At 68.6% G+C, this 55,874-nt stretch carries 55 protein-coding genes and 3 pseudogenes (1 of these 58 only partly in view); 34 read left to right on the top strand and 24 right to left on the bottom strand.

Annotation, left to right across the window (positions count from 1 at the left end):
* From ACWEQQ_RS39165 to ACWEQQ_RS39075, 19 genes are all read left to right on the top strand, one after another.
* Positions 1-155, top strand: partial view of a protein kinase domain-containing protein gene (locus ACWEQQ_RS39165; protein ID WP_452351732.1) — the final stretch only. It extends 3,118 nt beyond the left edge of the window; only the last 155 of its 3,273 coding nucleotides appear in the window; its start codon lies off the left edge, out of view; its stop codon occupies positions 153-155.
* Positions 156-230: 75 nt separating this feature from the next.
* Positions 231-914 (top strand): PAS and ANTAR domain-containing protein, encoded by a 684-nt coding sequence (locus ACWEQQ_RS39160; RefSeq protein WP_452351731.1) that lies wholly within the window; start codon positions 231-233, stop codon positions 912-914.
* A gap of 108 nt (positions 915-1,022) precedes the next feature.
* A complete protein-coding gene (locus ACWEQQ_RS39155) occupies positions 1,023-2,147 on the top strand; it encodes a HoxN/HupN/NixA family nickel/cobalt transporter (RefSeq protein WP_452351730.1) in 1,125 nt (374 codons plus the stop codon).
* A gap of 94 nt (positions 2,148-2,241) precedes the next feature.
* Complete coding sequence (gene hypA, locus ACWEQQ_RS39150) at positions 2,242-2,616, top strand: hydrogenase maturation nickel metallochaperone HypA (RefSeq protein ID WP_364618352.1); 375 nt, start codon at positions 2,242-2,244, stop codon at positions 2,614-2,616.
* Positions 2,574-3,413 carry a hydrogenase nickel incorporation protein HypB gene (hypB, locus tag ACWEQQ_RS39145; RefSeq protein ID WP_452351729.1) on the top strand — a complete coding sequence of 280 codons (840 nt, stop codon included), beginning with the start codon at positions 2,574-2,576 and terminating at the stop codon, positions 3,411-3,413. Before hypA ends, hypB begins: the two co-directional genes overlap by 43 nt.
* Positions 3,414-3,542: 129 nt before the next feature.
* The gene (locus ACWEQQ_RS39140) at positions 3,543-4,598 is read left to right on the top strand and encodes an NADH-quinone oxidoreductase subunit B family protein (RefSeq protein WP_452342258.1); all 1,056 of its coding nucleotides are present in this window, start codon (positions 3,543-3,545) and stop codon (positions 4,596-4,598) included.
* A gap of 13 nt (positions 4,599-4,611) precedes the next feature.
* On the top strand, positions 4,612-6,408 hold the full coding sequence (locus ACWEQQ_RS39135) for a nickel-dependent hydrogenase large subunit (protein WP_452342259.1): 1,797 nt from the start codon (positions 4,612-4,614) through the stop codon (positions 6,406-6,408).
* 30 nt (positions 6,409-6,438) lie between these two features.
* Positions 6,439-7,356, top strand: coding sequence for a NifU family protein (locus ACWEQQ_RS39130; protein ID WP_452351728.1), 918 nt, complete (start codon positions 6,439-6,441; stop codon positions 7,354-7,356).
* A complete protein-coding gene (locus tag ACWEQQ_RS39125) occupies positions 7,353-7,988 on the top strand; it encodes a DUF5947 family protein (RefSeq protein WP_452342261.1) in 636 nt (211 codons plus the stop codon). Before ACWEQQ_RS39130 ends, ACWEQQ_RS39125 begins: the two co-directional genes overlap by 4 nt.
* Entirely contained in the window at positions 7,985-8,629 is a 645-nt protein-coding gene (locus tag ACWEQQ_RS39120) for a DUF6084 family protein (protein ID WP_452342262.1), read from the top strand. The genes ACWEQQ_RS39125 and ACWEQQ_RS39120 overlap by 4 nt, the downstream gene beginning before the upstream one ends.
* Positions 8,629-9,954 (top strand): hypothetical protein, encoded by a 1,326-nt coding sequence (locus ACWEQQ_RS39115; protein WP_452351727.1) that lies wholly within the window; start codon positions 8,629-8,631, stop codon positions 9,952-9,954. The genes ACWEQQ_RS39120 and ACWEQQ_RS39115 overlap by 1 nt, the downstream gene beginning before the upstream one ends.
* Before the next feature lie 15 nt (positions 9,955-9,969).
* The gene (locus tag ACWEQQ_RS39110; protein ID WP_379388039.1) at positions 9,970-10,089 is read left to right on the top strand and encodes a DUF6893 family small protein; all 120 of its coding nucleotides are present in this window, start codon (positions 9,970-9,972) and stop codon (positions 10,087-10,089) included.
* A gap of 24 nt (positions 10,090-10,113) precedes the next feature.
* Complete coding sequence (locus ACWEQQ_RS39105; RefSeq protein WP_452342345.1) at positions 10,114-10,569, top strand: hydrogenase maturation protease; 456 nt, start codon at positions 10,114-10,116, stop codon at positions 10,567-10,569.
* A gap of 3 nt (positions 10,570-10,572) precedes the next feature.
* Positions 10,573-10,815, top strand: coding sequence for a HypC/HybG/HupF family hydrogenase formation chaperone (locus ACWEQQ_RS39100; protein WP_354844185.1), 243 nt, complete (start codon positions 10,573-10,575; stop codon positions 10,813-10,815).
* Entirely contained in the window at positions 10,812-13,136 is a 2,325-nt protein-coding gene (hypF, locus tag ACWEQQ_RS39095) for a carbamoyltransferase HypF (protein WP_452351726.1), read from the top strand. The genes ACWEQQ_RS39100 and hypF overlap by 4 nt, the downstream gene beginning before the upstream one ends.
* Before the next feature lie 16 nt (positions 13,137-13,152).
* The gene (locus ACWEQQ_RS39090) at positions 13,153-13,494 is read left to right on the top strand and encodes a HypC/HybG/HupF family hydrogenase formation chaperone (RefSeq protein WP_452342265.1); all 342 of its coding nucleotides are present in this window, start codon (positions 13,153-13,155) and stop codon (positions 13,492-13,494) included.
* Positions 13,491-14,603 carry a hydrogenase formation protein HypD gene (hypD, locus tag ACWEQQ_RS39085; RefSeq protein WP_452351725.1) on the top strand — a complete coding sequence of 371 codons (1,113 nt, stop codon included), beginning with the start codon at positions 13,491-13,493 and terminating at the stop codon, positions 14,601-14,603. Before ACWEQQ_RS39090 ends, hypD begins: the two co-directional genes overlap by 4 nt.
* The gene (gene hypE, locus ACWEQQ_RS39080; RefSeq protein ID WP_452351724.1) at positions 14,596-15,666 is read left to right on the top strand and encodes a hydrogenase expression/formation protein HypE; all 1,071 of its coding nucleotides are present in this window, start codon (positions 14,596-14,598) and stop codon (positions 15,664-15,666) included. Before hypD ends, hypE begins: the two co-directional genes overlap by 8 nt.
* Positions 15,667-15,685: 19 nt before the next feature.
* Positions 15,686-16,462, top strand: coding sequence for a DUF6390 family protein (locus ACWEQQ_RS39075; RefSeq protein ID WP_452351723.1), 777 nt, complete (start codon positions 15,686-15,688; stop codon positions 16,460-16,462).
* A 71-nt stretch (positions 16,463-16,533) separates the two neighbouring features.
* On the opposite strand, the gene ACWEQQ_RS39070 is transcribed toward ACWEQQ_RS39075, so the two are convergent.
* Positions 16,534-16,959 carry an SRPBCC family protein gene (locus tag ACWEQQ_RS39070; protein ID WP_452351722.1) on the bottom strand — a complete coding sequence of 142 codons (426 nt, stop codon included), beginning with the start codon at positions 16,957-16,959 and terminating at the stop codon, positions 16,534-16,536.
* A gap of 156 nt (positions 16,960-17,115) precedes the next feature.
* Between ACWEQQ_RS39070 and ACWEQQ_RS39065 the strand changes: the two genes are divergently transcribed.
* Genes ACWEQQ_RS39065 through ACWEQQ_RS39055 form a run of 3 tightly spaced genes read left to right on the top strand, consistent with a single transcriptional unit; the run spans position 17,116 to position 18,504 of the window.
* Entirely contained in the window at positions 17,116-17,556 is a 441-nt protein-coding gene (locus tag ACWEQQ_RS39065) for an ester cyclase (protein ID WP_452351721.1), read from the top strand.
* 36 nt (positions 17,557-17,592) lie between these two features.
* Positions 17,593-18,030, top strand: coding sequence for a tautomerase family protein (locus tag ACWEQQ_RS39060; RefSeq protein ID WP_452351720.1), 438 nt, complete (start codon positions 17,593-17,595; stop codon positions 18,028-18,030).
* A 21-nt stretch (positions 18,031-18,051) separates the two neighbouring features.
* The gene (locus ACWEQQ_RS39055; protein ID WP_452351719.1) at positions 18,052-18,504 is read left to right on the top strand and encodes a MaoC family dehydratase; all 453 of its coding nucleotides are present in this window, start codon (positions 18,052-18,054) and stop codon (positions 18,502-18,504) included.
* 13 nt (positions 18,505-18,517) lie between these two features.
* Here the strand turns inward: ACWEQQ_RS39055 and ACWEQQ_RS39050 are convergent, their stop codons facing one another.
* The 4 genes from ACWEQQ_RS39050 to ACWEQQ_RS39035 form a co-directional block, all read right to left on the bottom strand.
* On the bottom strand, positions 18,518-18,889 hold the full coding sequence (locus tag ACWEQQ_RS39050) for a nuclear transport factor 2 family protein (RefSeq protein WP_452351718.1): 372 nt from the start codon (positions 18,887-18,889) through the stop codon (positions 18,518-18,520).
* Positions 18,890-19,072: 183 nt separating this feature from the next.
* Positions 19,073-20,755, bottom strand: coding sequence for an FAD-dependent oxidoreductase (locus ACWEQQ_RS39045; RefSeq protein WP_452351717.1), 1,683 nt, complete (start codon positions 20,753-20,755; stop codon positions 19,073-19,075).
* Positions 20,752-21,621, bottom strand: a complete 870-nt coding sequence (locus ACWEQQ_RS39040; RefSeq protein ID WP_452351716.1) for an alpha/beta fold hydrolase — start codon at positions 21,619-21,621, stop codon at positions 20,752-20,754. Before ACWEQQ_RS39040 ends, ACWEQQ_RS39045 begins: the two co-directional genes overlap by 4 nt.
* An 88-nt stretch (positions 21,622-21,709) precedes the next feature.
* Positions 21,710-24,688, bottom strand: a complete 2,979-nt coding sequence (locus tag ACWEQQ_RS39035) for an AAA family ATPase (protein WP_452351715.1) — start codon at positions 24,686-24,688, stop codon at positions 21,710-21,712.
* On the opposite strand from ACWEQQ_RS39035, the gene ACWEQQ_RS39030 reads away from it, so the two are divergent.
* Entirely contained in the window at positions 24,674-25,570 is an 897-nt protein-coding gene (locus ACWEQQ_RS39030; RefSeq protein ID WP_452351714.1) for an alpha/beta fold hydrolase, read from the top strand. The genes ACWEQQ_RS39035 and ACWEQQ_RS39030 overlap by 15 nt on opposite strands.
* 83 nt (positions 25,571-25,653) lie before the next feature.
* On the opposite strand, the gene ACWEQQ_RS39025 is transcribed toward ACWEQQ_RS39030, so the two are convergent.
* Entirely contained in the window at positions 25,654-26,502 is an 849-nt protein-coding gene (locus ACWEQQ_RS39025) for an MBL fold metallo-hydrolase (protein ID WP_452351713.1), read from the bottom strand.
* 204 nt (positions 26,503-26,706) lie between these two features.
* Between ACWEQQ_RS39025 and ACWEQQ_RS39020 the strand changes: the two genes are divergently transcribed.
* Positions 26,707-27,480: an SDR family NAD(P)-dependent oxidoreductase gene (locus tag ACWEQQ_RS39020; RefSeq protein ID WP_452342279.1), complete on the top strand. Its 774-nt coding sequence runs from the start codon at positions 26,707-26,709 to the stop codon at positions 27,478-27,480.
* Between the two features lie 80 nt (positions 27,481-27,560).
* Here ACWEQQ_RS39020 and ACWEQQ_RS39015 read toward each other — a convergent pair whose 3' ends face one another.
* From ACWEQQ_RS39015 to ACWEQQ_RS38980, 8 genes and pseudogenes are all read right to left on the bottom strand, one after another.
* A complete protein-coding gene (locus tag ACWEQQ_RS39015) occupies positions 27,561-28,052 on the bottom strand; it encodes a hydrogenase maturation protease (RefSeq protein ID WP_452351712.1) in 492 nt (163 codons plus the stop codon).
* Positions 28,049-29,341 (bottom strand): Ni/Fe hydrogenase subunit alpha, encoded by a 1,293-nt coding sequence (locus ACWEQQ_RS39010; RefSeq protein ID WP_452351711.1) that lies wholly within the window; start codon positions 29,339-29,341, stop codon positions 28,049-28,051. The genes ACWEQQ_RS39015 and ACWEQQ_RS39010 overlap by 4 nt, the downstream gene beginning before the upstream one ends.
* Positions 29,325-30,098 (bottom strand): NADH-quinone oxidoreductase subunit B family protein, encoded by a 774-nt coding sequence (locus ACWEQQ_RS39005; RefSeq protein ID WP_452351710.1) that lies wholly within the window; start codon positions 30,096-30,098, stop codon positions 29,325-29,327. The genes ACWEQQ_RS39010 and ACWEQQ_RS39005 overlap by 17 nt, the downstream gene beginning before the upstream one ends.
* Positions 30,098-30,946: an FAD/NAD(P)-binding protein gene (locus ACWEQQ_RS39000; protein WP_452351709.1), complete on the bottom strand. Its 849-nt coding sequence runs from the start codon at positions 30,944-30,946 to the stop codon at positions 30,098-30,100. The genes ACWEQQ_RS39005 and ACWEQQ_RS39000 overlap by 1 nt, the downstream gene beginning before the upstream one ends.
* On the bottom strand, positions 30,943-31,452 hold the full coding sequence (locus ACWEQQ_RS38995) for a cyclic nucleotide-binding domain-containing protein (RefSeq protein ID WP_452351708.1): 510 nt from the start codon (positions 31,450-31,452) through the stop codon (positions 30,943-30,945). The genes ACWEQQ_RS39000 and ACWEQQ_RS38995 overlap by 4 nt, the downstream gene beginning before the upstream one ends.
* Positions 31,439-32,617 carry a 4Fe-4S dicluster domain-containing protein gene (locus ACWEQQ_RS38990; RefSeq protein WP_452351707.1) on the bottom strand — a complete coding sequence of 393 codons (1,179 nt, stop codon included), beginning with the start codon at positions 32,615-32,617 and terminating at the stop codon, positions 31,439-31,441. The genes ACWEQQ_RS38995 and ACWEQQ_RS38990 overlap by 14 nt, the downstream gene beginning before the upstream one ends.
* 124 nt (positions 32,618-32,741) lie before the next feature.
* Positions 32,742-33,020, bottom strand: a complete 279-nt coding sequence (locus ACWEQQ_RS38985; protein ID WP_452342286.1) for a DUF1918 domain-containing protein — start codon at positions 33,018-33,020, stop codon at positions 32,742-32,744.
* Positions 33,021-33,214: 194 nt separating this feature from the next.
* A pseudogene (locus ACWEQQ_RS38980) lies at positions 33,215-33,889 on the bottom strand (dienelactone hydrolase family protein); the annotation flags it as partial.
* A gap of 489 nt (positions 33,890-34,378) precedes the next feature.
* Between ACWEQQ_RS38980 and ACWEQQ_RS38975 the strand changes: the two are divergent.
* Together ACWEQQ_RS38975 and ACWEQQ_RS38970 are read left to right on the top strand one after the other, a co-directional pair.
* Complete coding sequence (locus ACWEQQ_RS38975; RefSeq protein WP_452351706.1) at positions 34,379-35,380, top strand: Acg family FMN-binding oxidoreductase; 1,002 nt, start codon at positions 34,379-34,381, stop codon at positions 35,378-35,380.
* 442 nt (positions 35,381-35,822) lie between these two features.
* Positions 35,823-36,704 carry a class I SAM-dependent methyltransferase gene (locus tag ACWEQQ_RS38970; protein ID WP_452342288.1) on the top strand — a complete coding sequence of 294 codons (882 nt, stop codon included), beginning with the start codon at positions 35,823-35,825 and terminating at the stop codon, positions 36,702-36,704.
* A gap of 163 nt (positions 36,705-36,867) precedes the next feature.
* Here ACWEQQ_RS38970 and ACWEQQ_RS38965 read toward each other — a convergent pair whose 3' ends face one another.
* Positions 36,868-37,422 (bottom strand): flavodoxin domain-containing protein, encoded by a 555-nt coding sequence (locus ACWEQQ_RS38965; RefSeq protein WP_452342289.1) that lies wholly within the window; start codon positions 37,420-37,422, stop codon positions 36,868-36,870.
* Between the two features lie 251 nt (positions 37,423-37,673).
* On the opposite strand from ACWEQQ_RS38965, the gene ACWEQQ_RS38960 reads away from it, so the two are divergent.
* Both ACWEQQ_RS38960 and ACWEQQ_RS38955 read left to right on the top strand, forming a co-directional pair.
* The gene (locus tag ACWEQQ_RS38960) at positions 37,674-38,615 is read left to right on the top strand and encodes an ABC transporter ATP-binding protein (protein WP_452351705.1); all 942 of its coding nucleotides are present in this window, start codon (positions 37,674-37,676) and stop codon (positions 38,613-38,615) included.
* Positions 38,612-40,216, top strand: coding sequence for a hypothetical protein (locus ACWEQQ_RS38955; protein WP_452351704.1), 1,605 nt, complete (start codon positions 38,612-38,614; stop codon positions 40,214-40,216). Before ACWEQQ_RS38960 ends, ACWEQQ_RS38955 begins: the two co-directional genes overlap by 4 nt.
* Before the next feature lie 70 nt (positions 40,217-40,286).
* Here ACWEQQ_RS38955 and ACWEQQ_RS38950 read toward each other — a convergent pair.
* Positions 40,287-40,461 (bottom strand): annotated as a pseudogene (locus ACWEQQ_RS38950) (hypothetical protein); the annotation flags it as partial.
* Between the two features lie 6 nt (positions 40,462-40,467).
* On the bottom strand, positions 40,468-41,421 hold the full coding sequence (locus tag ACWEQQ_RS38945) for a universal stress protein (RefSeq protein WP_452342292.1): 954 nt from the start codon (positions 41,419-41,421) through the stop codon (positions 40,468-40,470).
* Between the two features lie 182 nt (positions 41,422-41,603).
* Between ACWEQQ_RS38945 and ACWEQQ_RS38940 the strand changes: the two genes are divergently transcribed.
* The 6 genes from ACWEQQ_RS38940 to ACWEQQ_RS38915 all read left to right on the top strand — a co-directional run bounded on the left by ACWEQQ_RS38940 (position 41,604) and on the right by ACWEQQ_RS38915 (position 46,974).
* Positions 41,604-42,029, top strand: a complete 426-nt coding sequence (locus ACWEQQ_RS38940; RefSeq protein WP_452342293.1) for an Hsp20/alpha crystallin family protein — start codon at positions 41,604-41,606, stop codon at positions 42,027-42,029.
* A gap of 49 nt (positions 42,030-42,078) precedes the next feature.
* Entirely contained in the window at positions 42,079-43,071 is a 993-nt protein-coding gene (locus tag ACWEQQ_RS38935; protein WP_452351703.1) for a 1-phosphofructokinase family hexose kinase, read from the top strand.
* Entirely contained in the window at positions 43,071-43,994 is a 924-nt protein-coding gene (locus tag ACWEQQ_RS38930) for a universal stress protein (RefSeq protein ID WP_452351702.1), read from the top strand. Before ACWEQQ_RS38935 ends, ACWEQQ_RS38930 begins: the two co-directional genes overlap by 1 nt.
* Positions 43,995-44,023: 29 nt before the next feature.
* A complete protein-coding gene (locus ACWEQQ_RS38925; RefSeq protein WP_452351701.1) occupies positions 44,024-44,971 on the top strand; it encodes a universal stress protein in 948 nt (315 codons plus the stop codon).
* A gap of 76 nt (positions 44,972-45,047) precedes the next feature.
* Entirely contained in the window at positions 45,048-46,046 is a 999-nt protein-coding gene (locus tag ACWEQQ_RS38920) for an Acg family FMN-binding oxidoreductase (RefSeq protein ID WP_452351700.1), read from the top strand.
* A gap of 28 nt (positions 46,047-46,074) precedes the next feature.
* Positions 46,075-46,974 carry a universal stress protein gene (locus tag ACWEQQ_RS38915; protein WP_452351699.1) on the top strand — a complete coding sequence of 300 codons (900 nt, stop codon included), beginning with the start codon at positions 46,075-46,077 and terminating at the stop codon, positions 46,972-46,974.
* A 24-nt stretch (positions 46,975-46,998) separates the two neighbouring features.
* On the opposite strand, the gene ACWEQQ_RS38910 is transcribed toward ACWEQQ_RS38915, so the two are convergent.
* The 7 genes and pseudogenes from ACWEQQ_RS38910 to ACWEQQ_RS38880 form a co-directional block, all read right to left on the bottom strand.
* The gene (locus ACWEQQ_RS38910; RefSeq protein WP_452351698.1) at positions 46,999-48,711 is read right to left on the bottom strand and encodes a GAF domain-containing protein; all 1,713 of its coding nucleotides are present in this window, start codon (positions 48,709-48,711) and stop codon (positions 46,999-47,001) included.
* 109 nt (positions 48,712-48,820) lie between these two features.
* Positions 48,821-51,131: pseudogene (ppsA, locus tag ACWEQQ_RS38905) on the bottom strand (phosphoenolpyruvate synthase).
* On the bottom strand, positions 51,124-51,255 hold the full coding sequence (locus ACWEQQ_RS38900) for a hypothetical protein (RefSeq protein ID WP_452351697.1): 132 nt from the start codon (positions 51,253-51,255) through the stop codon (positions 51,124-51,126). The pseudogene ppsA and the gene ACWEQQ_RS38900 overlap by 8 nt, the downstream one beginning before the upstream one ends.
* 40 nt (positions 51,256-51,295) lie before the next feature.
* Positions 51,296-51,775, bottom strand: a complete 480-nt coding sequence (locus tag ACWEQQ_RS38895; protein ID WP_452342302.1) for a DUF2267 domain-containing protein — start codon at positions 51,773-51,775, stop codon at positions 51,296-51,298.
* Positions 51,776-51,819: 44 nt separating this feature from the next.
* Positions 51,820-52,374, bottom strand: coding sequence for a flavodoxin domain-containing protein (locus ACWEQQ_RS38890; protein WP_452342303.1), 555 nt, complete (start codon positions 52,372-52,374; stop codon positions 51,820-51,822).
* Between the two features lie 80 nt (positions 52,375-52,454).
* On the bottom strand, positions 52,455-53,333 hold the full coding sequence (locus ACWEQQ_RS38885; protein ID WP_452342304.1) for a DUF302 domain-containing protein: 879 nt from the start codon (positions 53,331-53,333) through the stop codon (positions 52,455-52,457).
* A gap of 133 nt (positions 53,334-53,466) precedes the next feature.
* Entirely contained in the window at positions 53,467-55,797 is a 2,331-nt protein-coding gene (locus ACWEQQ_RS38880) for a heavy metal translocating P-type ATPase (RefSeq protein ID WP_452342305.1), read from the bottom strand.
* Positions 55,798-55,874: the final 77 nt, after the last annotated feature.

Genomic DNA, 55,874 nt, shown 5'->3' with positions numbered 1-55,874 from the left:
AAGGTCTGACGAACAGAGCGATCGCGTCACGTCTGGTGATCTCGCAACGCACCGCACAAGGGCACGTCGAACACATCCTGGCCAAATTGGGTTTCACCTCGCGCGCGCAGATAGCGGCGTGGGCTGCGGAAAATGCCGGCGGCAGTCCAGGATGACCGGCCGGCGTCTCGCTGTGGTGTCGGCCGCGTCGAATTGCTCCCCGTGCCGGTGCGGCAACGCATAATTCGGCTGTGACCCAAGGCGGTGAGGCTCATCCGGACGATGCGCAGATCCTCGAACGGGTGATGGGCGCCGGTCGCCCACAGAGCGTCGGTAGCTTTCGCTTCTGGTTCGGTGACCAGCGGTGGGAGTGGTCCGATGAGGTGGCGGTGATGCACGGCTACCGACCGGGCGCGGTGTCGCCGACCACTGATCTGCTGCTCTCGCACAAGCATCCCGAGGATCGTGCCCAGGTCGCGAGCATGATCGCGCGTTCGGTGAACGATGCGCTGCCGTTCTCGAGCCGCCACCGCATCGTCGATACCACCGGGAACGTGCACGACGTGATCGTGGTGGGTGATCAGATGGTCGACGGTCAGGATCGGGTTGTCGGATCGGCCGGTTTCTACATCGACGTGACCGATGCGCTCGCAGAGCACCGTCAGGAGGCTCTCGACGACAGCCTGCCCGAGCTGTATGCCGCGCGCGCGGTGATCGAGCAGGCCAAGGGCGCGATCATGCTGGTCTACGGTGTCAGCGCCGAGGCGGCGTTCCGGGTGCTGGCCTGGCGATCGCAGGAGACCAACACCAAGCTGCGTGCCCTGGCCGCGCAATTGATGGAGGACCTGCAAGCTCTGGCGGACGCGGCGAAGCCGATTCGCACCCACTTCGACCACCTGCTGCTGACCGCCCACGAGCGAGTGCCCGAGCAATGACCCCTGGCGGTTTCCGGGCCGCACCCCGCGGTACGCGAACAATCGGTTGCAGCACCGGCGAGCACGGGTCTACCGTCAGAGGGTTCGGTGTGCGTCGATTGGCAGATCGTGGCATCAACAACGCAGCAGCGCAGGCCCTTTCGCGCGTTGCCGAAACCCCTGGTGCTGACCCGGCCGGAATCGCTGCAAATGGTGGCGATGGCCGGGCTGATCGTCGGCCTGCATGTGCTGGGCTGGTTCACGCTGGTCGCGCTCGTCGCCCCGCAGCATCTCAGCGTCGGTGACCGCACCCTCGGCATCGGAGTCGGCCTGACCGCGTACACCCTGGGTATGCGGCATGCGTTCGACGCCGACCACATCGCCGCCATCGACAACACCACCCGCAAGCTCATGCACGACGGGCAACGTCCGCTGTCGGTGGGATTCTTCTTCTCTCTCGGACATTCCACGGTCGTCTTCGTGCTGGCCCTGCTGCTCTCGCTGGGCGTGCGGGTCGTCGCCGGGCCGATCGAGAACGACTCCTCTGCCCTGCATCACTACACCGGACTGATCGGCACGACGGTATCCGGGACGTTCCTCTACCTCATCGCGATCCTGAATCTCGTTGTGCTGGTGGGTATTCTGCGGGTCTTCGGGCGCATGCGCGGCGGCGCCTACGACGAGGCCGAGCTGGAGCAGCAGCTGGCACAGCGCGGCCTGGTGAATCGGCTGCTCGGGCCGGTGACGAGGTCGGTGACCAAGCCCTGGCAGATGTATCCGATCGGGCTGCTGTTCGGTCTCGGCTTCGACACCGCCACCGAGGTCGCGCTGCTGGTATTGGCCGGCACCAGCGCGGCGGTGGGCCTGCCCTGGTACGCGATTCTGTGTCTGCCGATTCTGTTCGCCGCCGGCATGAGCCTGCTCGACACCATCGACGGCGGCTTCATGAACGTCGCCTACGGGTGGGCCTTCGCCAAACCCGTGCGCAGGGTCTACTACAACATCACCGTCACGGCGCTGTCCGTCGCGGTCGCCCTGATCATCGGCACCATCGAGCTGCTCGGCCTGCTCGCCGGCCAATTGGGCTGGACCGGCGGCGTCTGGGATTGGGCCGGCGGACTCGACCTCAACGCGGTCGGTTTCCTCGTGGTCGGCCTGTTCGTCCTCACCTGGGCCATTGCCCTGTTGACCTGGCACTACGGTGGCCTCGAGGAAAAGTGGACCACCGCGCGGCAACCTGAAGCCGGGGAATGAACCGCAGGGGTGAGGTGGTGTGCGGGGCACGGCTCGGGAGTAGCTTGATAGGGGTCCTTCTCGGTAGGGGTTCTTCTCGACGAGACGAGTCGTTGTGCACGAGATGGCGATTACCCAGAGTGTCATCGATGCCGTCGGCGAACATGCGGCCGGCCGCACCGTCCACAGCGTGACGCTCGAGATCGGCGCACTCTGTGCCGTCGTCCCCGACGCCCTGCGATTCTGCTTCGATCTGGCCGCCGAGGGAACCGTCGCGGCGGGCGCACGTCTGGACATCCATCTCATTCCCGGCATGGCCCGGTGCCGGGCCTGCGGCCGGGACTTCGTCCTGCCCGATCCTGTGCTGCTGTGCCGTTGCGGCAGTGCGGATGTCGAGGTGACCGCCGGGCGGGAGCTGCGAATCCGATCCATGGAGGTGAGCGACCCATGTGTGCTACCTGCGGATGCGGTGGCGAGACGGGCGGACTGATCACCGTCCCCCACCCGCACGACCCGGGCGAAGACCATGACCATCACGGCCACGTCCATGACGACCACGCCCATCACGACCATGGGCACCCGGGGCACGACCATGCCGGCCACGAGCACGGCGGTGATCACGTGCACCTGCCGATCACCGAGACCGTGACGCTGGAGCAGCAGGTCCTGGCCAAGAACGACCGGCTGGCACAGGAGAACCGGGCCTGGCTCGCCGAACGCGACATCCTCGCGCTCAACATGACGAGCTCGCCGGGCGCGGGAAAGACCACGCTGCTGGTGCGCACCATCCGTGAACTCGGTGGGGCACCGATCGCCGTCATCGAGGGGGATCAGGAGACCCTCCTCGACGCCGAGCGCATCATGGCCACGGGATGCAAGGTGGCACAGATCAATACCGGTGCCGGCTGTCACCTGGACGCGGCCATGACCCGGCGCGCCCTCGACCTGCTCGCACCGGAGTCCGGCAGCCTGCTGTTCATCGAGAACGTCGGAAACCTGGTGTGCCCGGCGCTGTTCGATCTGGGCGAGAGCGGCAAGGTCGTGGTGATCTCGGTGACCGAGGGCACCGACAAGCCGCTGAAGTATCCGCACATGTTCTCGGTGGCGACCCTGGTGCTGATCAACAAGATCGACCTGTTGCCCTACGTCGACTTCGACCCGGACCGCTTCGGTGAGTTCGCGCGATCGGTGAATCCCAGCGTCCGAATCCTGGAGATATCGGCGTCCACCGGGGCGGGTCTGGGGCAGTGGTACGAGTGGCTGTCCGCACAGCGCGTACCTGCTTAGCGGACTCTTGAGGCGGTCTCGGGCCGCGCCTAAACTTACGTGATCAGGCTCACATCCCGGCCGGTCGTTTTCGAGAAAACGGCGACGCCCGACCGCCTGGCATTTCGCTTCGAAGGGTGGCACCTTTCCATGCCGACTAAAGAAGCAGTCAATGCGGAGCAGACGCTGATCCATGTTCTCTGGATCAACGCGGGACTCAGTTGTGATGGCGACTCGGTGGCCCTGACTGCCGCCACCCAGCCCAGTGTCGAGGAGATAGCTCTCGGATCCCTGCCTGGCCTGCCCAAGATCGCCGTACATTGGCCACTCATCGATTACGAATGTGGCCCGACCGGGGGAGCCGACGACTTCCTCGAATGGTTCTTCAAGGCCGATCGTGGCGAGCTCGAACCCTTCGTCCTGGTCGTCGAGGGGTCGATCCCGAACGAGCGTTTGCACGTCGAGGGCTACTGGTGCGGGTTCGGCAACAATCCCGAGACCAACCAGCCCATGACCACCAGCGAATGGGTCGATCGGCTGGCCCCGAAGGCGACCGCGATCGTCGCGGCCGGCACCTGCGCGACCTACGGCGGCATCCACGCCATGGCCGGCAACCCGACCGGCGCCATGGGCGTCCCCGACTACCTGGGCTGGGAATGGAAGAGCAAGGCCGGCATACCCATCGTGTGCGTGCCGGGTTGCCCGATCCAGCCGGACAATCTCTCCGAGACCCTGACCTACCTGCTCTACATGGCCACCGGCCAGGCTCCGATGATCCCGCTCGACGAGGCATTGCGCCCCAAATGGCTTTTCGGTGCGACGGTGCACGAGGGGTGCGATCGCGCGGGCTATTACGAGCAAGGGGATTTCGCCACCGAATACGGCTCGCCGAAATGCATCGTGAAATTGGGGTGCTGGGGCCCGGTCGTGAAATGCAATGTGCCCAAACGCGGTTGGATAAACGGCGTCGGCGGTTGCCCGAATGTGGGTGGTATCTGTATCGGATGCACCATGCCCGGATTCCCGGACAAGTTCATGCCCTTCATGGACCCGCCGCCGGGCGGCAAGTTCTCCTCCACCGCGTCGGGTTTGTACGGCTCGGTGATTCGCAGTCTGCGGCACATCACCGGCCGCACCGTGGACAAGGAGCCGAGCTGGCGGCACAAGGGAGACAAACTGGATTCCGGCGCGGTCCGGACCTGGTAGGGAAGGCAATCCGATGACCGAGATCATTCCCGAGCCCTCGCACCGCACGATCCAACCGGATGCCCTCGTCGAGATGGCCTGGGATCCGATCACCCGCATCGTCGGGAGTCTGGGCATCTACACGAAGATCGATTTCGAGAATCGGGAGGTGGTCGAGTGCCACAGCACCTCCTCGATCTTCCGCGGTTACTCGATCTTCATGCGCGGCAAGGATCCTCGTGACGCGCACTTCATCACCAGCCGCATCTGCGGCATCTGCGGCGACAACCACGCCACCTGTTCGTGCTACTGCCAGAACATGGCCTACGGGGTGAAGCCGCCGAATCTGGGCGAGTGGATCGTCAATATGGGTGAGGCCGCCGAGTACATGTTCGACCACAACATCTTCCAGGAGAACCTGGTCGGCGTGGACTTCTGCGAGAAGATGGTGTCCGAGACCAACCCGGGCGTGCTGGCCCTGGCCGAGAAGACCGAGGCGCCGCACGCGCAGGCGCACGGCTATCGCACGGTCGCCGACATCATGCGCGCGCTCAACCCCTTCACCGGCGAATTCTATCGCGAGGCGCTGCAGGTCAGCCGCTACACGCGAGAGATGTTCTGCCTCATGGAGGGTCGGCACGTGCACCCGTCGACGCTGTACCCCGGCGGGGTCGGCACGGTCGCCACCATCCAGTTGATGACCGACTACATGACCCGGCTCATGCGCTACGTCGAGTTCATGAAGAAGGTCGTCCCCATGCACGACGACCTGTTCGACTTCTTCTACGCGGCGTTGCCCGGATACAACCGGGTCGGCCTGCGTCGCACGCTGCTGGGCTGCTGGGGTTCGTTCCAGGATCCGGCGGTGTGCAACTTCGCCTACAAGGACATGGAGAACTGGGGCAACGCGATGTTCGTGACCCCCGGCATCGTGGTGGACGGGAAACTGATCACCCACTCACTGCTGGACATCAATCTCGGTCTCCGAATCCTCTTGGGCAGTTCGTATTACGAGGACTGGACCGACCAGGAGATGTTCGTCAAGAACGATCCGCTGGGCAATCCGATCGACCGCCGCCACCCGTGGAACCAGCACACCAATCCCAGCCCGCAGAAGCGTGACCTGGAGGACAAGTACAGCTGGGTGATGTCGCCACGCTGGTTCGACGGCAAGGAGCATCTCGCGCTCGACACCGGTGGCGGACCGCTCGCGCGACTGTGGTCCACCGCCCTGGCGGGGCTGGTCGACATCGGCTATGTGAAGTCCACCGGCCACAGCGTGCAGATCAATCTGCCCAAGACGGCGCTCAAGGGTCCGGTCGAATTGGAGTGGACGATACCGGCTTTCGGCAGCAACACCATCGAGCGCAACCGCGCCCGCACCTACTTCCAGGCCTACGCCGCGGCGTGCGCGCTGCACTTCGCGGAGCAGGCGCTCGAAGAGATCCGGGCCGGGCGGACCAAGACCTGGGAGCATTTCGAGGTGCCGGACGAGAGCATCGGCTGCGGTTTCACCGAGGCCGTGCGCGGTGTGCTGTCGCACCACATGGTGATCCGGGACGGCAAGATCGCCAACTACCATCCCTATCCGCCCACACCCTGGAACGCCAGCCCGCGCGACAGTTTCGGAACTCCGGGACCGTACGAGGACGCGGTGCAGGGACAGCCGATCTTCGAGGAGAACGATCGGGAGCACTTCAAGGGCATCGACATCATGCGCACCGTCCGCAGTTTCGATCCCTGCCTGCCCTGCGGTGTGCACATGTACCTGGGTGGTGGCAAGTCCTTGGACCTGCTCCACTCACCCACCCAGGCGCTGACCGCTGAGTAGCGGTCGAGCCGGTACCGGGAGGCGAGCGCGGTGAACGACCGATTCGAGGACCACCGCGCTCAGGCCGCGGACACCGATCGCTGGCGCGAGGCCGGCGAGCGGATCGACACCCTGCTGGGTGCGATTTCCGCCGCCGGGCCCGTGGCGCGGGAGCGCGCCGAGGAACTGGTCGGGGAGATCGTCGGCCTGTACGGTGCGGGACTCGAGCGGACCGTCCGGCTGCTCGATCCCGAGACCGTCGAACGGCTGACGGCCGACGACCTGATCGCCAGCCTGCTGCTGGTACACGGACTGCACCCGCACGACACGCTCACCCGCGTGCGTGCGGCGCTGGACGGGGTGCGCCCATACCTGGGCTCGCACGGTGGCGACGTGACGGTGGTGGCGGTGACCGACGGCGTGCTGCGGCTGGCCTTCACCGGCAGCTGCCGCAGTTGCCCGTCCTCCGGGGTGACCCTGGAGCTGGCGGTGGAGGACGCCGTGCGTGCCGCCGCGCCGGAGATCGAGACCATCGAAGTGGTTGCGTCCGAACCGGATTCGAATACCGGCGTGATTCCGGCGGAGTCGCTGCTGGCCCGCGTCCATGCCAACGGCGAGCACGGCGGAACCTGGATCGGGGCGCCCGAGCTGGCACAGCTCGGCGCGGGTGAGGTGGGTGGTTTCGCGCTGGCCGGCGCGGCCGTCGTGGCCTGCCGGGTCGGCGACGAGCTGTTCGTCTACCGCGATCACTGTCCGTCGTGCGGGAATTCGATGGCGGGAGCGGCGCTGCATCGCCGGGCCGGGTTCGGGGCCGGCGCGGCCGTGCTGCGCTGCCCGGTCTGCCGGGCCCACTTCGACGTCGTGCACGCCGGCGCGCGCCTGGACGGCGACGGTCATCTGGAACCGCTCCCGGTCCTGATCCGTTCGGGCACACCGCAGGTGGCGGTGCCGATGGAGGCGGCCGGATGAATCCCGCCTTCGGCGTGCTGCGCAGGCTCGCGACGTCCCGGCCGGCCCCTGCGCCGGCGGGGGAGCGGTGTGAGATGTGCGGTGAACCCATCGCCGAGTCCCACAGCCATGTCGTGAATATCGAAGGCAGACAACTCATGTGCGTCTGCCGAGCCTGCTATCTGCTGTTCACCGACCGCACCGCGAACCTGCGGTATCGGGCGGTCCCGGATCGCTGTCTCGCCTTCCCCGGGGTCAGCATCGGCCCGGGGGAGTGGGATGCCCTGCAGATTCCGGTCGGCCTGGCCTTCTTCTTCCGCAACTCCACGCTCGGCCGCACGGTGGCGTTCTATCCCGGTCCGGCCGGTGCCACCGAATCCGAACTGCCGATGGACCAGTGGAGCGCGATCCTGGATCGGCATCCCGAGCTCGCACAGGCCGACGACGATGTCGAGGCGGTGCTGATCCACCTGCCCGAGCGCGGCGGCACCCCGACCTGCCTGCTGCTGCCGATCGACGCCTGCTACGAATTCGTCGGGCGCATGCGGTTGCTGTGGCGCGGATTCGACGGCGGGCAGGAAGCGCGCCGCTACATCGAGGAATTCCTCGCCGCCATGACCGCGCGGGCCCGCGTGGTGGGAGGCACGCCGTGAGCCCGGCCTACTCGATCACCTTCGCGGTCCTGGGCATCCGGCCCGAACCGTATGCCGTGACGCCGACCCTGTCGGCGCGGATCGGCATCGCCGCGCTGTCCGAGGAGCCCGTGCACGCCATCGCCCTGCGCGCACAGGTGCGTATCGACCCGAACCGGCGCTCCTACACCGACGAGGAGGGCGCGGGCCTGACCGATCTGTTCGGTCCCCGGGAGCGCTGGGCCGACACCCAACGCTCCTTCCTGTGGATGCATTGCGCGACAATGGTTCCCGGCTTCGCCAGCGGTGGCACCGAGGTGGATCTGCCGATGCTGTGCACCTACGACCTCGAGGTCGCGGGTTCGAAGTACCTGCACGCGCTGCGCGACGGCACGGTACCGCTGTCGTTCCTGTTCAGTGGCACCGTGTTCATCAGGGGCGAAACCGGTTTCGCGGTGCAGCAGGTGCCGTGGGACCGCGACGACCGGTTCGACATGCCGGTGTCGGTGTGGCGGGATCTGATGGCCGCGCACTTCCCGGACGCGGGCTGGGTGCGGTTGTCGCGCGAGACACTGGATGAGCTGTCCGCCTTCAAATCCGGTCGTGGCCTGCTCGGCTACGACCAGGCGGTGCGCGAGTTGCTCGCCGCGGGGGGTGCGTGATGAGCGCCGATGTCGCGGCCCGGGCGGCGGCGCGCGCGGTGGCCGACGCGGTGCTCTACGAGGGGTACCTGCTGTACCCGTACCGGGCGAGCGCCCGGAAGAACGTGTGCCGCTGGCAGTTCGGTGTGCTCGGACCCGAGCGGGCGGCCGCCGCCGGGCTGGGCGAGGAGTCCGAGCTCGCGACGCAGTTCCCGGTCACGGCCGGCGAGCCGGCGCGGATCAGTGTCGCGGTGCGGTTCCTGCACCGGCAGCGGCGCACGGTCCGGAGCCCGGACGGCACCGCCGTCGCGGAACTCCAGGCCGCCGGCCGGTCCTGGCTGAGCTGGGACGAGGCCGTCGAATACGAACACGACATCGGCCCGATACCGCTGGTGCACAGCGTTTTTCCGTTCACGGTCCCCGGCGCGGAGGAGAGTGCGGCGATCAGCGACGACACCGGCGGCGTGGTCGGCACGTTGCTGCGCACCCGGGAGCCGCTCCGCGGCGAGCTCGAACTGTCGGTGGACGACGTCGGCGGCTACCGTCGAGTGAGTATCGTCCTGCGCAACACCGGCGCGGCGGCCACCGACCCCGATGACGCGCTGGCCCGCTCGCTGCTGGGCGCGCACCTGATCGTCGAGCTCGACGGCGGGCGGTTCCATTCGCTCACCGATCCGCCCCCCGACGCCGAGGATGTTGTCGAAAGCTGTTGCCACCACCGCTGTTTCCCGGTGCTGGCGGGTCCGCCCGGCCAGGACGAGCTGCTGCTGGTCTCCCCGATCATCCTCTACGACCATCCCGAGATCGCCCCGCAGAGCCAGGGCCCGCTGTTCGACTCCACCGAGATCGACGAGATCCTGTCGCTGCGTGTGCTGACCATGACCGACGACGAGAAACGCGAGGCGCGTGCCACCGATCCGCTCGCCGCCGAGATCATCGATCGCTGCGAGAGCCTCGACGCCGAGCGACAGGGATCCCTGCACGGAGTGCTGCGGGAGGACCCGTCGCCACGGGTGCTGCCCACGCTGGCCGACGGCGTCGACTGGTGGGATCCGGTGACCGACGGCGCCGTCGCGCCCGACACCGACGCGGTGGCGGTGGCCGGGGTGCTGGTGCGCAAGGGCAGCCGGGTGCGGTTGCATCCCGGGCGCCGCGCCGACGCGCAGGACCTGTTCTATGCCGGCCGCACCGCCAGGGTGGTCACGGTGCACGAGGACGTGGACGGCGGGGTGCACGTCGGCGTGGTCGCCGAGGACGACCCCGCGGCCGAATTGCACGAATGGTACGGGCGCTACCTGTACTTCGCCCCCGATGAGATCGAGCCGCTGGACGGCTCGCCCGAGTGAAAGGAAGGGCCGGACATGGCAACGGTAGGAGTGGTCGCGATAGTGATCGTCGCCCTGGCCGCGTTGTTCGCGGTCGCTGTGGGCCTTGTGTCCATCCCCGATATCCGCAGGTACTTCCGGATACGGCACATGTGAGCGGGTGATCGCACGACACGGGTACTGGTCGCCGGGATCGGCAATATGTTCCTCGGCGACGACGGATTCGGATCCGAGGTGGTCCGGCGGTTGCCGCCGGACCACGACGCCGGCGTGCGCGTCACCGACTACGGCATCCGGGGCCTGCACCTGGCCTACGACCTGCTCGACGGATGGGACGCGCTGGTGCTGGTGGACGCCATCCCCGATCGCGGCGAACCGGGACGCGTGGAGGTCTTCCGTGCCGAATCCGGCAGCGGCGCTGCCGGATTCGACGGGCACGCCATGCACCCGGAGGCCGTCTTCGAGACCGTGCGCGCACTCGGCGGCGCGGTGCCGCCGACGGTCGTGGTGGGCTGCCAGGTGTGCTCGGTCGACGAGCGTATGGGACTGACCGACGTGGTCGCCGCCGCCGTGCCCGTCGCGGTCGCCGCGATCGGCGACGTGCTGGCCGAACTACTCGCCCGGCAGGAGGTGTGAGCCGTGTGCCTCGGAATTCCCGGCCTGGTCGTGGAGATCCTCGACGGCTATCACGACCAGATCGCGCTCGTCGACGTTTCCGGTGAGCAGCGGAAGGTGAATGTCGGCCTGCTGGACCAGGATCCGGTCCGGCCCGGTGACTGGGTGATCATTCACATGGGCCTGGCGGTGGAGAAGACCGACGCGGCCGGTGCGGCCGCGGCCCTGGACGGGCTGCGGCTGCTGCGCCAGGGAGACGCGCCATGAGCGCCGGGCGCGGCCGCCGCCGCGTGGTGGTGCGCGGCGTGGTTCAGGGTGTCGGCTTCCGGCCGTTCGTGTACACCACCGCCGCCGAACTGTCGCTGGCCGGCTCGGTGTCCAACGACAGCTGCGGCGTGATCATCGAAATCGAGGGCGCGACAGCGGATCTGGCGGAGTTCGTGCGGCGGGTGCGGTCGGATGCGCCGCCGCTGGCGGTCGTCGAATCCGTCGAGTGCCTCGAGATTCCGGTCCGTGGCGGCACCGGCTTCCACATCGCCGCGACCAGCCGGGACGGGACCGGGCGCACACTGGCCTCACCCGATGTGGCGATCTGCGCCGAGTGTGTCGCCGATCTGTGCGATCCGGGCAACCGGCGCTACCGGCACCCCTTCGTGAACTGCACCAACTGTGGTCCCCGGTTCACCATCATCGCGAGCCTGCCCTACGACCGCGATCGCACCAGCATGGCCGGCTTCCCGATGTGCGCGCGGTGCGCCGGCGAGTACGCCGATCCCGTCGACCGGCGCTTCCACGCGCAGCCCATCGCCTGCCCCGACTGTGGTCCCCGGCTGTCCTACACCGGCCCGGGCGCCGGTGATCCGGTCGCCGCCGCGCGAGAGTTGTTGCGCGGCGGCGGAATTCTCGCCGTCAAGGGCATCGGCGGGTACCACCTGGCCTGCGACGCCGGGAACGAGACGGCTGTCGCCGAGCTGCGCCGGCGGAAACGCCGCGGGGACAAGCCGTTCGCCGTCATGACGGCGGATCTCGATACGGCACGGCGTATCGCCGAGATCGACGAGACGGCCGCCCGACTGCTGACCGGGCCCGCCCGGCCCATCGTGCTGCTGCCACGGGCGCGCCGGGCCCTCGGTACCGAAACCGGCGGGCGTGCACCGGAATTCACCATCGCGCCGTCGGTAGCCCCGCGCAACCCCGATCTCGGTGTGATGCTCGCCTACACGCCGCTGCATCTGCTGCTCTTCGGCCTGCCCGGCGACCCGCCCGGCCCCCGGGTGCTCGTGATGACCTCGGCGAACCTCGGTGGCGAACCCATCTGCTACGACGACGCCGACGCCCGGACCCGGCTGACGGGTCTGGCGGACGCCTGGCTCGCGCACGACCGTCCCATCCTGGTGCCCTGCGACGATTCGGTACTGCGGGTGGTCGACGGCATGGAACTGCCGTTGCGTCGTTCCCGCGGATTCGCCCCGCTGCCCCTGGCCCTGCCGCTGCCGGTCCAGCCCACGCTCGCGGTGGGTGCGGATCTCAAGAACACCTGTGCCGTCGGCGACGGGCGCTATGCCTGGCTCAGCCAGCACATCGGCGATATGGACGATCTGGCGACGCTGCGCGCCTTCACCGACGCCGAACGCCATCTCGAGGAGCTGACCGGCGTGCGACCGGTCGTCCTGGCCGCTGACGCCCACCCGCGCTACCGCTCGACCGCGTGGGCCCGGGAACAGGCGGGCGAGCGGCCGGTGCGCACCGTGCAGCACCATCACGCGCACATCGCGGCGGTCATGGGCGAACACGGCCTCGATCCGGCCGCCGCCGTCCTCGGAATCGCCTTCGACGGCACCGGATTCGGGCCGGACGGCGCGATCTGGGGCGGCGAGGTGCTGGCGGCCGGATACAAGGGCTACCGGCGGCTGGCGCATCTGCGCTACGTACCGCTGGCCGGCGGCGACGTGAGCGTGCGCCGCCCCTACCGCATGGCGCTGGCGCACCTGCGCGCCGCCGGAATCGAATGGGCCGAGGATATTCCCGCGGTGGCTGCGTGCCCGCCCGCCGAACGGGCCGTGCTCGCCCACCAGTTGGACACCGGACTGGGCAGCGCGCCGACATCGAGTATGGGTCGGCTGTTCGACGCCGTCGCGGCATTGGCCGGGGTCCGGTTCGAGGTCGACTACGAGGCGCAGGCCGCGATCGAACTGGAATGGCATGCGCGCGGGGTGGACCCGGAGTCCGGGCATTACCGGTTCGCGAGGCCGGATCGGGCCGGAGACGGGGACGGTCCGTCGGTGTTCGACGCCGCCCCGGTGATCGGCGCCGTGATCGGCGATGTGCGGGCGGGCGTCCCGGTGGGGATCATCGCGGCGCGCTTCCACGACGCGGTCGCGCGGCTGGTCCTCGGCCTCGCGGCCGACTACGCCACCCCGGCCACCCCGGTCGTCCTGACCGGCGGCGTGTTCCAGAACGCGCTGCTGCTGTCGGCCGCGCGTGGACTGCTGGTGGACAACGGTTTTCGAGTCTTGACCGCTCATCGGTTGCCGCCCAACGACGGCGGCCTGGCATTCGGGCAACTACTCGCCGCCGAGGCGGGTTGAGCGAAGGGAGCAGCAAATGTGCCTGGCAGTCCCGGGAAGGGTTCTCAGCCTGCAAGAACGCAATGGCACCCTGATGTCGATCGTGGACTTCGGCGGCGTGCAGAAGGACGTATGCCTGCAATACATCCCCGACGCCGCGGTCGGCGACTACGTCGTGGTCCACGTCGGTTTCGCCATTCAGCGGCTCGACGAGGAATCCGCCCTGCGGACACTCGCCGAGTTCGAGCATCTGGGTGTTCTGAAGGAGGAGTTCGGGAACGGATTCGAGATCGCGGCCGCGCAGGCGGGCCTGGCGAATCCCGAAACAGTGCAGGAGTCGACAGGGCAGGAGTCGGATGAACCGGAGGTGGGGTCGTGAAGTACCTCGATGAATTCAGCAACCCGCAGCTCGCAGGGGTTCTCCTCGAGCGGATCCGGGAAAGCGCAACACGCCGCTGGGCGATCATGGAAGTGTGTGGCGGGCAGACGCATTCGATCATCCGTCACGGCATCGACCAACTGCTGCCCGAGACGATCGAAATGATCCACGGGCCCGGCTGCCCGGTGTGTGTGACCCCGCTCGGCATGATCGACAAAGCCCTCGACATCGCCGCGCAGCCCGGCGTGATCTTCTGCTCGTTCGGCGACATGCTGCGGGTACCGGGCAGCTCCAAGGACCTGTTCCGGGTCAAGAGCGAAGGCGGAGACGTCCGGGTGGTGTACTCGCCGCTCGACGCGCTCGAGCTGGCCCGGGCCAACCCCGATCGGCAGGTGGTGTTCTTCGGCATCGGCTTCGAGACCACCGCGCCCGCCAATGCGATGACCGTCTATCAGGCGAAACGGCTTGGCATACGGAACTTCTCGCTGCTCGTCTCGCACGTGCTGGTGCCACCCGCCATCGCCGCGATCATGGAATCACCGTCGTGCCGGGTGCAGGGGTTCCTGGCCGCCGGACATGTCTGCACGGTGATGGGTACCCGCGAATACCCGCCGCTCGCCGAGAAGTATCGGGTTCCGGTCGTGGTCACCGGGTTCGAGCCGCTCGACATCCTCGAAGGCATCCGGCGCACCGTCATTCAGCTCGAATCCGGGCGGCACGAGGTGGAGAACGCCTACCCGCGCGCCGTTGCCGAAGCGGGCAACCCGGTCGCGAAGGCGATGCTCGAAGACGTCTTCGAGGTCACCGACCGCGCCTGGCGCGGGATCGGCGTGATACCGCGCAGTGGGTGGCGGCTCTCGGACCGCTATCGCGAGTTCGACGCCGAGCAGCGGTTCGCCGTCGGCGATCTGCACACCGCCGAGTCCTCGATCTGCCGTTCCGGTGAAGTGCTGCAAGGGCTGATCAAACCGCACGAGTGCGCCGCCTTCGGCAAGCAGTGCACGCCACGCAACCCCCTCGGAGCCACGATGGTCTCCTCCGAGGGCGCGTGCGCCGCCTACTACCTGTACCGGCGCCTGGACCTGCCCGCGGAGGTGGCCCATGCGTGAGGAGATCTCGGCCCCCGTCGACCTGGCGAACTGGGTGTGCCCCATGCCATTACGGGATTCACCCACCATCGTCATGGGGCACGGTGGCGGCGGCGCGATGTCGGGGGAACTGGTCGAGCATCTGTTCCTGCCCGCTTTCGGCGCGGCCGCCGAGGCCGGGATGGGGGACTCGGCGGTGCTCACCGTCGGGCAGTCCAGGCTCGCCTTCAGCACCGACTCGTTCGTGGTCAAACCGATGGTGTTCCCGGGCGGATCGATCGGCGAGCTCGCGGTCAACGGCACGGTCAACGACCTGGCCATGGCCGGTGCGCGACCGCTGGCGCTGTCGACGGCGTTCATCCTCGAAGAGGGCACCCCGCTGGCCGAGATCGCGCAGATCGCCGGGGCGATGGGTACCGCCGCGCTCGGCGCGGGCGTCACCCTGGTCACCGGTGACACCAAGGTGGTCGACGCCGGGCACGGCGACCGGGTGTACATCAACACCACGGGTATCGGCGTGATCGACGAGGGCGTGGACATCCGTCCCCAGCGCGCGAGTGCCGGGGACGTGGTGATAGTCAGCGGCGATATCGGCTTGCACGGCGTCGCGGTGCTGAGCTGTCGCGAGGGACTGGAGTTCGGGACCACGGTGTGCAGTGACACCGCACCGCTGCACGGCCTGGTGGCTGCCATGCTCGCCACCGGCGCGGACGTGCACGTGCTGCGCGACCCCACGCGCGGCGGTCTGGCCGCATCGCTCAACGAGATCGCCCATACCGCGAAAGTCGGTGTGGCACTGGAGGAGAACGACATCCCGATCCCGCCCGAGATCCGCGACGCCTGTGGACTGCTCGGCCTCGACCCGATGTACGTCGCGAATGAGGGCAAGCTGGTCGCGTTCGTCGCGGCCGAGGACGCGGATCGGGTGCTGGCCGCCATGCACGCCCATCCGCTCGGGACGCGGGCCGCTGCGATCGGCGTCTGTGTGTCCGAGCATCCGGGCATGGTGGTGGCCAGGACCGCCCTCGGCGGTACCCGGGTGGTGGATCTGCCGGCCGGTGAACAGTTACCCAGAATCTGCTGAGGCGGAAGGGAATTCGCCCATGGACCCGGTCCACGTCGACGGGACCGAGATGTTCGCGCGCTACGCCTACGCGCCGAACGCGCTCGGCTACTGCGGGCCGCCCGACTCCGCCGGGCTGCGCGGCGGGTCGAGCGCGGCGGTGCGGGCGACGGCACCGCTGTTCTCCGGGGCGTGGCCGTATCTGTGCGTGATGTCCGCGCTCACCGGGATCGAGGATCCCCTCGACGCCCGGCTCGTCGAATCCTATTGGCTCGGTGGCGGAGTCGGCGCCGCGCTGGATCCGGCCGAGGTCGGCGCGGCCCTGCTCGCGCGCATCGGGCCGGTCGCCGGACAGTATTGGGCGCACCTGAGCGCCCGCCTGGCCACGGAGGCCGCACCCAACCACAGTTTCCACGTGCTCGGCGTCTACCCCTGGTCCCGGCTGCTCGATGCGGCGGGTGAAGGTCCGGCCCTGCGGATTCTCGACGACTGCCGGATCACCTGGGCGCGAGTGATCGATCGGAGCGATTCGCAGGTTGTGGTCCGTGCCCGCCGGTTGAGCTGGAACGGCCTGAGTCTGGGCCTGTCCAGGCCCGAGGACCGGAGCCTGGACGTCTGGCACGACGGGTACGCCGCTGTGCCGGACGTCGAGGCCGGCGACATCCTCGCTGTGCACTGGAATCACCTGTGCGGGCGGCTATCACCCGTGCAAGCTGCGGCGCTCGCTACCACGACCGTGCGCCAGATCAGGGTGACCAACGAGCGGCTGGCGTTCGACCGTTCCGCCGTGACGGTGGGCTCGAGGCCGGACAGGTGAATTCCCACCCGGACCTCGACCACGTCGGCATCCGTCGAATTTCGATGAGTACCAACGCAACTGGGACCCGATCAGGATCGGCCGAGGCGCTCGGCCAGGATCGTGGCGCGGGCCAGCTGGACCTTGCGGGCCTGGCCGGAGGCGAAGGCCATCAGTCCGAGCGGGGTGCGCAGCCGGAGTTCGTCCTCGATGCGCGTGCCTTCCGGGCCGTCGGCGAGCTCGAAGCGGTAGGCCATGTGAACGCCGCCGGGGCTCTTGACCTCACCCCAGACCGCCTTACCGGGTGTCCCCTCGAGCGACACCCGGATGCGGTTGTCGTATTTCAGCCCGAGGAGCCGGAACCGCTCGACGGCAACATACGAGCCATCCTGGACATCCTCGACCGCCACGACGAGTGGCGACAGGCCGATGTAGTTCTCGGGCCGGATCAGATGCTCGTAGGCCGCTTCCATCGGAGCGGGGACGGTGAACGTGTTACAGAGAATCTTTTCCGGCATTCCCGAACTCTAGCGGTCACGCCGGTATCGGCTCGGCACGACGAGTGACCTATCACCTGAATGTGTGATGCCCTGGGCGGCGCGAATCGGGCACGCTGTCGTTTCGGCCGCCGGTATGGCCCGGATCAGATGATGCCTGCGACGAGGAGCGTCTCCATGACCAAGAGCGACGAATCGATGATGACCGTGGAGCAGGCGCGGAAGATCTCCGCGCCGCTGTATGCCGCGTTGAACAGGCCGGCCGAGAAGGACGTCGCAGCACTGCTGGCCGAGGCATGCAACGACGACTACCGGTCGTTCCACACCAACCAGGATTTCCTGACGCGTGACCAGCTGGGCGAGGTGTTCACCCAGATGGGGGAGACCGTCCCGGATCTGGCGTGGGAGGTCGTCGACATCCATGTTGTCGACGACATGATGATCGTGCGCGGCGAGGCGACGGGCACGCCCGTGGCCGAGTTCTGGGGCGCTGCGCCCACCGGTAAGTCCTTCCGCACCATGGCCATCGACGTGTTCACCGTCCGCGACGGAAAGCTCGCCACGGGCTATCACGTCGAGAACTGGGCGACCGCGCTGGAGCAACTGCAAGCCTCGTAGTACGTCCTTGAACCCTGGATCGAGGGAGGAGCCACCATGCCCATGATCGACGTGTACGCGGTGCCGGGGACGTTCGGTGATCCGCGGCAGCTCGCGCGGGAGCTCGCCGCCACCCTGATGGCGATCGAGCAGGTCCCGGATATTCCGATGTTCCGGAAGAACACCGCGGCCTTCATCCACGATCTGCCCGCCGAGCAGATCTCGAATGTCGACGGGGACAACGGCTATGTGCGCGTTCAGGTGCTGACCAATGCCGGCGCGCTCGACCGCGACAAGCAGCTGGCGGTCGTGCGGCAGTCCACCGATCTCGTGGCGAAGGCCGCCGGTGATCCGTCGCTGGCCGAACGTACCTGGGTGTTGCTGACCGAGGCGGTGCCCGGTGGGTGGGGGCTGGCGGGGCACGCGAACACGAATGAGGAACTGGTCGCCGCCGCCCGCGCCCAGCTGGCCGAGATCGCCACCGGCACGGCGTGATCCGGTCGGTCGGGAGCAGTCGTGACCGCACAGGCCCTGTGGCTGGACGATATTCGGGTGGGGGATCGCTTCCGGAGCGCGTCCTACACCGTGACCGCGGCGGAGATCGTCTCCTTCGCCGAGTCGTACGATCCGCAGCCGTTCCATGTCGGTGAATCCCAGGCGGCGGGAACGTTTTTCGCCGGGCTGGCGGCCAGTGGATGGCATACGGCCGCGATCACCATGCGGTTGCTCGTCGACGGTGGGCTGCCGATCGCGCACGGCATCATCGGCGTGGAGCAGCAGCTGGCGTGGCCGACGCCGACGCGACCCGGCGACGTACTGCACGTCGAGTCGCTCGTCACCGAGGTGAAGGTCGGCCGGTCCGATGCCGCGCGCGGGATCGTCACCACCGCGTACCTGACGATCAACCAGGAGGGCGAGATCAGGCAGCGGGCAACGGGCAAGATCCTGGTGTTCCGGAAACCGGAATAGCGCTCCGGCCCGGTCAGTCCGGCGCGTGGATCTCGGTGACGATGGTGTAGAGCTCGATGATGGTGCCGTCCTGGGTGCGGGCGATGTCCATGCCGACCACAACCGGGGGCTGGTCCGCGGGACCGTAATGGAAGCCGAGTTGGCCGATATCGTCGAGTTCGGCGGCCGGGCCCGCGGGGCGGAAGACCCAGTCCGGGTTCTCGGCGCGCAGCTCCTCGGCGCGGTGTCCGAGTTCCTTGCGTCCGTGCATGATTTGTTCCGCCTCGTGCCAGATCACGTCCGCGGCATAGGTTTCGGCGATGGCCGCGGCGCGGCGTGCCGGGTCGGGCTCGTTGAAGACGTCGAGCAGATTGCGGCGCATGAGGTCGGCGGGGGAAAGTGTCACGGCTGTCCTCTCAGAAGTGATGGATGCTGCGCTTCGAGATCGCGTGTACCTGCGGGGAACAATCCCGGATGCACGTCGAAGGCCTGGTAGATCATTTTCCCGGCCCCGTTCGTTGCCGGTCGTCACGACAGCCTACGTACCGGGCCGATCAGATCGGTCGCGACGCCACGCCGTGGGTTCGGATCACATGCCGGCGAGGCCGATGAATTCGTGTACCGATCGGACGCTGCCGGCGCCGTCGCCGACGGCGGCGGCGATGCGCTTCATCGATCCGGCGCGCATGTCGCCGACCGCGAAGATGCCCGGCACGCTGGTCTCGAACGGGAGGGGGCCGCGGCCCAGGGTGTCCCACATGTCTTCCGCGGTGCCGGGGCCGAGCGCGACGTCGGTGAGAACGAATCCGTCGGGGTCGAGGCGGATGTCGGCGAGCCAGGAGGTCTCCGGGTCGGCGCCGATGAAACAGAACAGGCCGGAACACGGGAGCCGCTGGGGTTCGGGTGTGTTCTTGCCGGACACGGTGATTCCGGCCAGACGATCGTCGCCGTGCAGTGCGGCGACCTCGGTGCCGAGCCGGATGTCGATCGCGGGGTTGGCCTCGATGCGGTGGGCGAGGTAGCTCGACATCCCGGCGGACAGATCTCCCGATCGGACCACGAGGGTGACCATGCACCCGCGGCCGGCCAGGAACAACGCGGCCTGTCCGGCCGAGTTCGCGCCGCCGATCACCGCCACCGGGGTGCAGGAGCAGGTGCGGGCCTCGATTTCGGTGGCCGCGTAATAGATTCCGCGCCCTTCGAAATCCGTCCAGCGCGGCAGGTCCAGCGCCCGGTACTTCACCCCTCCGGCGAGAATGACCGCCCGCGAGTAGGCGACCGCGCCGTCGGACAGCGTCACCTCGAACAGCGCACCGGTGCGTCGCACCGAGACGACCCGGCACGGACTGTTCAGCGAGGCCCCGAACTTCTGCGCCTGCACCATGGCCCGGCCGGTGAGATCCGCGCCGCTGATGCCGTGCTCGAATCCGAGATAGTTCTCGATGCGGGAGCTGGAACTGGCCTGCCCGCCGACCCCGACCGCGTCGAACACGACCGTGCGCAGGCCTTCGGAGGCGCCGTAGACGGCTGCGGCCAACCCTGCGGGCCCCGCCCCCACGATGATCAGATCCGTTGCGGCCGAATCAGGTTCGGATTCGGCCGAATACGCGAGGCCGAGGGCCGCGGCGACCTGCGCCGGAGTCGCGTCGGTGATCACCCCGGTCGGCGTCACCGCCGCGGGCAGCCGTTCGTCGGTGACGCCGATCGTCCGCGCGAGCGCCGCGCCCGCGACGCTGTCGATGTCGAACCAGGTATAGGCGATGCGCGCGTGCGCGGCCCAGGAGCGCAGCGCCAGCGACTCGCGAGACAGTTCGCTGCCGAGCATGCGCACACTGAGCGCGGCGGCGCCGGACTGGAGTTCGCTGCGGCGGGCGAGGAATGCGGTCAGGATAAGGTCCGACAGTTCGGTGTCCTCGTCCATCAGCCGGCGGAACGCGGCCGGGTCGATCCGGATGATGGAGCCTGCCGCGGTGACCCGCGCGGTCAGATACGTCGACTGCCCGGTGAGCAGGTTCAGCTCGCCCAGGAACTGACCCGGCGTGCACGAAACCACCAGCGCCTCGGGCAGATCCGTGGTCGCCACCCGCACGATCTCCGCGGCGGCGGTGGTCAACACGATGAAGTCGTAGGTCCGCTGCCCGGTCCCGTACAGCACCGCGCCCGGCTGCACGACCTCGACGCTGCCGTATCCGCGCACCCGCTCGAGTTGTGCATCGGACAGGACGGGGAAGCGGTCGGCTTCGGGATCGTGCGCGGGCGCGGCAGGGCTCATGGGGTCGACCCGTCGGTGTCGCCGAGGAAGTCGCTGACATCGGCGGCGAATTCCCGGGCGTGCTGGAAGAGGAATCCGTGCGCCGAATCGGGATAGATCTTGATGCGCGCCTGCGGAATCAGCCCGGCGAGCAGGTACGAGAAATGCGGCAGGATCATCGGGTCGCTGTCGCCGTTGGCGATGAATACCGGATGCGTGATCGCACTGACCCGCTGCAACGCCGCGTGATCGGGAATGCCCCACTCGCACACGGCGTCGTACTGCGCCTGCCGGGTCTCCCAGGAGGTGGGCTGGTCGGCGTCGGTGGTGCGGCCGTAGATGCGGCCGAGGGTTTCCTCACCGGCTTTCCGGCTGGCGGGGGAGGAGGTGAAGAAGACATCGAGATATCCCTTCGGTGCGGTCTGGAGTGTGCCCACCGCACCGATCACCTCGGGAGCCCACCCGTGCATTCCCGCGCCGCCGCGTGGCGCCGAGGACGCCAGGACTAGCTTGCGCACCAGGTCGGGCCGGATCAGGGCGATCTCCTGGGCGACGAAGCTGCCGATCGAGAAGCCCAGGATATCCACCTGCGGGACATCGAGGGCCGCGAGGAAAGCGATGGCGTCGCGCGCCATCTCGGTGATCGTCGTGGGAGTCGCGCCGCTGGTGGCGCCCACGCCCGTGTTGTCGAACGCGACGACGCGCCGCCCAGCGGCGAGGGCGTCGACGAGTACCGGATCCCAGTTCTCCAGATTGCCGCGGAAGTGCTGCAGCAACACCAGTGGCACTGTGCCGCTCCCGATTTCGCGGTAGGCGTAGTCGATGCCGTTGCCCGCGCGCACCACCCTGTTGGGGGCGGCCGCGTAGCTGAGCGCGGTTGAGGTCATGTCGCTTCCCTTCGCTGGACTGTCGGTCAGCGGGCCGTTGCCGATCGGTCGGACCAGGTTGTCATTCCCCAGCACGACGATCACTCACCTATTCGTGTGACGGCAAGCTGTGCAGGGTGTTCGCGAGCTGGACCCGGGACTGGATACCGAGCTTGGTGAACGCCGAACGCAGATGGGTGCCGATGGTGTTGACCGAGATGCCGAGCTCGGCGGCCGCGGACTTATTGGTGTGCCCCGCGCCGATGAGGGCCGCGACCCGGCGTTCCGAGGGCGTCAGCGAGGCCCAGCCGTCCGTCGAGTGATGCAGTGTGACAAGCCATTTGGAACGGCGAGCACCGGCCGCACGCATCACGTTCTGGATCTCGGCGGTCTTGGCCAGGGCATGCATGGTGTGGAATTCCTCCCACGCGCGGTCCAGTTCGGCCAGGCCGTGGATGCGGTCACCGGCGGCGAGGAGGGCCCGCCCGTAGGATTCGGCTCCGCAGGCCCGCAGCAGCGGGCGCGGGCTGCGGGCGAGAACCTGGGCGGAACGGCCGATGAGGTCCAGGTCGCCGCTGTTGCGGCCGCGCAGGTTCAACGCCATGCCCTCGAAACTGGCGACCCCCGGATTCCGGCTCGCCGCCACTTCCGCGACCGCTGTTGCCAGAGAAGTGAATTCGTGATCCATGGCGGTGTCGCCGATCTTGAAGAACAGGCCCGTCCAGCACGGCCACAGTGGCCAGTAGCCGTTGCACACCCCGGCCCCGTCCAGGACGGGCCGCCAGGTGGCCATGGCGTTCTCGAAGTCACCGCGGGCGGCGGCGAGCCAGCCGCGCATGACCCCGACCACGGGCTTGCGGGTGTGGTCGCCGCCTCGAACGATCTCGTCGGTGGTCCGGATGTGCTGGTCCGCGCGCTCGATGTCGCCCTGCAACAACGCCACCGCGACGCTCACCATGGCGGCGTCGCAGGCCTGCTCGGTGTTGCCGAGCGTGCGGCCGAGCTCGATGAGCGCGCGGGCTGCGGCATCTGCTCGGTGGAGGCGTCCGAGATTGAAGTGCAGCCACATTTCGCTGCCACTCAGGGCCGGCAGGATGGCTTCGGTCGTGGAGTGGTCGGTGCGGGCCTGATCGAGCAGCGCCTGTGCATGGTCGTAACGGTCGAGGAACTGCAGCTCGATGATCTCCTCGGCCAGGTAGGAGACCCCGCCGAGAGCGCGGAGTTCGCGAAAGTGGCCCAGTGCCGTGAGGTGGCGGGCATCGTTCTTCGCGGCCTCACCGGCCGCCTGCAGGGCCAGGCCGAGCGCTTCGCGGTCGTCGACTGTTCGGGCGAGGTCGAGCGCGGCCTCGCTGACGCGGATGGCGGCGGGTCCGCGGGCGATGCGGGTGTTGGCCAGGGCAGCGGCAGCGCGCAGGCGGGCGGTGACGGTGGGCTCGAGGGTTCGGGTGCCGAGGACCCGCTCGGTGCGGGTGACGAGATCGCTGATGCGACCGCTCAGCCACAGTGCCTGGGCCACTTGGGTTTCCACTTCAGCGGCCAGGGTGTTGTCGTCCAGGCGAGCGAGAATCAGGTCGGCGACGGTGATGGCCTCGGTGGAACGCTGGGTGCGGCAGAGCACCGACAGGCACCGTTTGCTGAGGTCGAGCCATGCGGGCTGGTCGGGGCGAACGGTCCGGAAGGCGAGCGCCCCCAGTTCCCCGGCCTCCTCGGGGTGGGTAGCCACCAGGGATTCGGCGACCTGAACCATGGCCGTGGCGCCGGGCAGATCGCCGGGACCGATCGCTTCCCGCGCGTGCGCGGCGGCGATGAGTTCTTCGGAGGCGGCGAGGTAGTAGACGGCGCAGTTGCGATGCAGCCGTCGAGCGTGCGCGGCCGGAATACCGGCGCACACCGCCGCACGCACCAGGTCATGCCGGCAGTCCACGCGCTCGCCCTCGGCGCGCAGCAGTCCCGACTTCAAGGCGCCGGAAAGGGCTTGTGGGAGCCACTGTTCGGAGCTCGCGGTACCGAGCCTGCGAAGGTCGGGCACCGGAACCGCACGGCCTGCGATGGCGACGGTCTGCACGAGATCCCGCGCGGCGGCGCTGAGCTGTGCCAGCCTGGCGGCAATGGCCGCCGTGAATTCCACCGATACGGTATCGGAGTCGTCGCGGGCGGTGGCCCGAGCAACATTGTCGATGATCTGGACGGCCAGTGTGGGATTGCCGTCGATGGCATCGAGGTATCCGCGCAGCCGCTGGTCGGGCAGGTGACCCAGCCGATCCTGCGCGATCATCGCCAGGTCCGGTAGCGCCAGCGGGCACAGCCGAATCTGTTCGACAGCGGCGAGTCCGTGTCCGGGGAGATCGGCTTCCGCATTGTCATCCCGGGTTGTCAGCACCCAGACGACGGGCAGCCCGGCCAGGCGTGGAATCGCGGTGCACAGGAGGAACTGGCTGACCCGATCGGCGCGGTCCACATCGTCGACGGCGAGCAACAGCGGGGCGGTAGCGGCGCGGTCCTCGAGCGCCGAGGCGACGGCTTCGACCAGGAGGAGCGGTTCTGCCGAGTGCGCGACGATGCCCGCGTAGTCGGCGGTGGCCAGCAAGGGATCTCGTCCGGAACGTAACAGCCCCAGCACCGGCGCACCCGGCTGGACCTGCGCCACGATGTCACAGCGACCGGTCGCGACAAGCATGCCGGTGCGCTCGGCCTGTCGGCATATCTCCGACAGCAGCGCCGTCTTGCCGAGCCCGGCGGCACCGGTGATCCAGATGATCCCGCCGCTGCCGTGCCTGCTCGCGCCTCGCAGCACCGCCAGCGCACGCCGCATCGGTTCGCTCCGGCCTCGCAACGGCTCGGAATGCAACGGACACCGCCTTTCCCCGCAGCCACCCTGGAATACCCATTCTGCGCGGCCGCTCGAGCTCCGGCATCGCGAATTCGCCCAATCGGTGCCCGACGGGGCGGCTCGCCTCACCTGTTTGCGGTAGAGACGCCCCGACGCGCTCGCTCGATACTGGGGCGACGATCCGTGTGCGGGACCATGCAGGCCGTCGTATGGCTTCACGCGCGGCAGGACCGAGGAGGAGGCATGCACGACGCGCATGGCGCGCTCGCGTCGCAGCCTCCCGGGGCGGGACCGCAGCTGGGCTGGCAGCGCAGTGGCCGCGGCGCGCATTCGACAGTGTTCCTCCACGGCTGGCCGCAGACGTCCCACGCGTGGCGCCGGGTGCTTCCACTGCTGGACGAACTCTGTTCCGCGGTGGCCCTGGACCTGCCCGGAGTGGGCCGATCCGCGCCCCAGCCGCACGCGTTCGACAAGGTCACGATGGCGGCGAATGTGCATGCCGCACTGGAGGATCTGGGCCTGGGCCGGGTGTTCCTGGTCGGGCACGACATGGGTGCGCTCGTGGGCTATGCCTTCGCTCGCCGGTATCCCGCCGCCGTCCGGGGACTGGTCAGCGTCGATACGGCGCTGCCCGGCATCGCCGGATGGGAGGACGTCACCCGCTCGCCGGCCTACTGGCATCTCGGCTTCCACAGCGACACCTCCTGCGGCCGTTTCACCGCCCAGCACCTGGTCCAGGGCAACGAGCGTGAGTACTTCCGCCGATTCATCGACCGCTTCGCCGCGCACCCGGAGGCGATCGGCGACACCGACATCGCCACCTACGCGTCGGGCTATCAGGGTGCGGATCGTCTTACCGCGGGATTCAAGATGTTTCGTGCGCTACCACTCGACATCGCCGACAATCAGCACGCCACCGAGTCGCTCGAGGTGCCGATCCTGCTCGCGTTCAGCGAGTTCTCCCACGCCACCGTCACCGACACCGTCGCGCAAGGGCTCCATGACGTCGGAGTCGCGGACGTCCGCACCGCCATGATCCCCGATGCCGGTCATTGGCCGGCCGAGGAACAACCGGTGTCCCTGGCCCGAGCCATTACCGAGTTCGTCGAATCGATCGACTCCATCGATGAAAAACGGTGAGCATCAACGAAAGAGAGTGCCGCGCTACCCGGACGGCAGCGCGGCATCCGATCCGACAGCTGAACCTCCGGTGGCGGGGTCGCTCAGTTCTGGAATTGGGAATAGGCGGCGGCGAACAACGTGTAGGGGTTCCCGTAACCCGGGAAGAGACCGGTCATCTCGTCGATGACCTCCGGCGCGGACGACAATTTGGCGACAGCCCGGTCGAATGCCTCGATGTAGGAACGGGATTGCGTGATTTGCCGTTCGGCGTCGTCGTCGGGCGCGCCGGGATCCTTGTGCCCGGCGATGATCGTGGCGGGGTGCAGGTCGGCGATCTTGTCGATGGTCGCCAGCCACGTCCGGCGGCTGTCGGGCGTCGAATTCCACAGCCACATATGGATGTTGTTGTACACGGCGTCGCCGGAGCAGACGGTGTCCAACTCGGGGATATGGACCACGGTGTTGAGGACGCCGTCGGCGCCCCCGACTTCGACCAAGCGCACCGGATGGTCGTCCACGGTCAGGGTTTCCGATTCCACCGGCTGCGGGAGTGCCGGGGTGCGGTCGAACCGGTCACCGAACCACGCGATCCAGTTCTGCTGCACCTCGGGTCCGAGGTTGTAGCGCGCTTCCTCGATGACGGTGGTGTTCAGGGCCAGCAGCCGGGCCTGCGGGAAAGCCTCGAGGACCGGGCCCGCGCCGAAGAAGTGATCGCCGTGACCGTGGGTGATGACGATGCTGGTCAGGTTCTTGCCGGTGTCGCCGATCCAGGCGGCGAGGCGGCGGCCTTCGTCGACCGTCATGAGCGCGTCGACCAGGATGGCGTCGCGCGCACCGGAGATCAGGGTGGCGGTGGACGCGGGCCAGGTGGCGGCGGTGTCCGGATCCCATCCCGGTCCACCGTTGATCGGCAGGTATCCGGTATTGAAGACGTCGATCGTGAGAGACATGGCAATTGCTTTCGCTCGCAAGGGGCAATCGGTGGTCTGGACGACCCGGAAGCCGGATCACGGCTCGAGTATCCGGAGTCGAATCCGAACGCTCCATCACCCGAATATGTGACCCCGCCGTGAGGCGCTGATGCTGGTTCGAGAGGCGGCAGATCGAACGCAGGCTACGATTGGCCAAGCAATTGCTTGGTCGAGGGAGAAGTAGTGAGCGATGACTTCCGGGGACGTGACGGCGCTGCACTGGTCGCGGGCGGCACCGGCGGCATAGGTGCCGCGGTGGTCCGCCTGCTGGCGCACCGGGGCAGCGATATCGGACTCACCTATCGCGCGAATCGAGACGCGGCAGAGCTGCTGACGAAGGACGTCGAGCGGGTCGGACGCTCATGCCGGGCCTGGGCACTGGATCTCACCGATCCGAGTGCCGTCGCGGATGTCGTCGCGCAGTTCGAACAGCGATTCGGCGGTCTGCACACTGTGGTCTACGCCGCCGGACCCCATGTCCCGATGGTTCATCTGAGCAGCGTGTCGCCCGAGCAGTACCGGGAGCAGCTGAATGCCGACGCCGCAGCGTTCTTCAACCTGATGCACGCCACCCTGCCGCTGCTGCGCCGGTCGCAGGGCTCCGTCGTCGCGGTGACCACGGCCGCAACCCGACGCTATCCGGTCCGGGATGGCCTTTCCGCCGGCACCAAGGGTGCCGTGGAAGCCGTCGCCCGCGGCCTGGCGGCCGAAGAGGGTCGCTACGGCATCCGCGTCAACTGTGTCGGTCCGGGCATGCTGACCGACGGCATGGCCGAGCGCCTGATCAATTCCGGAGACCTCGATCGAACCGCGCTCGAGGTCGCCCGGCGCAATATCCCGCTGCGCCGCTTCGGGAATGCGGACGACATCGCGGAAGCCGTCGCATTCCTCGCATCGGACCGAGCGGACTTCATCTCCGGCCAAACACTGGATGTCGACGGCGGCTACACGGTCTGAGGGACTTCACCGACCGACCGCTGGTTCGCTGACTGTGACGACTGTCGGCCCGATTGCAGTCGACCCGGCTGAGCGTTCATTCACCCGTTGGGATGCCGACCATCCGTTGGGATGCCGAGGCGGGCGAGTTCGGTCCGGACGGTGGCGATGACGTCGGGGAGTGCGGCGGCGACCGGGGTGGACAGGCCGACGCCGAGGTCGAGGCGGTGAGCTTCGACGGCGATGACTACGAGTTCGGCGGGGACGCGGCCGAGAGCGCGGCCCAGGGGGAGGGCGTCGGGGATGCCCATGGCGTGGGAGCTGGTGGCGTGGGTGAGGCCGCGCAGGGCATCGACGGTGGTGCGCCAGACCCGGCCGGGGGTGGAAGGTTCACAGAGGACGGCATCGACCACGATCGCCAGCTCCGCGTCGGCCCAGAGATCCAGCAGACCCGTCGGCTCGCCGTCGCTCAGTGCCACGAGAACGCCGGGCAGGTCCAGCCTTTCGAGTTCCGTGGCCACGGCGGGGCCGACGCCGTCGTCGTGCCGGTACTCGTTTCCGACTCCGATGACGACGGCTCGCGGACCGCTCATCGGCGCACCACATCGAGCTCGAGGAAGTGGGCCGAGCAGGAGATGCACGGATCGTAGTTGCGGATGGTGCGTTCGCACAGGGTGGTCAGCGCCGCATCGTCCAGGTCGAGGTGCTCGGACACCACGTGGCGAAGATCGTCCTCGATGGCAGCCTGGTTCTGGGAGGTCGGCGGAATGATGGTGGCCGCCCGGATGGAACCCGCGTCGTCGATTTCGTAACGGTGATAGAGCAATCCGCGCGGGGCCTCGCTGATGCCGTGGCCGACGCCCGGCCGTGTCGCGCAGGGCGCCGCGGGGTGCGCGGGCGGCTCGTAGTCGGCGATGAGACGTAGCGCTTCATCGATGGCGTACACCACCTCGACGGCGCGAACCACGATGCTGCGGAACGGATTACGGCACTCCGGGCCGAGCCCGGCCGCAGCGGCGACCTCGCGGGCAACTGGGGAGAGACGCCGGGAGTTGAGGCTGTATCGAGCCAGGGGACCGGTCAGATAGCTTCGCCCGTCCAATCGCGCGTGGAGCGCGGTGGAATGCGGAACCTGTTCCTCGACCACGTGCTCGCCGAATTCACTTGCGGGGAAGTCGAGTCCGGTGCTGGTCGACACGGTGCCGTCCTCGATGGCGTAACGGTCCGACGCGGTGGCCGCGAGTAGATCGTGGTCGAGCTCCAGATCCGGGAAGTCGAATTGCGCCACCCGGCCGGCGGTTTCGATCGCGTAGTCCTGGGCCCGGCGCAGCTGGTCGGCGACCGGTGCCAGATCGGCGCGGCCGGGCACCGAGTAGAAACCGCCGACCCGGACATTGATCGGGTGGATGGCACGGCCACCGAGCAGTTCGAGCAGCGTATTGCCCGCCTTCTTGACGGCCAGCCCGTGCTCGACGAGTTCGCGATGGTCGGCGGCCAGGGCGATGGCGTCCGGGTAGCCGAGGAAGTCCGGCAGGTGCAGCAGGTGAATGTGCAGGGTATGACTCGAGATCCACTCGCCGCAGTAGAGCAGCCGGCGCAGCGCGGTCAGCGGCGGATCCAGTGTGACGCCGCATACCTGTTCGAGCGCGTTGCAGGCGCTGGTCTGATACGCCACCGGGCAGATGCCGCAGATCCGGGCGGTGATATCGGGTGGCTCGGTGTACGCCCGGCCGCGCAGGAAGGCCTCGAAGAAGCGGGGCGGTTCGTAGATATTGAGTTCTGCCCGCTCCACCCGGCCGTCCTCGACGACAACCCGCAGCGCGCCCTCGCCCTCCACTCGCGCCAGCGAGCTGACCCGCAATTGCCTACTGCGATGGCTCATCCCGGTTCCTCTCGGCGAAGGCCGGTGCGGCGACCGCGACCGTGCTGAACACTCGGTCGATATCGGCGGTGTCCATGCCGTTGATCCGCAGGATCGGCAGCAGCGCACCGATATTGGGCCGTTCCATCGGGCCGAAGCAGCCGTAGCAGCCGCGATGATAGGACGGGCACAGGGCGCCGCATCCCGCCTGGGTGACCGGGCCGAGACAGGGAATGCCGTCGGCGACCATCACACAGGTATTGCCGCGGCGCTTGCATTCGGAGCAGACGCTGGTGTTCGGCAGGTCGGGTTTGCGTCCGGCCAGCAGCGCGCACAGGGTATCCAGCAGTTGGCGGCGGTCGATCGGGCAGCCGCGCAGCTCGTAGTCCACCGGCACATGCGCTGCGATCGGCGTCGCGGTGTCCAGCGTCGAAATGTATTGCGGGCTGGCGTATACCACCGACGCGAATTCGGTGATGTCGGCGAAGTTGCGCAGCGCCTGGATGCCGCCGTGACTGGCGCAGGCGCCGATCGTCACGAGAATCCGTGACTGCGCGCGGATCTCGAGGATGCGGCGCTGCTCGTCGGGCGTGCTGACCGAACCCTCGACCAGCGACACGTCATAGGGCCCGGGCTCGACCGCGCTGCTCGCCTCGATGAAATGAGCGATGCGGACCCGGCCTGCCAGCGCGAGCAGTTCGTCCTCGCAATCCAGCAGGGTGAGCTGGCAGCCGTCGCAGGAGGTGAACTTCCAGACCGCGAGAGTGGGTGTCGTCATCAGAGCTCCCGTACCGAAAGCAGGGGTTCGGCCACCGCGTAGTCCACGACCGGGCCGTCGCGGCACAGCAGCAGCGGACCGAGCTGGCAATGGCCACAGCGGGCGACACCGCATTGCATATTGCGTTCCAGGGTGACCCGGATATCGGTGGGCGGGACGCCCTTGCGCAGCAGGGCGTTCGCGCAGAACCGCATCATTGGTTCGGGACCGCAGAGGAATGCCGTGGTGTTGCCCGGATCGACGACCAGTTTCGCGAGCGGTTCGGTGACGAAGCCGATCGGTCCCGTCCAGCCGGGACCCGGATGGTCGACGGTCTGATGCAGTTCGAGCAGGCCGTCGCGGGCCCAGACCTGCTGGTCGTCCCGGAAGAGGATGTCATCGGGTGTGCGAGCACCGGTGATCAGGACGATCCTCCGATATTCGGTGCGCCGCGCGAGCGCCTCCAGCACGACCGGGCGCAGCGGCGCCAGTCCGACTCCGCCGCCGACGATCACCAGATCGCGCCCGGCGGCGGAGTCGAGATCCCAACCGGTGCCGAACGGTCCGCGCACTCCGATCGTCGCGCCGACCGGAGCGTCGTGCAGGGCCGCGCTCACCGCCCCCACCGCGCGGATGGTGTGCTCCAGGAAATCGACTGCGACACAGGGATTTCCACTGACCGAGATGGCGACCTCGCCCACGCCGAAGCGGTAGAGCATCATGAACTGCCCGGCCCGGAACCGTTGCGCGGCAGCGTCGATCGGGGCGAGCACCAGGGTCGCGGTATCGCTGGTCTGCAGGATGCGGCGTGCCACCCGATACGGGAGCATGGTGTCCGCGGACGCGCCGGCGCGGGCCTCGGCGATCATCGGCCGTCACCTGACGTGCCCAGCCGTATCGGTGTGGCGGTACAGGTTTCGGTGGGATTGCGGTAGAGATCCAGCAACCGGGCGCGGGTGGCCTGCAATCGTTCCAGGAGCGCCTCGAACAGCAGCAGCGTCAGTGCGTGGCCGAAACTCGGGTCGGCGTCGGCGAATTCGGTCAGCCGAGTCGAATCGAATTCGATCGCTCGCACGGGTTCGGCGGTGATCGCACCGAAATGCCATCGGTACGGCGGAACCAGCCACGACCAGCCGAGCAGATCGCCCGGACCGAGGGTCTGCACCACGACATCGCCACGCCCCGGCACCCCTGCGTCCAGCACCACCCGTCCCTCGCGAATGAGCCAGCAGCGGTCGGCCCGTTGGCCTTCCACGATCAGGCGCTGCCCGGCCGGATAGTGCACCGCATGCCCGGCCTGGGCCAGCGTTTCCAGCTTCGCGCGGTCGAGTGCTGCCAGCGAGGCGAATGCGGACAGTTCCTCAGCGGTGACCATCGTCGGCCTCCTCGCGCAGTTCGACGAGCCGGCCCATCTCAGCGGTCAGATCGATACCGGCCGGGCACCATGCGATGCAGCGTCCGCAGCCCACACAGCCCGAGCTGCCGAACTGGTCGTACCACGTGCCGAGTTTATGGCTGAGCCACTGCCGATACCGGCTCTCGCCCGACTGCCGCACGCTGCCGCCGTGCACATGGGAGAAATCCAATTCGAAGCACGACGCCCAACGCTCCCAGCGTTCGGCATGGTCGCCGGTGAGATCGGTGACGTCCTCGGTAGTGGTGCAGAAGCAGGTGGGGCACACCATGGTGCAGTTGCCACAGGTCAGGCAGCGGCTCGCCACGTCCTCCCACTGCGGTGATTCGCGGGATTCGCGAATCACCGCGCGCAGGTCCGCATCCGGCATGCTGCGGCCCATGCGACCCGCTGCGGCCGCCACCTCGGCGCGGGCGTCCGTGATCTCGGCCTGGCTCGCCGGGTGCGAGCGGAGCTCGGCGAGTATGCGCTCGCCCGCCGCACTGCCCACTTCGACCAGGAACCGATGCCCGCTGTCGTCGATGCGTTCGGTGAGCGCGAGATCGTATCCGGCCGAGACGCCCGGCCCGGTGCCCATCGACGCGCAGAAACACACCCCGCCCGGCTCGGTGCAATTCACGCCGACGATGAACAGACCGGCGCAGCGGGCCGCGAAAGCCGAGTCCGGGTACGCATCTCCACCGAGCACCCGCTCCAGAATGCGGATGGCGGCCATATCGCAGCCGCGCACACCGAGGAATGCGGCGGGGCGATCCGGTTGCGGTGGCTGCGACGACGGCTCGGTCGCCGGTGTCGGCGTCGGACCGTCTCCGGCCGCTACGAGATTCAGGTCGGCGTCGAGTCGTGCGATCAGGCGGTGCGGTGGATGCAGGAACTGCTTCCACGATCCCGGCCCGGCCGAATGCGCGAAGACCGCTTGGTCGGCGCGGCGATACACGCGATACCGGCCCGGCTCGGTGTGCACGCCCCACCCGGCGGGCAGTGCGGCCGGTGTGTCGAGTTCGTCGAGGATGATCGCGTTGTCGCGCATCGTCGGGCCGATGACCCGATATCCGTTCTCCTGTAACACCACGACGAGCCGGTCCAGCCCGTCGCGGTCGATCGTCACGGTGTCGCCGATGGTCACGGAAGCCTCCGTTCTCGCACGTCGCTCGATTCCAGTCTGGCTGGCGCGGCGCGGCGCGAACAGCGTCGAAGGTCCTCGGCACGGGGTCGGAGTGCCCAGGTCGGAACGGCGGTGGCGAGATCGGTCAGCCCCGGCTGTCCGCATCGGAGGGGGAGGCGGGTACGTGCTGCATCGACGAGTACCGTGCCGCGGCGATCTCCTCCTGGGCGCGCAGTTCCGCGCTGGTCCGCACGTACGCGTCGGGGCCTGGAAAGGTCAAGGCCCGATGCCCGGTGTCGGTCCAGTGCACGAGATACGGCGGTGCGCCGTCCGTGCCGTGCACCTCTTCGATGAGACCGCGACGGACCACGCCCCCGACCGCGCGTCCTTCGACGATCAGCCAGTCGCCTGGTTGTGCTCGCATCGAACGACCTCCTTACCCGTCGGCCGGAAACTGGTGTTGTCTCGAATCTCTATCGTGGTAAGGCCATGCGATCCCCGGGTAGGGCCGGAAGTCCCCGCGCAGGACCTGGCCGCCCGCACGATGAACCACGCGACCAGGAATCGGCCGGTAGCGCACCCGTGCTCATCCGAACCTATACCCGGCCTCCGGGCCGCTCACGCCGCCCCCTCCGGCTCGGCTGTCGTAGTGGGCAACCGGGTGACGAACCAGTCCCGCGCGAGCTCGGCTGCCTTACGCAGGGTGCCGGGTTCCTCGAACAGATGGGTCGCGCCGGGCACCTCGGCCAGCACGGTCTCACATGACATTGCCATGGCCGCCTGGCGATTCAGATCCATGACCAGGTAGTCGCGACCACCCACGATCAGCAGAGTCGGCGCCCGTACAGCCGACAGTGCGCGGCCGGTCAGATCGGGTCGCCCGCCGCGACACACCACTGCCCGCACGTGCACGCGGGGGTCGGCTGCGGCGCGCAGGGCGGCGGCGGCACCGGTACTCGCCCCGAAATACCCGATCGGCAGCCCCTCCGCGTGTTCCCGTCCGCTCAGCCACTCGGTGACTGCCACCAGTCGCGGGGCCAGCAGGTCGATGTCGAACACGTTGGCGCGGTTGATTTCCTCGGCCGTGGTGAGCAGGTCGAACAGCAGCGTGCCGAGTCGGGCCTGCTGCAGTACCTCGGCGACGTAGCGGTTGCGCGGGCTGTGGCGGCTGCTGCCGCTGCCGTGCGCGAACACCACGACACCGATCGGATGCTCGGGAATGGTGAGATGTCCGGACAGCATGGCTTTCCCCGCCCGCACACACACCTCGCGGTCGCGCAGCGGCGGATCCGCGACCGGTCCCGGTTGCGGCCGCGGATCGGGGGCAGCGCCGCGAGCCGGCAGACGGCCCGCCTCGCGATCCTCGAAGACCATCGAAACCTCCTTCAAGCAGGCACTTCCAGCGTCACAGCCTCCGGCGGTCACCGGCAGATCCGGTTGTCGCCGGTCGGGAGAGTCGTTGGTCCCACAACGACCTCCGAGACATTGGATTGCTGATAGCGGGGGTGCGGTACCGGAGCAGCCGACGAGCCGACTACGCCGACCAGTTCACCGGCCTGATCCTGCGATGAAACGCCGCCGGGTCACTGTGGGTCGCGGCTGACGTCAGCAGCGCGAACCGATGGACCTACACCCGGGCAGGAGGCGGGGCAGCGCCGCCGCAACGATGACCGAAGGCATGGCGTCAGCCCTCGGTATCGGTGACTTTCGGCCGTCACCAACGGCCACCCATCGCGACATGCTGAACAGTACGAAGCTGCGAATCCCGAGGAAGGAATGGCGATGTCGAGCACGCATCCCGATACCGACACCATCCGCGCGGCACTGGCCCTGGCCGTGCGCGCCCCGTCGGTGCACAACACGCAACCCTGGCAGTGGCGTATCGGGGAGAGCACCCTGCATCTGTATGCCGATGACACTCGCTGGCTGAAGCACACCGACCCCGACCGCCGCGAACTGGTGCTCAGCTGCGGCGCGGTACTGCATCACCTGCGAGTGGCGATCGGCGCGGTCGGATGGGAGACGATGGTGCATCGATTCCCGAATACCGCGGATCCGGGACATCTGGCCGCGATCGAATTTCGCTCCGGGGCCACTGATCCCACGACGGTGCAACTGGCGCAGGCCATCGCTCGACGCCGCAGCGACCGGCGGCATTTCACCTCCTGGGAGGTGCCCGCCGTGAACGCGGACAAGGTCATCGCCGCCGCCCGTGTCGTGGGGGTGGAAATTCGCGACGTCGACGCCCTGGAGGCGCGTGGGACACTGGCGCAGGCCTTCGAACAAGCGTCGGCGAGCCACGCCCAAGACCCGGACTACATCGCGGAATTGCATGCCTGGAGCGGCCACCATGCCGCACCATCAGGCGTCCCCGCCCGCAACGCCGTTGTCCCCACGGACCCGGCCGTCCGTCCGTTCTCCGACCCTCGGCTCCCCGAAGCCGTAGTCCGCGACACCGACGAATTCTCGCGAATGCTGTTGCTCAGCACCGGGTCCGACGATCCCCTGGCGTGGCTGCGCGCCGGTGAATCCACCAGCGCCGCCCTGCTGACCGCGACCGTCCGCGGCCTGGCCACCTGCGCTCTCACCGAACCTCTGGAACTGCCGGCCATCCGAGAACAAATCCGCACGAACATCCTCGGCGGCTTCGGCCACCCGCAAGTGATCATCCGGATGGGCTGGGCGGCAACCAGCGCCGACCCGGTCCCGCCCAGCCCCCGCCTCGCGCTGGACGATGTGGTGCACCCGCTGCAACCGGCCGACTCGGCCGACCGATCGCACTGACCACGCCGGGATGGCTGCCATCAGCTGCATTACCGCGAAGGTGTGCCGCAGGTCGTGCAACCCGCACGCCGCGGCGACGTGGCAGCACGCCGACTTCGACTGTGGCCGTTTCTCATTCACCGAGCAATGCCGGGCACGATGCCAGCCGTCGTCGACTTGCTCTCCTGCAACCCGCCCACAGATTCGGCCGCCAGCGCCCGGTGCACCGTGACCGACGCGTAGTCCGGACGATGCTCGGCACAGGCGACTGCCGGCCGGGCCCGCATAGCGCCGCGGCGCATGTTACCTGCGGGTGAACTCCTGCTCACAAGACTTCAGTCCGGTGTGTGAGGTCGCCTAGGCTCGGCAGGGCGCTCGACCTCCCAGATGGAGGTGACGAGGGGAGCGTGCTACCTCGGCTGCCGTTCACGGCAGTGCTCGATTGCACGAAGGATCCGCCATCATGACTGTTGATGTACCCGTGCTTGGTGAGGTCCGATCCCGTGACGAACTCCCGGATGAATTCTTCGCCCTGTTCCTCGACCCGACCCGCACCTACAGTTGCGCGCTGTGGACTCGCCCGGACGACACCCTGGAACGAGCCCAGTCGGCGAAGATCGACCTCGCGTTGGCCAAGTGCGATCTGCAGGCGGGGATGACCTTGTTGGATGTCGGCTGCGGCTGGGGCTCGACCATGTTGCGCGCCATGGACACCTACGGGGTGAACGCGATCGGGTTGACCGGCAACCGCCACCAGTACCGGTATGTGCGGGACCGGCTCGTCGACCGGCTGATCCGCGGCCGCCCCTACGGCGGGGTCCGGCGCCAGGATTGGGAGGAATTCGACCGCCGCGTGGACCGCATCGTGTGTATCGGGACGCTGGAACACCTCCACCCGCAGCGCTACGCCGATTTCTTCGATTTCGCCTACCGGATCCTGCCCGAAAACGGGGTGCTGTTGGTGCAGACCGTCGTCGCACCGGGCCGCGACCCCTCCGATGCCCACCAGACGCGTTTCGCGAGTACCGATTCCGTGTTCGCGCCCGGGACCATCCTGCCCTTCGACCGAGTTCCGCCACCGACCGGCCGCAACCCCAGGGGGGTCACCGAGTACGCGGAAGATGCCGGATTCACCATCACCGGAATCGGGAAACTGGGACCGCACTACACCACCACACTGCAGAACTGGGTCACCGCGCTACACGAGCACCGCGACCGGGCGATCGAACTCGCCGGGCGTGACACCTACAACGCCTACATCAGCCATATGACCGGGTTCGCCGACTACTTCCGTCACGGCCACCTCGACGTCATGCAGTTCACCTGCATCAAGAACGGGTTGTGAGGGCGAGTAGCGGCCCGCCGTGCCGCCGAGGACAGGTTCCTCGAAACCGAACCCGGGCAACATGTTCGCCTCTGCAGCCCCGACAATCAAACCCGCACAGTGACCGATTGAATCGAAGGACCCGATCGATACCGGCCTCCGGAATCCTGTGTCCGTGTGGCCGTCAGGGATGAATCGGAATGATGTGCGGTGCGTGCAGATTCAGACCCTGCGCGATGGAATCCGAAAAGGTGCTGATGGCGGTCCAATCCCGCAGGTCGCCGTAGCGGCCGCCGCCGAGTAGGCGGTAGAGGACGCGTGCGCCGAGGGACACGCCGACGCGCTCGTAGTGCCCCGCGAAGGCCTGGTATCCGCGCGGATTGATCGAGTCGCGCACGGCGGCAATGCGTTTCGGCACCATGCGGCCGATCCGATGTCCGATCGGTCCGCGCAGCGCCGGTCCGATGCCGACACTGAAGAGCCAGACCGGCCGAGCGCTGAGTTCGTTGCGATGGGATGCCACGTACTCCGCGACGGTGGGCAGCAGGGCCATGTCGTGCACCGCGCTGCCGATGACCACGGCGTCGAAACGCGACAGGTCCGGTGCGTGCTCGGCGTCGGCGACCTCGACGGTCGCACCCCGGGCGGCGAGATCGTTGCCGATGTACTCGGCGATCTCCCGGGTCGACCCCTGAGCCGAAGCGTAAACGATGCTGACTGCAGGTTTGCGATTCTCCATGTGCCGAGCGTGCGCCTCCCGTGACGGTCCAGAAGAGAGGACTCGTGCCCGGCCGGAGGGGACGATGGTCACCGGCCCGGCGGCCGGACACGGAAGTCCCGCTTCTGCTGGACCTTGCAAGCCCTCATCGGGCGGTCGAAGCAGACTTTTATTCCTGCCGGTGCGGGACAGGGCACAAGGTCCCATGGCCGATGCCGGGGTCGCAGCCGAGAATGGGGGAGCCATTCCATCGCTGGTCGGAGGTAGGGACCATGGGTGTCATCGAGGCGCATACAGTCACCAAACGCTACCAATCCACGCTCGCACTCGATCGTCTCGAACTCGATATCGAGGCGGGGGAGATCTACGGCTTCCTCGGCCCCAACGGCGCGGGCAAGACGACGACGATCCGGCTGCTGCTGGGCCTGCATCGTCCGACCTCGGGTACGGTGCGCATTGCGGGCCGGGACGCGTGGGCCGATCCGGTCGCCGCGCACCGGCATTGTGCGTACGTCGCCTCGGAGGCGTTGCTGTGGCCGTCGCTGACCGGCGCGGAAACCTTCGAATACCTGGAGAATCTGCGCGGCGGCTGCGATCGCGCATACCGCGACCGGCTGATCGAGCGCTTCGATTTCGATCCTGACAAGAAGATTCGCGCGCTGTCGAAGGGCAACCGGCAGAAGGTGCAGCTGGTGGCGGCGTTCGCGACCCGCGCCGAGATTCTCGTTCTCGACGAACCCACCTCCGGGTTGGATCCCTTGATGGAGGCCGCCTTTCGCGAGACCGTCGGTGAAGCCCGCGACCGCGGGCAGACGGTATTCCTGTCCTCGCACGTGCTCAGCGAGGTGGAGGCCCTGTGCGATCGGATCGGCATCCTGCGGGCGGGCCGGCTCATCGATGAGGGCACCCTGGCGCAGCTGCGGCACCTGTCGGCGCGGACGGTGGAGGTGAGCTTCGCGCGGGACGGCGTCGATATCGCTCCGCTGCGCGCGGTCGCGGGGGTCGAGGTGGTCGATGCGATGGATCACCATGTGGCACTGGAGGTCCGCGGTGAGATGGGACCGCTGCTGGCAGCACTCACCGGGTTGCCGGTGACGACGATCGACAGCCGGGAACCGAGCTTGGAGGAGATCTTCCTGGTCCATTATCACGAGGGCGCGGGCGGCCCTACCCGGACCGGCCGGGCCGGGAGCGCAGCGGAGGCACGTCGATGAACCTCGAGGCGGTGCACGGCTTCGTCGTCATGGTGCGAGCACGATTGCGCGCCAACCGGATATCGCTGGCGGTGATGACGGTTTTGATGGCGGTGTTCTGCACGGCCGCGCTGCAAACCTATGTGGTGGCGTTTCCGAATCAGGCGACCCGGGCCACGATGCTCGCACCGCTGACGAACAATGGTGCGCTGCGCGCGCTGTACGGCTACCCCTACGACATCGCCTCGCCCGCCGGCTGGGTGGCGTGGCGCAGCATGACCAGCGTCGGGATCATCATGGCCATGTGGGCGGTGATCATCACGACCGGCGCGTTGCGCGGAGAGGAAGACGCGGGCCGAGGCGATCTCGTGCTCAGCGGCGGACAGTCCCGGCGGCGCTGGTTCGCGGCGGCGCTCACGGCCACGGCCCTCGAGACTCTCGTGATCATGGCGGTGACCGTGTCCGCGCTCGCCGCGGTCGGGGTGCCGCAGCATCTGCTCAGTGCCGCCAACACGTGCGAGCTCGGGCTGCAGCTCGCATTGCCCGCGCTGCTGTTCGCCGCGGTCGGCGCGTTGACCGCGCAACTGGCCGCCACTGTGCGTGGAGCGCGGTTGCTCGCGGCGGGAATTCTGGTCGCGGCCTTGATTATCCGCATGCCCGCCGACGTCGGTGCGGGCATTCCGTGGCTGCGATGGCTCACGCCCCTGGGCTGGTTCGAGGAACTGCGCCCACCGGCCGCGCCGCCGCTGCTCACGCTGGCGGCCATCGCCGCCGGAACGGCTGTACCAGTAGCGATTTCCGTGTATCTGCTGCGGATCCGAGATATCGGCCGAGGCGTGCTCGGGGCCCGAGACAGCCGACCGCCACGGCGACTCCTGCTCGGCTCGGCGTGGCAAGCCGCCCTGCGCGATGAGATTCCGCAGCTGAGTTTCTGGTTCGCCGGGACCATCGCCTACACCCTGCTGATGGGCGGCCTGGTCAAGACCATTCTCGACTTCATGCAGCGCACCCCGATCTTCACACAGCTCTTCGGTCGCCAGATCGCCGTCGACGGCTTTGTCGCCACGCTCTTTTCGCTGGTCCAGTTGCTGGCCGCGCTCTTGGCGGTGACAGTGGTCGTGTCGGCCCGCAGCGAGGAATCGTCAGGCCGGCTGGAAGTCGTGCTGGCCATGCCGCACTCCCGGCTCCGATGGCTGTCCGGCCGCGCCGTGCTGGCGGTGTCCTTGGCGGCCGGCTTGACTCTGGTCGCATCGGTGGGCATGTGGACCGGCGCTGCGCTCACCGGCGAACGCCTTCGATTCGGTTCGCTCCTGGCGGCGTCGGCGAACAGCCTCCCGCTCATCGTGACCACCGTGGGCGCCGCGACCGCGGTGCTGGCGTTTGCACCCCGAGCCGTCTCCTTCGTGCACGCCCTGGTCGCCACTGCTTTCCTCTGGGACTCCGTGGGCACCGCACTCGAAGCCCCGGCCTGGTCGCTGGAAGTCTCGCCATTCCACGCCCTCGCCCGCATGCCCCTGCAGCACTTCGCCGTCTCGCCCGCCCTCCTGCTCACCGCGCTCGGCGTGGGGCTGTTCGCGCTGGCGCTGCTCATCTTCCGCCGCCGCGATCTCGCGCTCGCCTGACGACCCGGCCGGCGACGGAGGTCCTCACCGCGATGGACTTTGCGCGCAGCGCAGCACCTGGCCGGAGCAGGTAGACGGTGATGTCCTTCGCGCCGGCCTGCCAGGCGCGCTGGGAAGACCTGGCGTACGTCGTCGGGGGTTGCGGATTCGGGGAGATTGACCGTCTTCGAGACGGCGGCGTCGGTGTGGCATTGGACGGCGGCCTGCATCCGGATGTGCCAGATCGGCTCGATTTCAGGTGCGGAGATCGCTCATAGCGTGACGATCCGGGGGAAAGTCGTTGCCGTATCGCGGGATACGATCTCGGTTACGGGCGGGTCCGGGACCACCAGCACCGGGCAGGGCGCGTGGCGGACGAGATCCTGGGTGATGCTGCCCAGACGCGCCGTATGCGCGGACTCGGGATCATGCCCGATCACGACCAATTGCGCAGTGGCGCCGAGGCGCTCGACCGCCGTGGCTGCATCGCCGACCACCGTGACGGGCCGCACCTCCACATCGGGGAAGTCGCGTCGATACTGCCGCAGCTGGGCGTCGGGGACGACCGAGGTCGCTATGTGGTGATCGGGCGGAAGCCCCGACCACATCGCGTCATCGGGTGGCGAGGCCCACTGCCTGCCCTGCCACACCCGCACCACAGTGACATCCGTGCCACGGTCCCGTGCCGCACGGAACCCGGCGACCAGGGCCGCACGGGCGGTGTACCAGGTGCCGACCACGACCAGGATCGAACCGTGCTCGGCTGCGGGCCGTCCGACCAGCGCGACCGGGCAGCAGGCATCCCTGGTCACCGCCAGCGCGGTGGATCCCAGCACCATGTGAGAGAGAAACCCGACGTCCCGGGCGCCCAGCGCGATGAGCATCGCGGACCGAGAGAGCTCGACGAGCACATGATCGGCCTGTCCTCGCAGCACGGCGGTGCTGATCTCGAGCGGGTCCGCATCCTCACCAGCGGGATGCCGCGCGAGGATCGCGGAGCGCGCGTCCTCGAGTGCCGCGTGGGCCTCCCGGTGCCGCTGCCCGCCCGGCCGGAATGCGGGCTTGTCGATCGCCGGCACGACCGAGACCAATCGCAGTGGCGTATGCCGGGCGACGGCCTCGGCCGCGGCCCACTCGGCGGCGCGCACGGCCACCCGCGAGCCGTCGATGCCGGCGACGACCGGACCGGGTTCAGCGGTCACCGCGGCGGGGATGTTCGTCTCCATGAAGCCAGGGTTCGCCGCGTCGCTCCCGTCGGCTAGAGACCGCACACCCGCGATCGCGGGACCAAAGTCACCGGCGAAAGGACCACCGTCCCCGGCAGCGACGACTCGATGCCCTACAGAACCGGTGGTCCGGAGCGTGAAATCTAGTGTGTCAGAACAGTTTACCTCTCGAAGGAGGGATCATGAGCCTGCTGTCCGTACATCGTCAGCCCGGTTCGCTGCTGCCCGACCTCGCCGAGCTGTGGAACGCTATGGCGCCGCCCGCCGTCCCGATGCTCGGCACCCACCTGATGCGGGTCGAGGACACCATCGAGGAGGGGCGTTACCTGGTGCGCGCCGAAATTCCCGGTGTGGACCCGGCCAAGGACATCGAGGTGTCCGTGCATCAGGGGGAGCTGACCATCAAGGCCGAGCGGACCGAGAAACGCGAGGAGAAGGGACATTCGGAGTTCACCTACGGCTCGTTCGTCCGCACTGTCGTACTGCCGCCGGGGGCTCAGGAGGAAGGCATCGACGCGAGTTACGCCAAGGGCATCCTGACTGTCAGTGTTCCGCTCGGTGAGCCCGAATCGCCCATCAAGACAGTCGAAGTCAAGTCCGCGGAGTGACATCCCGGCCCCGCGAGCCGGCCGGGCCACATCCGAGAGAAGGCGGCCGATGCCGATCGTGACCCTGACCATGAATCCGGCGATCGACATCGCCGCCGGTGCGGACCATATCCGGCCGACCTCCAAGACCCGCTGCACGCCACCGCGATTCGATCCCGGTGGTGGCGGTATCAATGTCGCGCGCACCATCGCGGCTCTCGGCGAGCCGGTGACCGCGATCTTCCCGGCGGGCGGACCGTCGGGGCGGCAGCTCGAGGACCTGGTCCGTGACGCCGGAGTCCCGATGCGATCGATCCCGATCTCGGGCCATACCCGGGAGAACCTCGCGGTCACCGACAACGGAACCGGCGACCAGTTCCGATTCGTGTTTCCGGGACCCCGGGTGACCGCGCCGGAACTGCATCTCTGCCTGAGTGAAATCGAACGTGCGGTAGTCGGCTCCCGCTATGTGGTCGCAAGCGGCAGTCTGCCGCCGGGTGTCCCGGACGGCCTCTATCAGATGCTCGCCGACCTGCTGCGCGACCTGGGTGTCCGTTTGATCCTGGATACGTCGGGCGCAGCGCTGCGCGCGGTGAGACGCGGCGTCCACCTCCTGAAACCGAGTGTGCGTGAGCTCGCCGAGCTCACCGGTCACCTACTGCCCGACCGCAAGTCGCAACTCGCGGCCGCACGGGAGCTCATCCTGGCGGGAGTCTGCGAGATCGTGGTCGTGTCGCTGGGGGCGAGCGGCGCGCTGGCGGTGACGCGCCACGACGACCGGTGGTTCCCGTCGTTCGAGGTGACCGTCCGCAGCGGTATCGGGGCCGGCGACGCCATGGTGGGCGCCATGACGGTCGGCCTGTCACGCGGCTACCCCCTCGACGACGCGGTGCGGCTGGGCATCGCCGCCGCCACCGCCGCCCTGATCACGCCGGGCACCCGGCCCGGCCATCCCGCCCGCATCGCCGAGCTGTACCGGCAAGAACCTGAGACCCGGCCGAGCTGCTTCTCACCGGTCGGCTCGGGCAGCCCCGAAACGCCTGTTCCACAGAGGAGGACGTGATGACACACGAGGACTACGACGATCCGCACCAATTGGCCTCGGCCGGTGTCGTGGTCGGAGTGGACGGATCGCTCGGATCGGAGCTCGCCCTGCGCTGGGCCGCGAGCTATGCCGCCCGGCGCCGCCGGGAGCTGCAGATCGTGCACGCCCTCGATCTGGGCGGAGTCAGCAGTTCCGGAAGTCCCTCCGGGGTGGTGCCGCCGTCGGTGGTCGACGCGGTGCGGGCCCGCGGGCAGCAGCTCGTTCGCGAGGCCGAGGAGATGGCGCTGCGGATCGAACCCGGATTGCGGTCCGCGACACGGCTTTCGGTGACCAATGCGAGCAGACTGCTGGTGGAGCTGAGCACGGCCGCCTACGCGGTGGTGCTCGGAGCGACCGGAAACGCCGGGACGTTGATGCATCTGGGATCCACGCTGTTCGCCGTCACCTCCCATGCCCACAGTCCCGTGATCGTGGTGCGCCCGGATCCGGATGCGCACGACACCCTCCGCGAGTCCGGACCGGTCGTCGTCGGCGTCGACGGCAGCCCGGTCAGCGAGGCCGCCATCGCCACGGCCTTCGCCGAAGCCGCCGAACGCCACACCGACCTGGTCGCCGTACATGTCTGGAGCGATTGGAATTTCGGCGAATACCTCGGCGACCGAGGCACCGCTGACCTCGGCGAGGTGGACGGGCTCGAGGAAGCTCTCCTGACCGAACGACTCGCGGGCTTCCAGGAGAAATATCCGGACGTGCAGGTGACCCGCCGCATCTATGTGTCCGCCCCGGCCGACACGCTGCAAGGGTGGTCGAAACACGCGCAACTGGTCGTGGTCGGCAACCGCGGCCGTGGTGGTTTCACCGGCATGCTCCTGGGTTCCACGGCGCACACGCTGGTCCAGCACGCCCATTGCCCGATCATGGTTGTCCGTCCCGCGGAGTGAGCCGAGCAGCCGTCGAATCAGGAGACGTCATGGAAGAGAATGCTGTTCCCGCAACGAGTTTCGAGCATTCGGATCACGATGATCTGGGGATCGTCGTCGGCACGGATGGATCCGAGATCTCCTATCAGGCGGTGATGTGGGCCGCCGTCGAAGCCGACATGCGGGGCTGCCCGCTGCATATCGTCACCTCGTATGCGAACCCGATCGTGGCGGGGGCGACGGAACAGAACCCCCACGACAGGCGTGACCTGAGGCAGCGGGGACAGCAGGTGCTCGCCGACGCCGCGCGTATCGCCGCCCACGCCGTGCCGGGGGCGAGCCTGCACATCAGGACCGAATTGATCTTCGACATGATCATCGGCGCGCTGATCGAGCGCTCGCGGCGGGCGCGGCTGCTGGTGGTCGGCAATCGGGGGCTCGGCGCGATCGGGCGGGCGGTGCTGGGGTCGGTGAGTACCGCGCTGGCCCGGCAGGCGCACTGTCCGGTCGCGGTCGTGCACGGTGTTTCGGAGACGGACCCGGCGTCGGCGTCGAAACCGGTGGTGGTCGGTGTGGACGGATCGGCGAACAGCGTGCCGGCCATCGAGCTCGCCTTCGGGGAGGCGTCGCGGCGCAAGGTCGAGCTGATCGCGGTGCAGGCGTGGAGTGATACAGGTGGCTTCGACCTACCCGTGATGGGGTGGGACGCGATCCGCAGGACCCAGGATGTGCTGTTGGAAGCGGCCCTCGCCGGCTACACCGAACGCTGTCCGGAGGTTACCGTCCATCGGGTCGTGTCCTCCGATACGCCGGTGCGCGCGCTGCTGGAGCAGGCCGAGAACGCGCAGCTCATGGTGGTCGGCAGCCATGGCCGGGGCGGATTCGCCGGGATGGGTCTGGGCTCGGTGAGCACCGCGCTGCTGCATCTGGCGCAGTGCCCGGTCCTGGTCGTCCGTCAGCCATCGCAAACCCGGGCCGAAGAACCCGCCGGACAGTGACTTTCGGCCGTCACCGGCGGCCTGTCGCACGGGCCATGCTGAGTGAGGGCACGAGAATTCCGAGGAAGGCCAGGCGATGTCGACTCTCCCCGATCACGACACCATCCGCGCAGCCGTGGCGCTGGCGGTGCGGGCGCCGTCGGTGCACAATACCCAGCCGTGGCTGTGGCGGGTCGGCGACACCACGGTGCACCTCTACGCCGACGACAGCCGCCAGCTGCCCTACACCGACCCGGACAGCCGGGAGCTGGTGGTGAGTTGTGGTGCGGCGCTGCATCATCTGCGCGTGGCATTGTGTGCGGTCGGCTGGGACACGGTCGTGCACCGGTTCCCGAACCCCGCCGAGCCGAGACATCTCGCCGCCCTGGAACTCCACCACGCCGAGCCCGACGCGACCGCTGCGCGTCTGGCGCGCGCCATTGCCCGGCGGCGCAGCGACCGTCGCCGGTTCACCTCGTGGGAGGTGCCGCCCGCGCAGGTATCCGCGGTCGTCGCCGCGGGAGCGGATGTTCCGGGAGTGCAGGTCCGGGAGGTCGACACGAACGGGGAGCACGCGCGGCTGCTGCGCGCTTTCGTCGACGCCGCGACCGAGCACCGCGGTGACGCCGGCTACAACGCCGAGCTGGCGGAATGGAGCGGTCACCACGCCAGCGCGCAGGGCGTACCCGCGCGCAACGCGGTGGTTCCGCCGGATGCGACGGTCCGGTCGTTCGGTGACCCCCGCCTGCCCGAGGCAGTGGTGAGTGACACCGACGAGGCCGCGCGAATGCTGTTGGTGTGCACCGCCTCGGATGATCTGCGGGGCTGGCTGCGCGCCGGCGAGGTGGCGAGTGCGGTATTGCTCGAGGCCACGGCGCGGGGGCTGGCCACCTGCTCGCTGAGCGAACCCCTCGAAGTCACCGGTGTGCGCACCCGGATCCGCCGGGATCTGCTGGGCGACTTCGGTTATCCGCAGCTGATCATCCGGATGGGCTGGGCGGCGACCAGCGCCGCACCGGTACCCGCCACACCCCGGCTCCCGCTCGAGGACGTCGTTCGTCCGCTCGAATCCCTGAGCCTGTCGGGTGAGCAATAGCGAAGACACGAGAGTCAGGAGCGCATAAATGACTGAAGACCTTGCCCCGCAGGTGGATCCGAATCCACCGATCGTCGTCGGTGTGGACGGCTCGGCCGTCTCCTACCAGGCGGTGGCCTGGGGGGCGCTGGATGCCGCGCGGCACGGAGCCCCCCTGCACATCGTCACATCGATCTGCGCGCCGACCGGGCTGCCGCCGACCGCCGTGCTCGATGCCGCCGCTATCGCGTCGCTCGAACTGGACGGCGAACGCGTCGTGGGTGAGGCAACTCGCATCGCGTCCGAGACGCTGCCCGGCGAAGGGGTGGAGATGTCCTCGGAAGTCACCGAGGAGCCGATCATCTCGCGCTTGATGGACCTCTCGCGGGACGCCCGGATGGTTGTGCTCGGCAGTCGCGGACTCGGTGCGCTCCGGCGTGGGCTGCTGGGGTCGGTCGCCACGGCGGTGACCCACCACTCGCACTGTCCGGTCGCCGTCATCCATACGACCGCGGCCGCGGATCCGGTGTCGGCGCGGCAGCCGGTGCTGGTCGGCGTCGACGGCACCCCGAACAGCGTTGCGGCGCTGGAACTCGCGTTCGAGGAGGCGTCGCTGCGCAAGACCGGCCTGACCGCTCTGCACGCCTGGAGCGACGTCAGCGGACCTTACCTGCCGATGTCGGGGTGGGAGACCGTGGAGGAGCAGGAGCGGGCGACCTTCGGCGAGGAGATGGCCGGATACACCGAACGTTATCCCGATGTCGCGGTGCGGCGAATCCTGGTGAAGGATCGTCCGGTTCGGTCGATGCTGGACGAATCCGAACGCTCGCAGCTGGTGGTCGTCGGCAGCCACGGGCGCGGTGGCTTCACCGGCATGCTCCTGGGCTCCACCAGCGACGCCCTGCTGCACAGCGTCGACTGCCCGATTGTCATCGTGCGTGGCAAGTGACCGGATCACTCGGCGGCAGCCGGTTCACCCCAGCGGCACCGCCCAATGCAGCAAGGTCCCCGCTCCCTCGGGGTTGCGGCCGAAGGAGAAGGTTCCGCCCATCTCCTCGGCCCGGCGCTGCAGGTTGTGCAGCCCACTCGGGGTGATGTTCTCGGGGATCCCGCAACCGTCGTCGGCGACCAGCACGGTCAGATCGTCGGAGACGTCGATGGTCACCGAGACGGTCGCGGCCCCGGCGTGTCGCACAGCATTGGAAACCGCTTCGCGCACCACGGCTTCGGCATTGTCGGCGAGTTCGGCCGCCACCACCGACAGCGGCCCGGTGATGCGCAACGACGTGCGCAGGCCGGTATCGGCGGTGTGCGTGCGGATCACCTCCTCGATCCGCTGCCGCAGCCGGGTACTGCTCGCCGCGCCGCCGTGCAGGTCGAAGATCGAGGTGCGGATCTCCTGGACCACGTCCTGCAATTCGTTGATGACATCCGAGATCCGGTCGCGCACTTCGGCCGAACGGGCGCGCGCGACGGTGCCCTGCAGGCTCAGACCGGCCGCGAAGAGCCGCTGGATCACATGGTCGTGCAGGTCGCGGGCGATGCGGTCGCGATCGGTCAGCACGTCGAGTTCGCGCATGCGCTGCTGGGCCTCGGCCAGTTGGATCGCCAGCGCGGCCTGATCGGTGAAAGCGCCTGCCAGTTCTTGTAATTCGTCCGCGAACGGGGGAGCACCCGCCGGGCGGACCACGACCAGCACGCCGAAGGTCGACTCCTGGGCGTTGAGCGGCAGGATCAGCGCGGGTCCGGCGTCGAGCGCGATGTCGAGACCGAGATCGTCGCTGTCGTCGAGGCGCAGGGCCAGACCCTCGCGGAACGCTCGTCCGATCGCCGTCCCGGACGTGCGGACCATTCCGGTGTGACGGTGATCGTCCGGACCGGCGCACTTGCTGATCCACAGCCCCTCGGCGTCGGCGTGGTTGCTGTCGGGTTCCTCGTCGACAGCGAGGAACGCCCATTTCGATTCGGTGAGGGTGCGCGTGTGTGTGACGAGGTGGGCGAGCACCTGCTCGGGATCGGTTCCGGCCAGGAATTCGGTGGCGATGTCGCGGGTGGCTTCGATCCAGGCTTGGCGGGTGCGGGTGGATTGATAGAGCCGGGCGTTGTCGATAGCGATTCCGGCGGCGGCGGCGAGGGCCTGCACGATGACCTCGTCGTCCTCGGTGAAGGGCTGGCCGCCGGACTTCTCGGTCAGATACAGGTTGCCGAAGATCTCGTCGCGGATCCGGACGGGCACGCCCAGGAAGGTCCGCATCGGTGGGTGGTGGTCCGGAAAGCCGACCGACGAGGGATGATCGGCGATGTTGTCCAGGCGGATCGGCTTGGGCTGGCTGATCAGCAGACCCAGCACGCCGCGGCCCTCCGGGAGATCGCCGATCCGGGCTCGCATCTCCTCGTCGATGCCCTCGTAGATGAACTGTTCGAGCTGATCGTCCGCGCGGACGCCGAGCGCGCCGTAGCGGGCGTCGACCAGGCTGATGGCGGTGTGCACGATGGTGCGCAGGGTTTGGTCCAGATCGAGCCCCGAGGTCACCGAGAGCATCGCCTCGACCAGACCGTCCATGCGGTCGCGAGCGTCGATGATCTGTTCGACACGGTCCTTGACCTCGGTGAGCAATTCCCGCAGCCGCAGCTGGGAAAGGGTGTCGCGTACCGAGTAGGAGCCGTCGGTGGGCTCAACGGTCATTTCCTGGCTTCCCTGCACTCGTGTCGGGCGCGCACAACTGGTTCTGTTACGGCTGTTCCAGTTTAGGCACGCGCGCGACGACGATGGTGCAGGTGAGTGACTCGCAGCGTCACCGCCGGTCCGGCTGGGCCAGCGCGCGATCCAGGAGCACGCGCCGTTCGGCGGCTGCGACGGCGCGCCGGGTGCGCTGGATCGCATCGGGCGAGACGGACACCGACGTGATGCCCGCGCGTACCAGATGCTCCACGAATTCCGGACGGGTGGAGGGCGCCTGGCCGCACAGCGACGAGGTGATGCCGAGCCGGCGGGCGGTAGTGACGATCTGCTCGATGGCATCCAGCACCGCCGCATCGGATTCGTCGAACAGTTCGGCGCACTCCTCAGAATCGCGGTCCACGCCCAGCATGAGCTGGGTCAGATCGTTGCTGCCGATGGAGATTCCGTCGATCCCCAGCTCGACGTACTCCGGTAGCCGGTACATCACCGACGGCACCTCGGCCATGACCCAGCGGTGCAGGCCGCGCTGGCGTCCGAGCGGGCTCGCGTCGACGAGCTCGAGGCACTGCTCGAGTTCCCAGCGGGTGCGGACGAACGGGATCATCAGGTGCACGTTCGGGGTCTGTTCGCGCACGCGTGCGAGCGCGGCCAGTTCGAGGCGGAACATCTCCGGCTGGCGGACGTAGCGGTAGCAGCCCCGGAACCCGATCATCGGGTTGTGCTCCCGGGGCTCGTAGCGGTCGCCGCCCTCGAGTGCCCGGAACTCGTTGCTGCGCATATCACTTGCCCGATAGACGACCGGGCGTGGGCGCGAAGGCGGAGCTGATCCGGTGGATGGAGGCCGTCATGCTCTGGATGAACTTCTCGTCCTCGCCGCGGGCGATGAGATCGCGGGGATGGCGGCCGCCGAGCGCCTGGGTCAGCAGCACCTCGGCACGCAGCAGGCCGACTCCGTCGACGTCGGTGGCCGCGGCGCGTTCGGCGGCTTCGGGCAGCGCCAGATTCACGTAGACGCGGGTCGCGGTGGCCTCGGGTGCGGTGGCCTCGGGGACCGGGCGCGGCACCGCGGTGGTCGTGGCCGGAAGCAGGCTTCCGGCGTACACCTGGCCGGCGGACCCGTCGACGGTGACCTCGTGGCCGGTGGTCAGCTGGGTGGTGGCGGTGCGCGCTCCGACGATGCACGGGATGCCGAGTTCGCGGGCCACGATGGCCGCGTGGCAGGTCATGCCGCCGCTGTCGGTCACCACCGCGGCGGCCCGCGAGAGGGTGGGCAGCCAGTCAGGGTTCGTCATAGGTGCGACCAGGATCTCGCCGTCACCCAGCGTGGATCCCTCTGCGGGCGAGCGCAATACGCGCACCGGACCGGTGGCGCGGCCGGGCGCCGCGGCCAGGCCGCGCACCAGCACCCGACCTTCGGCGGTCTCCGCCACCGGAGGTTTCACCGCGGTGTCGCTGGGCAGGATGGTGATCGGCCGCGCCTGCACCAGCCAGAGGTGCTCGTCGTCGAAGACCCATTCGACGTCCTGGGGGCGGCCGGAGTGGTGCGCCTGCACCTCGAGCGCGAGCCTGGCGACGGCGACGGCCTGGTCGTCGGTGAGCGCCGGCGCCGCGGCTTCGGATTCGGAGAGCTGGATTCGCCGATCGCCGTCGGAACCGGCCACGATGGCGAAGCTCTGACTGCCGAGCTCGGTGGTGAGCAGTGTCGGTCCGGCCGCGTCGAGGACGTAGGTGTCGGGTGTGACGGCGCCGGACACCACCACCTCGCCCTGGCCACGCGCGGCGTCGATGACGATGCGATCGAGCGAACCGGTGGCAGGGTCGGCGGTGAAGGCCACGCCGGCCGTGCGGGCGGCCACCATCCGCTGCACCACCACGGCCATCTCGGGCCGATTGTGCATGCCGCGCCGCGCCCGATAGGTCAGCACGCGCGGGGAGAACAGCGATGCCCAGCAGTCGGTCAGCGCGGTGATCAATTCTTCGTCGCCGTGAACATTGGTGTGGGACACGTTCATTCCAGCGAACGACGCGGTCGCGCTGTCCTCGCCGACGGCCGAGGACCGCACTGCCACGGTCACCGCGTCGCCGAGCCGGTGATAGGCCGACAGCACGGCATCGCGGACGGCCGGCGACATCGGGGTGTCGTGCACGAATTCCCGCATGCGGCGGCACAGTTCGTCGAGCTGCTGTGCCTCCTCGCGGGTCGCGCCCACCGCTGCCGCTAGCCCTCGGGTGTGCAGTTCGTCGAGTTCCGGGCCGTGCGTACCCGCACAGATCACCTCTTCGTAGGCGGATTTGAGCACGACGAACCCCGGCGGCACGGGCAGTTGCGCCGCGACCAGTTCGCCGAGATTGGCTCCCTTGCCGCCGGCGCGGTCGGCATCGGTCAATCGCAATTCATCGAAGGTGGCGACATAGTCACCCATGACGGCTCCAGTTCTGTTTCGATCCGGGCAGCACGAGCAGCAACAGGATCGGGACGGCAAGGATGAACAAGGCGGACAGCATCGCCAGCGGCGAGGCGCCGCTGAGTTCGAGGCCGGTGACCACGAAGGGAAGCGCGATGACGAACAGGGGGCGTGCCGGATCGTCACTGCTGTGCCTCCGGAGTCTCGAAAATGCCCGCGGAGGTGAGAATGTCACTGAAATCGGCACCGAGTAGCACGCGCCGCAGGGGTACGGGAAGCTGTGCCAGCACGTGGTCGAGCTGGCCGGGGGAGAACAGCTGGGCCAGCGCATCGGTGACCGCCGCGGACATGCGCCTCGCCTCGTCCGTCGACACGTCGGCCGTCCGGGCGAATTGGTCCAGGAACGACTGCGGATCATGGCGCACGGGAACACGTCCCGGCGTCCAGCCCTCGTAGTAGACACCGCGCAGCAGCGTGGGCAGCTGGGCGCTCAGGTGTGCGGCCGCGCCGATGTCGAGGCGATCGCGCACGGTGTGCAGCCAGGCGCGCAGGGCCCGCTGCGCCTCCATCCGGTCGTCGGTGCCGAGCCGGTCGGCGACGGTGCGCAGCCAGATGCGGCTGGTATGGATCGCCGGGGCGAATGGATCGGTGTGGTGGCTCATCGGCATGGCCTTTCGCGGAAACGGGATGACCGAGGGTGCGCGGGTCAGGGGTGGGTCGGAGTGGCCTGGGCCTGCGGCAGGTGCAGAGCCTGCGCGATGGTGTCGGTCCAGGCCGTGATGTCGGACCAGTCGCGCAGGTCCCCGTAACGGGCACCGCCGAGCACGCGGTACAGGGCGCGTGCGGGCAGTGAGACGCCGACGCGCTCGTAGTGGCCGGCGAACGCGTGGAAATCACGCGGTGTGATCGAATCACGCAGGGCGGCAATCTTTCTCGGGACGACATTGCCGATGCGGCGCCCGGTCGGGCCGACCAGGGCCGGCCCCAGCCCGACGCTGAACAGCCACACCGGGTATGCCTGCAGTTCGTGGCGATGCGAGCGGACGAATTCGGTCATCTCCGGCAGCAGGGCCAGATCGTGCACGGCGCTGCCCAGCACGATGGCATCGAAGAGCGTGAGTTCGGGAGCGTGTTCGACGTCGGCGACTTCGACGGTCGCGCCGCGGGCCGTGAGGTAGGCGCCGATGAAATCGGCGATCTCCCGGGTGGATCCCTGAGCGGTGGCGTAGATGACGGCGACGCGGGGAGCGGTGGTTTCCATGCATCGAGCCTGCTCGCGTGGCCGGATTTCGGTGAGAGGACTCCTACCCGTGGTGGCCGGGACCATGGTCCTCGACCGCCTCAGCCGGCCGCCGCGGCGGGATGGGACAGGTCCGCCACTGCAGCGGCGAGCATTCGACGCGCCTCTTCGGCCGGTCGGGCGAGCTCGGGCCTGGCCAGGACCTCGGCGAGCAGCGTGGGATCGGTGGCCTCCACGAGCACGCCGGTCCGGTCGGCCCGCACGACGACGGTGCAGGGCAACAGCAATCCCGCCTCCCGGTCGACGGCGAGGGCGCGACCGGCGAGCTGCGGGTTGCAGGCTCCGAGGATCAGGTACTCCTCGATGTGCTCACCGGTCCCCTCCCGGAGTGCGGCCTGGACGTCGAATTCGGTCACGACGCCGAATCCATGCTCCCGCAACGCGGTCCGGGTGCGGTCCACGGCGTCGGGGAACGTCGCGTCGAGGTGGACGGTGATGGCGGCGACGGGGGCCACCGGAATCCGGATCTCGGTGATCAGCAGACGGGGATCACTCACCTCGTCGGGGCCGATGAGATACGCCTCCGTCGGCGGTCCGATGGGTCGATAGCCGTTGCCCTGCAGCCACTCTCGCAATGCGCGGTATCCGGCGTCGATGTCGCGATAGCTGCCGCGATGGCAGGTGCGGGCCACCAGCGACGGCGACTGGATGGTCAGCTCCGCACCCGAACTCGGGCCTAGGGCGGGCGCGGCCTCGATCGGGAGCCCGAAATCGACGACTATGGCATCCTCGGCGGGCAGTTCCCGATGGAAGGTGATCATCGGCGCGCCGTTCGCGACGAGCCCGGCCTGGTCGGCCACCTCCGACAGCCGGCTCATGCCGCCGACAATGCCGTCGCTCAACAGGTCCGGGCGGATCTCCAGTGGTATGCGCAGCACCGCCTGCGGCGGTGTCTCGCACACGTTCACCCGGTACTCCATGACGCGCCTCCTTCGGTAGTTCGTGCGTTCAGCCTGCGTCCGGCCGGGCGGGCGGCACAGAGGACAAGGTCACGGTGGTGGGGGAACAAACGCACGGCCGTGCGGGGCGATCGGCCGGCGGACCGGGTCATGATCACAGCCGTTCGTCGGCGGCGAGGGCGAAATAGTTCTCCTCCTCCTGCACGAAGTGCAGGCGCAGCACGGCGTGCAGGCCGTAGAGGCAGGCCAGCAAGTCGTCGATCTGATCCGGGTCGAATCCGCCACGCGCGCGGGCCAGTTCGAGATGGGTACCGATGCGGGTGGCCAGCCGCTGGATCTCGGCGTGTGCGCGGCTCATGGTGGCTGTTGCCTCGGTGCCGCCGAGCGGCCCGGCGAGCGCGGGGTACAGCTGGGTTTCCTCGGCCAGCTCATGGGGCAGCAGATCGTCGAGCAGGAAACGGTGCACAGCGTCGAGCGCCCTGAGTGCATCGTCATCGGGGCGCTCCGCGACGCGGTCGGCCACCGCGCGGAGCTTCGTGAGGGCGTCCTGCAGGACATCGTGCTCGGCGGCGAAGCGGTGCAGCAGCTCTTCGGTATCGGCCGGCAGATCCAGATGGGCGGCCGGATTGCCGCGCAGTGCTCGTAGTGCGTTCAGGATGACGGCGACGTCGATGGCCTCCTGAAGCAGCGCGCCCGCCGCGGGCGGCAGCCAGCCGACGGCTGCGATGACCATGGCCGCGAGCGACAGCGTCATGCCGGCGGTCGCGCTCTGGACCGCGATGTGCCGCGACCAGCGGGCGGTGTCCATGGCGTCCGCGAGCCGATCCAGCCGATCGGTGGTGAGCACGATATCGGCGGCCTCCGACGAGGCGGTCGATCCCCGGGCCCCCATGGCCACCCCCACCGTGGCAGCGGCGAGGGCCGGGGCGTCGTTGATGCCGTCGCCCACCATGACGGTCACCTGCTGCCGGCTCTCCCGGCGCACCGCCTCGACCTTGTCGGCCGGGCTCTGGCCCGCGAAGACCTCGTCGAGGCCCAGCACCGTCGCGACCTCCCGAGCGGGCTCGGGACGATCACCGGTGAGCATGACGAGGCGGTTCAGTCCGGCCTCCCGCAGCCGGCGCAGGGTGCGGGGCGCCTGCCGCCGCAAGGGATCCCGCAGCAACACGACACCTCGGGGGTCGTCATCGACGACGATCCAGGCGACGGCGGCGGAGTCCAGCCGCGCCCGATTCATCACCGGCCGCGCCCATTCCGGGGTGATCATCGACTCCGGCAACTTCCCCACCTGCACGCGATGACCGTCGACCGTGCCGGTGACGCCGCGACCCGCCTGCTCGGAAACCGCTGTGGCAACGGCGAGTTGGAGCTTGCGGGCCAGCGCCTCGGTCACGATCGCCTCGGCCAGCACGTGCGGCGACATCTGATCCACCGAGGCGGCCAGCTGCAACAACCACGCTCCATCCGTGCCCGGAGCGGCGGCGACCTCCGTGACCACGGGCCGCCCGGCCGTGACGGTGCCGGTCTTGTCCATGACCAGAGTTGTTGCGCGGCCGAGATTTTCCAAAGCCCCACCGTCGCGCACCACCACGCCGACCCGCGACGCACGTGACAGCCCCGACACGATGGCAACGGGTGCGGCCAGCAACAACGGGCACGGTGTCGCGACCACGAGCACCGCCACCGCGCGCACCAGCGATCCGCTGAACCAGTACGCGGCACCCGCGACGAGCAGGGTCAGCGGGAGAAACCACACGGCATAACGGTCCGCCAACCGGACCGTGGGCGCGGTGGCGGCTCCCGCCTCGCGTGCCAGCCGCACGATCCCGGCGTAGGTGCTGTCGTCGGCCGTCGCGGTGGCCCGCATCTCGAACACGCCGCCGGCATTGAGCACGCCGCTGCGCACCGGCTCCCCGGGGGCGCGCTCGACCTGGAGCGGTTCACCCGTCAGTGCCGATTCATCCAGTGCCGCAACGGTATCCATGATCCTGCCGTCGGTGGGAACCACCTCGCCGGCGGCGATCACCAGGATGTCGCCCGGAACGATCTCATCGAGATCGACGATCCGCACCACGTCCCCTTGCCGTCGCCGCGCCGACCGCGGCGCCCGCTCGAGAAGGGCTCGCAGATCCCGGGCCGCGCGCCGTTCGGCGGCGGCATCGAGCGCATGCCCGCTGCTGAGCATGACCGCGATCAGCGCGCCCGCGAGGTACTCGTGCACCCAGAGCGTGCCGGCCAGCGACAACACCGCGATGAGGTCCACTCCGGCGCGCCCGCGGCGCAGCGCCGCGACAACCCACCACACCGCCGGGACCATGGCCACCACCGTGCCCGTGGCCCAGCACCAGTCGGCCACTGCTGTCGCCCCGGCGGCCCAGGCGACGCCACCGGCGACCAGCGGTGCGATCGTCCCGGCCAGCAGCGCCGTTCCGAGGACACCGCCGGCTCGATCGATCCAACCGTGGAAACGTGAATCGGCCACCATGGCTCTCGTCCTTCCGCCGGGTGTGCATTCCCGATCAGTGCATCGCAGTTGTTCGGGTGAGCGGCAGGGCCACAGTC

The sequence above is a fragment of the Nocardia sp. NPDC004123 genome, from assembly GCF_053603795.1.
The sequence above is the reverse complement of the archived record's forward strand: the minus strand, read 5'-3'. Positions and strand labels throughout refer to the sequence as shown.

What these genes read in the sequence shown, in the direction of transcription:
- hypB (WP_452351729.1), top strand. Translation starts at nt 2,574, where the DNA reads ATGTGTGCTACCTGCGGATGCGGTGGCGAGACGGGCGGACTGATCACC.
- ACWEQQ_RS39140 (WP_452342258.1), top strand. Translation starts at nt 3,543, where the DNA reads ATGCCGACTAAAGAAGCAGTCAATGCGGAGCAGACGCTGATCCATGTT.
- ACWEQQ_RS39135 (WP_452342259.1), top strand. Translation starts at nt 4,612, where the DNA reads ATGACCGAGATCATTCCCGAGCCCTCGCACCGCACGATCCAACCGGAT.
- ACWEQQ_RS39125 (WP_452342261.1), top strand. Translation starts at nt 7,353, where the DNA reads ATGAATCCCGCCTTCGGCGTGCTGCGCAGGCTCGCGACGTCCCGGCCG.
- ACWEQQ_RS39115 (WP_452351727.1), top strand. Translation starts at nt 8,629, where the DNA reads ATGAGCGCCGATGTCGCGGCCCGGGCGGCGGCGCGCGCGGTGGCCGAC.
- ACWEQQ_RS39110 (WP_379388039.1), top strand. Translation starts at nt 9,970, where the DNA reads ATGGCAACGGTAGGAGTGGTCGCGATAGTGATCGTCGCCCTGGCCGCG.
- hypF (WP_452351726.1), top strand. Translation starts at nt 10,812, where the DNA reads ATGAGCGCCGGGCGCGGCCGCCGCCGCGTGGTGGTGCGCGGCGTGGTT.
- ACWEQQ_RS39090 (WP_452342265.1), top strand. Translation starts at nt 13,153, where the DNA reads ATGTGCCTGGCAGTCCCGGGAAGGGTTCTCAGCCTGCAAGAACGCAAT.
- hypE (WP_452351724.1), top strand. Translation starts at nt 14,596, where the DNA reads ATGCGTGAGGAGATCTCGGCCCCCGTCGACCTGGCGAACTGGGTGTGC.
- ACWEQQ_RS39075 (WP_452351723.1), top strand. Translation starts at nt 15,686, where the DNA reads ATGGACCCGGTCCACGTCGACGGGACCGAGATGTTCGCGCGCTACGCC.
- ACWEQQ_RS39070 (WP_452351722.1), bottom strand. Translation starts at nt 16,959, where the DNA reads ATGCCGGAAAAGATTCTCTGTAACACGTTCACCGTCCCCGCTCCGATG.
- ACWEQQ_RS39065 (WP_452351721.1), top strand. Translation starts at nt 17,116, where the DNA reads ATGACCAAGAGCGACGAATCGATGATGACCGTGGAGCAGGCGCGGAAG.
- ACWEQQ_RS39060 (WP_452351720.1), top strand. Translation starts at nt 17,593, where the DNA reads ATGCCCATGATCGACGTGTACGCGGTGCCGGGGACGTTCGGTGATCCG.
- ACWEQQ_RS39045 (WP_452351717.1), bottom strand. Translation starts at nt 20,755, where the DNA reads ATGAGCCCTGCCGCGCCCGCGCACGATCCCGAAGCCGACCGCTTCCCC.
- ACWEQQ_RS39040 (WP_452351716.1), bottom strand. Translation starts at nt 21,621, where the DNA reads ATGACCTCAACCGCGCTCAGCTACGCGGCCGCCCCCAACAGGGTGGTG.
- ACWEQQ_RS39030 (WP_452351714.1), top strand. Translation starts at nt 24,674, where the DNA reads ATGCACGACGCGCATGGCGCGCTCGCGTCGCAGCCTCCCGGGGCGGGA.
- ACWEQQ_RS39035 (WP_452351715.1), bottom strand. Translation starts at nt 24,688, where the DNA reads ATGCGCGTCGTGCATGCCTCCTCCTCGGTCCTGCCGCGCGTGAAGCCA.
- ACWEQQ_RS39025 (WP_452351713.1), bottom strand. Translation starts at nt 26,502, where the DNA reads ATGTCTCTCACGATCGACGTCTTCAATACCGGATACCTGCCGATCAAC.
- ACWEQQ_RS39015 (WP_452351712.1), bottom strand. Translation starts at nt 28,052, where the DNA reads ATGAGCGGTCCGCGAGCCGTCGTCATCGGAGTCGGAAACGAGTACCGG.
- ACWEQQ_RS39010 (WP_452351711.1), bottom strand. Translation starts at nt 29,341, where the DNA reads ATGAGCCATCGCAGTAGGCAATTGCGGGTCAGCTCGCTGGCGCGAGTG.
- ACWEQQ_RS39005 (WP_452351710.1), bottom strand. Translation starts at nt 30,098, where the DNA reads ATGACGACACCCACTCTCGCGGTCTGGAAGTTCACCTCCTGCGACGGC.
- ACWEQQ_RS39000 (WP_452351709.1), bottom strand. Translation starts at nt 30,946, where the DNA reads ATGATCGCCGAGGCCCGCGCCGGCGCGTCCGCGGACACCATGCTCCCG.
- ACWEQQ_RS38995 (WP_452351708.1), bottom strand. Translation starts at nt 31,452, where the DNA reads ATGGTCACCGCTGAGGAACTGTCCGCATTCGCCTCGCTGGCAGCACTC.
- ACWEQQ_RS38985 (WP_452342286.1), bottom strand. Translation starts at nt 33,020, where the DNA reads ATGCGAGCACAACCAGGCGACTGGCTGATCGTCGAAGGACGCGCGGTC.
- ACWEQQ_RS38975 (WP_452351706.1), top strand. Translation starts at nt 34,379, where the DNA reads ATGTCGAGCACGCATCCCGATACCGACACCATCCGCGCGGCACTGGCC.
- ACWEQQ_RS38970 (WP_452342288.1), top strand. Translation starts at nt 35,823, where the DNA reads ATGACTGTTGATGTACCCGTGCTTGGTGAGGTCCGATCCCGTGACGAA.
- ACWEQQ_RS38965 (WP_452342289.1), bottom strand. Translation starts at nt 37,422, where the DNA reads ATGGAGAATCGCAAACCTGCAGTCAGCATCGTTTACGCTTCGGCTCAG.
- ACWEQQ_RS38960 (WP_452351705.1), top strand. Translation starts at nt 37,674, where the DNA reads ATGGGTGTCATCGAGGCGCATACAGTCACCAAACGCTACCAATCCACG.
- ACWEQQ_RS38955 (WP_452351704.1), top strand. Translation starts at nt 38,612, where the DNA reads ATGAACCTCGAGGCGGTGCACGGCTTCGTCGTCATGGTGCGAGCACGA.
- ACWEQQ_RS38945 (WP_452342292.1), bottom strand. Translation starts at nt 41,421, where the DNA reads ATGGAGACGAACATCCCCGCCGCGGTGACCGCTGAACCCGGTCCGGTC.
- ACWEQQ_RS38940 (WP_452342293.1), top strand. Translation starts at nt 41,604, where the DNA reads ATGAGCCTGCTGTCCGTACATCGTCAGCCCGGTTCGCTGCTGCCCGAC.
- ACWEQQ_RS38935 (WP_452351703.1), top strand. Translation starts at nt 42,079, where the DNA reads ATGCCGATCGTGACCCTGACCATGAATCCGGCGATCGACATCGCCGCC.
- ACWEQQ_RS38930 (WP_452351702.1), top strand. Translation starts at nt 43,071, where the DNA reads ATGACACACGAGGACTACGACGATCCGCACCAATTGGCCTCGGCCGGT.
- ACWEQQ_RS38925 (WP_452351701.1), top strand. Translation starts at nt 44,024, where the DNA reads ATGGAAGAGAATGCTGTTCCCGCAACGAGTTTCGAGCATTCGGATCAC.
- ACWEQQ_RS38920 (WP_452351700.1), top strand. Translation starts at nt 45,048, where the DNA reads ATGTCGACTCTCCCCGATCACGACACCATCCGCGCAGCCGTGGCGCTG.
- ACWEQQ_RS38915 (WP_452351699.1), top strand. Translation starts at nt 46,075, where the DNA reads ATGACTGAAGACCTTGCCCCGCAGGTGGATCCGAATCCACCGATCGTC.
- ACWEQQ_RS38910 (WP_452351698.1), bottom strand. Translation starts at nt 48,711, where the DNA reads ATGACCGTTGAGCCCACCGACGGCTCCTACTCGGTACGCGACACCCTT.
- ACWEQQ_RS38895 (WP_452342302.1), bottom strand. Translation starts at nt 51,775, where the DNA reads ATGAGCCACCACACCGATCCATTCGCCCCGGCGATCCATACCAGCCGC.
- ACWEQQ_RS38890 (WP_452342303.1), bottom strand. Translation starts at nt 52,374, where the DNA reads ATGGAAACCACCGCTCCCCGCGTCGCCGTCATCTACGCCACCGCTCAG.
- ACWEQQ_RS38885 (WP_452342304.1), bottom strand. Translation starts at nt 53,333, where the DNA reads ATGGAGTACCGGGTGAACGTGTGCGAGACACCGCCGCAGGCGGTGCTG.
- ACWEQQ_RS38880 (WP_452342305.1), bottom strand. Translation starts at nt 55,797, where the DNA reads ATGGTGGCCGATTCACGTTTCCACGGTTGGATCGATCGAGCCGGCGGT.